Genomic DNA, 50,995 nt, shown 5'->3' with positions numbered 1-50,995 from the left:
GCACCGCTGGTGTACCAGTTGTCTTGCCAAAGGCATCGCTGGGTAGCTATGTGCGGAAGGGATAAGTGCTGAAAGCATCTAAGCATGAAGCCCCCCTCGAGATGAGATTTCCCATAGCGCAAGCTAGTAAGATCCCTGAAAGATGATCAGGTTGATAGGTTAGAGGTGGAAGTGTGGCGACACATGTAGCTGACTAATACTAATCGATCGAGGACTTAACCAAAACGAAAAGCGAAAGCGCCTTGCACAGGTGCGACAAGCATAAGACGGATTTGACAGGAGGTTGTTCTTTAACCTCATGACAAATTTGACTTATGACCTCGAGCACCTAGGCGCTGTAGCTGGACAATTCGAAATGCGGGCGGCTACTAGGCGCAGCAGCTGGACAGCACTACGTAAGTAGTATCCTACAGCACGCATTCAGGCGATTACTCAATAAATATCTTCTTCAACATTACCTAGTTTTGAGGGAACGATTCCCTTACAATTTCATAGTCCGGTGGCGATAGCGAGAAGGTCACACCCGTTCCCATACCGAACACGGAAGTTAAGCTTCTCAGCGCCGATGGTAGTTAGGGGCTGTCCCCTTGTGAGAGTAGGACGCTGCCGGGCAAACTACCCCATTTTTTGGGGTTATTTTTTGGCCCCTTGGTCAAGCGGTTAAGACACCGCCCTTTCACGGCGGTAACACGGGTTCGAATCCCGTAGGGGTCACCATTGGAGGATTAGCTCAGCTGGGAGAGCATCTGCCTTACAAGCAGAGGGTCGGCGGTTCGATCCCGTCATCCTCCACCATTTTTTTGTATATTTGCCGGCCTAGCTCAATTGGTAGAGCAACTGACTTGTAATCAGTAGGTTGGGGGTTCAAGTCCTCTGGCCGGCACCACTCGTGCTTTGTACGAGCCATTAGCTCAGTTGGTAGAGCATCTGACTTTTAATCAGAGGGTCGAAGGTTCGAGTCCTTCATGGCTCACCATTTAAATTTGCGGGTGTGGCGGAATTGGCAGACGCACCAGACTTAGGATCTGGCGCCGCAAGGCGTGGGGGTTCGACTCCCTTCACCCGCATTAGTTTTATAATGAATAGTTGCGGAAGTAGTTCAGTGGTAGAACATCACCTTGCCAAGGTGAGGGTCGCGGGTTCGAATCCCGTCTTCCGCTCCAGATGCGCCCGTAGCTCAATTGGATAGAGCGTTTGACTACGGATCAAAAGGTTAGGGGTTCGACTCCTCTCGGGCGCGTTTTATTTCGGGAAGTAGCTCAGCTTGGTAGAGCACTTGGTTTGGGACCAAGGGGTCGCAGGTTCGAATCCTGTCTTCCCGACCACGAATACTTTTTAGGGGCCTTAGCTCAGCTGGGAGAGCGCCTGCTTTGCACGCAGGAGGTCAGCGGTTCGATCCCGCTAGGCTCCACCAATTTAATTTTTATAAAATATATTTTATGGCGGTGTAGCTCAGCTGGCTAGAGCGTACGGTTCATACCCGTGAGGTCGGGGGTTCGATCCCCTCCGCCGCTATTGCTTTTTTATTAATGGAGGAATACCCAAGTCTGGCTGAAGGGATCGGTCTTGAAAACCGACAGGGGTGTTAAAGCCCGCGGGGGTTCGAATCCCTCTTCCTCCGCCATTAATATTTATTATCGCGGGGTGGAGCAGTCCGGTAGCTCGTCGGGCTCATAACCCGAAGGTCGCAGGTTCAAATCCTGCCCCCGCAATCTGGTCCGGTAGTTCAGTTGGTTAGAATGCCTGCCTGTCACGCAGGAGGTCGCGGGTTCGAGTCCCGTCCGGACCGCCATTTACATATTTATTATTTTGGCTCAGTAGCTCAGTCGGTAGAGCAAAGGACTGAAAATCCTTGTGTCGGCGGTTCGATTCCGTCCTGAGCCACCATTTATTCTTTTTTGGAGGGGTAGCGAAGTGGCTAAACGCGGCGGACTGTAAATCCGCTCCTTCGGGTTCGGCAGTTCGAATCTGCCCCCCTCCACCATCTAGGGGTATAGTTTAATGGTAAAACGAAGGTCTCCAAAACCTTTGATGTGGGTTCAATTCCTACTACCCCTGCCAATAATGGCGATTGTGGCGAAGTGGTTAACGCATCGGATTGTGGTTCCGACATTCGTGGGTTCGATTCCCATCAGTCGCCCCATTTTTCAATTTACTTATTGGGCTATAGCCAAGTGGTAAGGCAACGGATTTTGATTCCGTCATTCGCAGGTTCGAACCCTGCTAGCCCAGTTTTATGGCAGCATAGCCAAGTGGTAAGGCAGAGGTCTGCAAAACCTTTATCCCCGGTTCAAATCCGGGTGTTGCCTTTATGCCGGTGTGGCGGAATTGGCAGACGCGCACGACTCAAAATCGTGTTCCTTCGGGAGTGTCGGTTCGACCCCGACCACCGGTATGTTGAAGTTCTTAAATGCGGGTGTAGTTTAGTGGTAAAACCTCAGCCTTCCAAGCTGATGATGAGGGTTCGATTCCCTTCACCCGCTTAAATAGGGGCCTATAGCTCAGCTGGTTAGAGCGCACGCCTGATAAGCGTGAGGTCGATGGTTCGAGTCCATTTAGGCCCACCATTTATATTATTCCGCAGTAGCTCAGTGGTAGAGCATTCGGCTGTTAACCGAACGGTCGTAGGTTCGAATCCTACCTGCGGAGCCATACATATTTTAGTTTGCGCCTTTAGCTCAGCTGGATAGAGCAACAGCCTTCTAAGCTGTGGGTCAGAGGTTCGAATCCTCTAAGGCGCGTCAAAGCTCTTAAATCTTCTATAAGGTTTATGAGCTTTTTTTGTATGATTAATTTTAAATTACGCTTCTAGGCATCTAGTTGAAAGCTTTGTAGAAAAGTAAAAAAAGCTTCCATAAATGGAAGCCAAAAAGGGGGATTTACACTTGTAATAGAAGTTTCTCCTAATAAATCTTTTTATATACCTATATTTTCTTTATTTTACATATTTCTCTCATTAACAAATTATTTCACTTTTCTAACACATATTATTAGTAAAATTGATGAGAAAGATTAGATGTTTAAGAAAGAGGGGCTTTTTATGAAGAAGTGGATATCAACGTTTTCTGTAATCATGATTATTTTTCTTGCTGCTTGTGGAAATGCGGGGAATGATGCAAACTCTAGTGGTGGCGAAGGATCAGTTCCTGCTGCAATCGATGCCAGTATCTCGATACCAAGTCAGATTAAAAGGAACGAAGAAGTACGCTTAGAAGTTACTGTTACTCAGGGAGACGAGTCTGTGGAAGATGCAGATGAAGTAAAATTTGAATTGTGGGAAGATGGGAAAAAGGATAATAGTGAATTAATAGAAGCAGAACACGAGAATGATGGAAAGTATGTTGCATCCTATACATTTGAAAAAGATGCTATCTATCATATTCAGTCACATGTCACCGCAAGAAGTATGCACACTATGCCTAAAGTTAAAGTGGCGGTAGGCAGTGCTGAAATAGATAGCGAAGAAGAAAATCAAGGCCATAGCACACATGAGCATGATGGAAATGTAGCGATACATATAAGTCCTACTGCTGATATTAAGGCGAATGAGGAAACTCCATTTGATATTCATATTACGAAAGAAGAACAAGGACTTGAAGAGGCTAATGTGAGGTTAGAAATCGTTCAAACGATTGATGAACATCAGGTGGCTTGGGTAGATGCAGTAGAGGAAACTAGTGGGATGTATACAGCAACACATGCATTTACTGATAATGGAACATACAAGATTGTCGTTCATGTTGAAAATGATGAAGGATTACATGAACATAGTGAATTTGAGGTCATAGTAAAGTAAATTAACAGTAAAAGAAAGATATTTGCATATGCAAATATCTTTTTTATCTTATTTAATAATGTACTTTTGTTACGCAAGTGAAGTTGCCTTTAATATTGATGAATTTTATACTAATCATAATCAAACTTTCACACTATAAAGAAGAAGCCCTTTATAATAGAAGTAAGTAATTGAAATCAGGAGAGAATAACTAATGACAAATACTCATTTATTTTTTAATACAAGCATTGGTAAACAGAAACCTAATAGTATAAGGAATAAAGAACAAGTGTGTCCGTTCTGTCAGAGAGAACAATTGACGAACATTATTGCGGAGGATGGTCCAATCATTTGGTTGGAGAATAAATATCCCGTATTAGAAAATGCTCATCAAACAGTCTTAATCGAGACAGCTGAGTGTGACACGGAACTTTCACAGTATGATGACAACCATTTAGTCAGATTGATTACATTTGGTTTAGACAAGTGGTTAAGTATGGAGAAAAGTGATAAATACAAATCTGTGATTTTTTTCAAGAATCATGGGCCGCATTCAGGTGGAAGCATTGCTCATCCTCATATGCAAATTGTTGGTTTATATGATGTCGTGTATCAAAATAAGGTGCAGGCTGACGATTTTGTAGGAGAATTGATTGATCAACATGGTGATACTGAATTTTCTTTATCGAATAAACCTCGTATTGGTTTTTATGAATTTAATGTTAAATTGGGACAGAAAAAGGATATTGCAGCGTTTGCTAAATATATTCAAATGGCAACCAAATATATTCTGAGGGATTTTCCTTTTACATGTAACAGCTATAATCTATTTTTTTATCATTTCGAGAATGAAATATATGCAAAAATCGTCCCTAGATATGTAACAAGCCCTCTTTTTATCGGATATTTCTTGCCACAAGTACCTAATAACATCATGTGGATGGTAAAGGATATTCAAAGTAAATATGTACAATTATAATATGCATTTTTCTTTGTTACAAAAAAGAAATATACGTAGCTGTTGTGATTTTCATCTAAAAAAAATATAATGAAGTATTGTACACAGATTATTTTTAATGAAGAGCCTTTGTTTCATAAGGAGATTGATTAATGACTTCTAAACGAACGACAACATCGAGAATTGATTATACTTTAGTTCTTATTTTATTTTTATTGTTTTTAGTGAGCTGTATTTCTATATATAGTGCACAAACGACTGAACAATACGGTGAGAATTTTTTACTTAAACAAATTGTATGGTATGTAGTGGGAATAGGGATTATACTAGCAGTCATTACATTAGATGCTGAGCAATTAAAGAAAATATCTTGGTATGCTTACGGTTTTGGACTATTGCTACTTGGATTTCTTGTTGTCGCACCTGAAAGTATTGCTCCTGTAATTAATGGAGCTAAATCATGGATACGGTTGCCTGGTCTTGGACAAATACAGCCCGCTGAGTTAGTAAAGGTTTTTCTCATATTAGCTCTAGCCAGGGTCATCGATGACCATCATCAAAAGACACAATTAAAAACTGTGAAAACAGATTTTTTCCTATTATTTAAAATGCTAATTGTTACTGGCTTCCCTTTGTTGCTCATCATGCAGCAACCAGATTTGGGGACTTCCTTGGTAATTTTAGCGATTTTGCTCGGAATGGTTTTTATCTCAGGTATCACTTGGAAAATACTCGCGCCTATTGTAAGTGTAGGTGTAACTTTAGTTGTTGGTATTTTTTATTTTGTATTGTGGCATCCAGAGTTGTTGGAAAAATATTTGGGCGTGAAGGAATACCAATTGGGGCGAATTTATTCTTGGATCGATCCTTATAATTATCAAAGTTCTACAGGTTTTCAACTAACACGCTCCTTACTTGCCATCGGTTCTGGTGAGACAACAGGAAAGGGCTACGGCACAAGGGAAGTTTACTTACCAGAAAGTCACACAGACTTTATTTTTAGTATCATAGGAGAAGAGTTCGGTTTTATTGGGGCAAGTGTGGTTGTTAGTTTATTTTTCTTATTGATTTATCATTTAACTAAAATAGGCATCAGTACAAGAACGCCATTCTATACATATGTTTGTGTAGGGGTAATTAGTTTAATAACTTTCCATGTCTTTCAAAATATCGGAATGACAATTGGTGTTTTACCGATTACAGGAATCCCACTACCGTTCATTAGTTATGGAGGAAGCTCACTAATGGGTAATATGCTTGCCATGGGACTAATTTTTTCAATTGGTTTTCATAGTAAACGGTATATGTTTTCCAGATCTTCCTAAGAAAAAGAAACCCGAGAATTTAAAATTCTCGGGTTAATGCTGTTAGATAGATGCACCAGTATCCAGTATGATCACCTTCGGATCAACTTTAATATTTAAGTCAGGATAGCCCTCTTTCCATTCTTTATAATCAAAATTTCTTATTTTTGTGCTATAAACCTTACCTAGTCCGATTGGGTCGGCATTATCTTCTTGAAAAGACTTAATAAGCGCTAAACATTCATTTTTTATTTTTTTATTGATAAAATTCGTTATCTCTTTTATTTTTTTATCATCGATATTATTTCCGGAATATTCTTTTATATTACCTTGGACTTTAATTTTGATAGTGATGTTTGTTGGATCTTTTTTATCTAATTTATATTTATGATTGGAATGTATACTTTGAATAGCCACTTTTTCACCATCCGGCAACTCGATAGAGAAATCACCTCTACTATAACGATCAACGAGTAATTTAAAATAAAATAATTTATCACTTGGGAGAATTTTATATGCAGCATGATCTTTAAATAATGATATGCCCGCAAGTTCGATTTCCTGTTCATTGATTTTTTTGATATGTGGTAAGAAGATATCCTTCCCTTCCTGATAAAAATCTCTCATAAATAAGGTTAAGTTCGTTTTAGGTAAATCTCCATAGTCAATATTATGTTCAATTAAGTCTGAAATAAAGCTTCCATTCCCTTGGGGGCCATATTCTCCTTTAAATATATCCTCCGTATTACTATCTGTGGTTGCGAAGTAGATACGTTTGCCAATGGAAGCATCTCGTTGATAGGCATCTACATAAGCAGTTAATCCACGTTCGGCAATGGCAATATTATATAATGTAAGCCTTAAACCTCCGACCACAATAGGAGAAGGGGCTTGTCGGTTTGCTTTATAGAGTGTCTCTTTCCTGAGATCACCGGTTGTTGTGACAGTTTTGTTCTCTACACTCATTTCTTTGTTGAATATTTCCATAAGAAAGGTTGTCTTTAACAAATGCTCATCACTCGTATCAGGGTCAAAGCCAGTTGCGACTGCAATATTGAGTTCATCTATTATTCTTTTCTGTACACATCCAGTTAGTATGAACAGGCAACAAATAACACAAATCCATTTCTTCATGTTTTCTTCACCTTCTTTATAATGAGGGATAAACAGTACAATAAGGGAACATAAACAAATACAAAAGCAAAAGACATCCGTTCAACAATTTGATTAAACCTTTCAATGTCTACGCCTTTCTCAAAAAAAGTAACGATAATGACAGAGATGGCTGAAATCAGTATGGCTCCTTTTCTTTGTTTTAATTTAGTGGCTCTTTTAAGTAACCTTGAAGCGATCCAAAGGGAGAGACATATATTCGGTAATAATATCAAACACCAATTGGCGACTCCAATATACTCAAAGCGTTCAACAAATGGAAATTGCACCATTTGCCACATAGAAAGTGTAGCCCAAATCGTATTTTCTAATTGTTTTTTTGAGAAATAGGAAAAAGCGATAATCGCTAATACCGTATAAAAAATTGTCGTGGTGGCGACTCCGATATGGGCCCATTTTTTCGATTTCTGCGGTTGGTTAATAAAAGGATAGATAAATAAAATCGCTTCAAATCCAACAGAAGTTAGTGACATATGATAAGAAGCTTGAAGTAATTCGGTGAATTTATGTTCCCAAATCGGTAATAAGTGGGTGAAGTCAGCGTACTTTAGAGTAAAGGTGAATGTAAATACTAAATAGGCTGGCAAAATGGTTCCAAAAAAACAAATACCCACAACTGTCCTAAGTCCACCGTATACAATATATATTGCTAGAAGTAAGAACAATACCGAAAACGCAAAATTATTTATGTCTGGAAACATCCATATTTGAATGACTTCGATAAAATTCAATATAAAGGAAAGAAGGTAAGTGATATAAAATAAAACAAAGGCGAAGCTTGCTACCTTACTAATGAATCGTCCAAAAAGAAACTCATGAACGGTAATAATATCTCCATTAACCATTTCACATAATTTGTACATCATCCATAATACAATATGAATATAAACACCTAGAATGAGAATGGAAATCCATGCATCATGTCCAGCATAGTCGGCAATAATTCTTTGATATCCTAGAATACCAATGCCAATTTGCATAGAGATCATCACATAAAAAACGAGATAAGGAGATATTTTTAAGTTATTGGGAATCGTTTGGCTTTGCATATTCATCACCTCTACTAAGGCTAGGGTTATTCATCAATGTCTTTTGGGTTTTCAGCTTTCTTCTTATTGAATCGTTTTGGTTTTTGCGTTCTTAAAACATGTGGACGTCTGTACATTTTTTGTAATGGTGCGCGAATAAGTGTATCCTTCATATCTGCTACTCTAAGTGGGTATATCGGCGCCAAAAAAGGTCTTCCTAGTGAGGTCAGGCGTAATAAGTGGGCAATGAGAATACAGAAACAAAAAAGAATTCCTAATACACCCCAAAATTGTGCAAACAGAAGAAAGGGAAAGCGTAAAACCCTAATTGTATTACCCATTTTATAAACAGGTGTTGTAAAGGAACCTAATGCACCTAATGCGACAAAGATTAACAGTACGTTACTAGTAAGACCGGCTTCAACAGATGCTGTACCAATAACGATACCACCTACGATACCAATGGTTTGGCCGACTTTAGTAGGGAGCCGTGCCCCTGCCTCACGCAATAATTCAATCGTCAGCTCAAGAAATAATGCTTCGAGAATAGGGGGGAGCGGAATGGTTCTTCTTGATGTTACTAATATCCCTAATAAGTCTGGCGGTATGAGCTCGTATTGATATGTCATAGCTGCAACGTAAATCGGTGTAACCAGTACTGAAAAAACAACAGCAAAAAATCGCACTAAGCGAAAAAATGTAGCGACAATCCAATTGAGAAAATAGTCTTCGAAAGCGCTAAAAAATTCAATTAACGTCGTGGGCGCTATTAACACATGTGGTGAACCATCAACGATTATGGCGATTTTTCCTTCAGCAAGAATAGCAGCTACTCGATCAGGCCTCTCGGTGTCTAGTAATTGTGGAAATAGGGAATTGGAATTATCACTTAATAATTCAACAATATTAGAGCTATCAGAAATCGTGTCAATCTCAATATTTTTTATACGTTGTTTCACAGTATCAACATTGTCTTTATTAGTAATTCCTTCTATATGTAAGACAGCTACTTTTGTTTTCGAAAGTTTACCAACAGTGTATTCTTGTGAAATTAATTCTTTGATAGGTAATCTCTTCCTAATCAAATTTAAGTTTTGACCAATAGCCTCAACAAACGCTTCCTTAGGTCCTATTACAGAAAACTCAATTTCAGGTTGACTGAGAGATCGAACAATTTCTTTCTGAGCGGCAATAAATCCAAAACGATTTTTATCAGAATCTAGTGTGACAAGTACATATCCATTTAATAACTTTTGTTCTATATCCCTTGGATTTTTTAAAATATGAATATCTGCAATGGGAACTATTCTATGCAAATCATCCAGTGATTCAAATTTTTTTGTTAAAAGTGCTGGTAAAGCACTTTCCTGGATAATTTGTTCATCTACTAAAGTCGCATAAAAATGAAAACCAAACCGTTCATTCGTTTTTTCATTAAAATAATAGGTAGACTGAAAATCAGTTGACAGCTTTAATAAAGATTTCCAATCATCATTTTTGATTTTTTTAAACTTATCCCATATGCTCAAAGGTATCACCGTCAATCAGAAGTATTAAATGCATCTAATCAATATTGTTACCAAATTTGGTTGTGTTATGAATGATGATTAAAAAATGGTAAAGGAGGGATACAAGTTGGCTCACGATTTGGATCAGAAGATAGAAGCACTAGTGGAAAAATACACGGAATTGTTATTAGGAGAAAGTGACGAAACATTGCAAGAAGAAGTAAAATCATGGATTATTTATTCATTTATTGCTAAACAGATGCCACCTTTAGTAAAACATTGGAATCAATTGTACCCTGAAGGAAAACAAGAAATGATGGAGCTAATTACAAAGATTAAAGATTTAAATGAAAAACAACGGCTTCAACAAAAGCCTGATGAAAAAAAGGGATAAAAAATAAGAACAGATGATGACTGTCGGTCAACATCTGTTCCTATTTTATTCCTCACTTATCTTAGCTATTGAATGTTACCGTTTGTTCCATATGGAAACTGTGTAGAGTATCCTTGGAATTGTTGGTAAGATTGTTGTAGACTTTGTTGATCTGCTGCATCAAGACTGTACCAACCTCTTTCAAACATGAGGTTATAAAGATGACGTTGTTCATTCTTTGTTTCAGTAAAAATACGCATAAAATCTTCATAAAGTGTTTGATTACTAACTTCATTTAAATAAATGCTATAAGAATCACTCATGTACTTTTCCATTGCAAGTAGGTCGTTTGTAAAATCACGATCATTCATTTGTGGTGTTTTAGCTATTTGTTTTTCAGGATTTTGTACTTTTTTTGAATTAGTCAACTGAGTTTCCTCCTTATTGCATATTATTAAACGGTTGTGTCGTATTTAGATGTTTCAAAATTTGCTCATAATGACGTTGATGCATTTGTCCACATTGTTCAAAAACAGTTTTTAAAGCAGGGTCTTGACATTGTACCGCATAGAAATGAGCTTTTTTCATTGCTAATAAATTCCAAGAAAGCATATCATTAAAGTAAAGTGCATCTTTTGTTGATACCATAACTGGGGGTTGCTGCATGATTCCTTGTTGATTCGAGAAGTTTGTATTTTGTTGTTGCATCCCAATACCTCCATTTTGATGATTTTCTTCTAAAATAGTTTGTCAATTGCTGAAAAATTTATGCAGAAAGAAAAAAGTGAAAAAGAAATAAAAAATCTATAAGGAAAATGATTGATTAAATTTTGCAAATATTTTATTATTATAAGTATCAAAGGAATTTCCAAAATTTTTTACAGAAAAAATGAATGAGCATTCATTCAAAATCGAAGGAGGAAGAACAGTTGACCAAACAGATTAGAAAGGCTGCTGTTTTAGGCTCAGGTGTTATGGGCTCTGGAATAGCCGCGCATTTAGCAAATATTGGTATACCAACACTTTTATTAGATATTGTTCCTCGCGAATTAAGTAATGAAGAAGAAGTAAAGGGGATTACCCTTAAGGATAAACAGTTCAAAAATAAAATTGCCGAAAGTGGTAAGCAAAAACTATTAAAGCAAAAACCTGCACCGTTAACAGCAAAGAAAAATATTCATCTTATTGAGGCCGGTAACTTCAATGATGATATGGAGCGCTTGAAAGAAGTGGATTGGATCATTGAGGTGGTAGTAGAAAATCTCAGCGTGAAAAAAGACGTGTTTGCCCAAGTAGATAAATATCGACGTCCTGGAACAATTGTCAGTTCTAATACATCTGGTATTTCTATCGAAGCAATGGCTGAAGGACGTTCTGAAGACTTTAAGAAGCATTTCCTAGGCACTCATTTCTTCAATCCACCACGTTACTTAAAACTATTGGAAGTGATTCCAACTAAGGAAACATCGCCTGAGGTACTTTCTTTTATGCAAACTTTTGGTGAGGATGTTTTAGGAAAAGGTGTTGTTATCGCAAAGGATACACCTAATTTTATTGCCAATAGAATCGGCACATACGGTCTCCTTGTAACAGTACAAGAAATGTTAAAGGGTGGATTTACTGTTGGTGAAGTAGATTCAATTACGGGACCACTTATTGGTAGACCGAAAAGTGCGACTTTCCGTACATTGGACGTTGTTGGTTTAGATACGTTTGCCCATGTAGCTAAAAATGTCTATGACCAAGTAGAAGGTGAAGAAAAACAAGTATTCGATGTACCAGATTTTATTAATAAGATGTTAGACAAAGGCTGGTTAGGCAGTAAGACAGGACAAGGATTTTTCTTAAAACAGGGCAAAGAAATTTTAGAATTAAATCCTAAAACCTTGGAATATGGTCCTCGTAAAAAGTTGAAAACGGCAGCGGTAGAAATAGCTAAACAACAAAAAGGGACAGCAAACAAAATGAAAGCGCTTGTATACGCAGATGATCGCGCTGGAGAATTATTATGGAAGGTGTTATCACCAGCATTAGTATATTCTGCGCAACTCCTAGGGGAAATTGCCGATGATATTCAATCCATTGATGATGCAATGAAATGGGGATTTGGTTGGAATATGGGCCCATTTGAAACATGGGATGCTATTGGTTTGGAACAGTCAGTGAACAAAATGAAAGCAGAAGGATTAGACATTCCAGAATGGGTTGAGAAAATGATCGCTGATGGACATACACAGTTCTATAAGGAAGAGAACGCGACAACTTTTGTGTATGAAAATGGTGAGTATCAGCCGATTAAGTTAAACCCAAAAGTAATAAACTTAAAGCAATTAAAACAAAAACAAGGTGTCATTAAGAAAAATACTGGAGCAAGCTTAATCGACTTAGGCGATGGCGTCGCTATCTTAGAGTTCCATTCAAAGAGTAATGCGATTGGTTTAGACATTATTCAAATGATTAATTTCGCTATTGATGAAGTAGAGAAAAATTATAAAGGTCTTGTTATCTCCAATCAAGGAAAGAACTTCTGTGTCGGTGCCAATATCGGAATGATGTTAATGGAAGCCCAAGATGATAATTACTTCGAATTAGATATGGTTATCAAACAATTCCAAAATGCGATGACGAAAATCAAGTATAGTGCTAAACCAGTCGTAGTGGCTCCATTCGGTATGACACTTGGCGGGGGAGCGGAAGTAGCTTTAAGTGCATCACATGTTCAAGCATCTAGTGAAACTTACATGGGCTTGGTGGAAGCAGGAGTTGGATTAATTCCAGGCGGCGCAGGGAACAAGTCACTATATTTGAAACATTTAGCAAGCATGCCTAAAGGAGTTCAATTTGATCTACAGAACGTAGCCAATAAAGTCTTTGAAACAATTGCGATGGCAAAGGTATCTACATCAGGAGAAGAGGCGAGAGAAAATAACTTCTTGAATACTTCGGATGCAATTAGTGTAAATGGAGACCACCTCATTTATGATGCCAAACAAGCAGTATTAGCATTGGCAAATGCAGGTTACCTTCCACCAGCAAAAGTGAAATTCCCAGTTGTTGGTGAAACAGGGTATGCCGCATTACTTTTAGGTGCTAATTCTATGCATTTATCTGGTTATATTTCGGAACATGATTTAAAAATTGCCAAGGCACTGGCATATGTCATTGCTGGCGGCAAGGTGCCTTTTGGTACAGAAGTAGATGAGCAATATATGTTAGATCTTGAAAGAGAAGCATTTCTAAAACTTATTGCAGAGCCAAAATCTCAACAACGGATGCAACACATGCTCTTAAAGGGTAAACCACTCCGTAACTAATCATAGATTGCTAGAAAGAATAAAAGATACCGAGAGTAGAAGGAGAGGGAAAAAGCAATGAAAGAAGCTGTAATTGTTGCAGGTGCTAGAACACCTGTCGGTAAAGCAAAAAAAGGCTCACTTGCCACTGTTCGGCCAGATGATTTAGGTGCACTTGTTGTAAAAGAAACGTTGAAACGAGCTGGAAATTATGAAGGTAGTATTGATGATTTAATTATTGGTTGTGCCATGCCAGAAGCAGAGCAAGGTTTGAATATGGCCAGAAATATCGGTGCATTAGCTGGGCTTCCAGACTCGGTACCAGCAATCACAGTCAATCGCTATTGCTCATCAGGGTTGCAATCAATCGCTTATGGTGCGGAAAAAATCATGCTTGGTCACGCAGATACAGTGATCGCCGGTGGAGCTGAATCCATGAGTCTTGTACCTATGATGGGTCATGTTGTCCGTCCTAATTTAACTTTAGCCGAGACAGCTCCTGAATATTATATGAGTATGGGGCATACAGCAGAGCAAGTTGCTGGAAAATACGGCATTTCAAGAGAAGAGCAGGATGCATTTGCTGTACGTAGTCATCAAAAAGCAGCGAAAGCAATTAGTGAAGGTAAATTTGCTGATGAAATTACTCCGGTTGATGTCACACTCCGTCAAATTGGATCGGATAATAAAGTGAAAGAACACAACTTCCAGTTTTCACAAGATGAAGGTGTACGGAGTGATTCAACAGTTGCAACATTAGGGAAACTGAGACCAGCTTTTAATGTGAAAGGTTCAGTTACAGCGGGGAATTCATCACAAACAAGTGATGGTGCAGCAGCTGTAATGATTATGGACAGAGAGAAAGCAGATGCACAAGGATTGCAGCCTTTAGTGAAGTTTCGTTCTTTTGCTGTCGGAGGCGTGCCGCCAGAGGTTATGGGGATTGGGCCAATTGTAGCAATTCCTAAAGCTTTAAAACTAGCGGGGTTAGAGCTATCAGATGTCGGATTATTCGAACTAAATGAAGCTTTTGCTTCTCAATCCATTCAAGTCATTAGAGAATTAGGGTTGGATGAAGAAAAAGTGAATGTTAACGGGGGAGCTATTGCTTTAGGGCATCCACTGGGGTGTACCGGAGCTAAGCTAACACTATCATTAATTCATGAAATGAAGCGTAGAAACGAGCAATTTGGTGTTGTAACGATGTGCATTGGTGGCGGAATGGGTGCCGCAGGTGTGTTTGAACTTCTTTAAAACGACTAAGTTCGATTTTTAAACCAATAGTGTTATAGAGTGGAAGACACTCGACTCCTGCGGTTAATAGATCAAAGAAATCTGAGCCCTGCAAAAAGTGAGTGTCTGATGCGCAATGAACCGAAGTGAAAATTTTATTTAATTACCTTTGAAAAACAAAGTTAACGAAAACTGCAAAAAGCATAAAGAATGAAGATGGAGGATGATGAACGTGTCAAATCAAACTGAAAAATTTATTAAAGGTGGAAGCTTTTTAATTGAAGATATTTCTTATGAAAATATGTACACACCAGAGGATTTTAGCGAAGAGCAAATCATGATTGCGAAGACGACAGAAGATTATGTGACAAATGAAGTGGTACCTCAAGTGGATTATTTAGAACAACATGAATTCGATCGCTCTGTAAAACTATTGAAAAAAGCTGGTGACTTAGGCTTACTTGGTACAGATGTGCCAGAGGAATACGGTGGACTCGGTTTAGATAAGGTAAGTTCAGCACTTATTGCTGAAAAAATGTCACGTGTCGGTGGTTTCTCTATCTCACACGGTGCCCATGTAGGTATTGGTTCTCTTCCAATTGTATTGTTCGGAAATGAAGAGCAAAAGCAAAAATACTTACCGGTGCTTGCGACAGGTGAAAAATTAGCTGCTTATGCACTAACAGAACCAAGTTCAGGATCTGATGCATTAGGAGCAAAAACAACTGCTAAATTAAACGCAGAAGGCACACATTATGTATTAAATGGGGAAAAACAATGGATTACGAATGCTGGGTTTGCCGATGTGTTCGTTGTTTATGCCAAAATAAACGGTGACCAATTCACAGCTTTTATTGTTGAAAGAGAATATCCGGGTGTATCAACAGGTGCTGAAGAAAAGAAAATGGGTATTAAGAGCTCTTCTACAAGAACACTTATTTTAGAAGATGCACAAGTACCAGTTGAAAATGTACTAGGTGAAATTGGTCGTGGTCATGTCATTGCCTTTAACATTTTAAATATTGGTCGTTACAAACTTGGTGTAGGTGCAGTGGGTGGTTCTAAGCATGCCTTTAAATTAGGGGTAGCTTACGCTAACCAACGTCAACAATTCAGTACGCCTATTTCTTCTTTTAATTTAACGAAGGAAAAATTCGGAACAATGGCAAGTAAAATTTATGCAGCTGAAAGCTCCGTTTACCGTACAGTGGGTCTATTTGATGACAGAATGAGTCAACTGAGTGATGAAGAAGTCAAAGACGGTAAAGAAGTAGCGAAGTCTATTGCTGAATATGCAATAGAATGCTCACTTAATAAGTTTTTCTCTACCGAAGTTTTAGATTATGTAGTTGATGAGGCAGTTCAATTACATGGTGGTTATGGCTTTATGGCAGAATATGAAGTAGAAAGAGCTTACCGTGATTCTAGAATCAACCGAATCTTTGAAGGAACAAACGAAATCAACCGTCTTTTAGTACCAGGAACGTATGTTAGAAAAGCAATGAAAGGTGAACTGCCTTTATTCGAAAAAGCAATGGCACTTCAAGAGGAATTGATGATGATGATGCCAGAAGAGCCAGGTACTGAAGCATTAGAGCAAGAGAAATACCTTGTAAAGAACGCTAAGAAAATCGCCTTACTTGCAGCAGGTTTATGTGCACAAAAATACGGAAAAGCTTTGGATAAAGAGCAAGAAGTTCTTGTAAATATTGCTGATCTTGTTTCTTACGCCTATTCTATGGAATCTACTGTTCTTCGTACTGAAAAAGCCATAGTAAAAGACGGAGTAGCAAAAGCGGAACAAAAGCTATTGTACACACAAATTTTCTGCCAAGAAGCATTTAATCAAATTGAGTTAATTGCGAAAGAAACTTTAGTAGGTGTGGAAGAAGGCGATACATTACGAATGATGCTTTCAGCACTTAAGAAGTTTACGAGACATACTCCAACAAATGTAATTGCGAAAAAACGTCAAGCGGCTGAGAAAATTATTGAAGCTGAAAGATTCGTAGTATAATATTTATCTTTAATGAATGGAAGGAAAGTAACCTGTTTACTTCCTCCATTTGCGAACTTTATAACTTGAGGCTCAAGAACGAATGTGGGCCTCTTTGTTTTGTTTTTAATATGATAATAATTACAATTCTTCGTTATGAAAATAAAAAGAAATATGTTATGCTAATGAAACGATAGTATTCATGAATATAGGTATGATAAAATAGGTGGTGAAAACATGGCACTTACTTTCTATTGGTATCCTAAATGTGGTACTTGCCGAAAAGCGAAAAAATGGCTAGATGAACATGAAATAGCCTATGATGCGATACATATAGTGGAAAATCCCCCATCCCGCAAGGAAATAGAAGATTTTTACAAAAAGAGCGGGTTAGAGCTGAAAAAGTTTTTCAACACAAGCGGTCAAAAGTATCGTGAGTTAGGATTAAAAGACCGAGTGAAAACGGCCTCAGAGTCGGAACTGTTGGATTTATTAGCATCGGATGGAATGTTAATTAAACGTCCATTAACAACAGACGGTACGAAAGTAACAGTCGGATTTAAAGAGCTAGAATTTGAACAAAATTGGCTGTAAATGGTGGATGCGCTTTATACGTTTTAAACGATCGTTTATTCGGTCATTAAAATAAACAATTTCCTAAATTAATGGAGGTATGAAACATGAGCACACCTAAAGAATTACGTTATTCAGAAGAACACGAGTGGGTAAAAACAGAAGGAGATAAAGTTCGTATTGGTATTACATACTTTGCTCAATCAGAACTTGGAGATATCGTATTTGTTGAGCTTCCAGAAGTAGGAGATGAAGTAACTGCTGATGAACCGTTTGGTAGCGTAGAATCTGTTAAAACAGTTTCTGAGTTATATGCACCAATTAGTGGTAAAATCGTTGAGATTAACGAAGAACTTAGCGATAGTCCAGAATTTGTGAATGAATCTCCTTACGAGAAAGCATGGATGATCGTTGTTGAGCCATCCGATGCAAGTGAAATTGACAAGCTAATGACAGCTGAACAATATGAAGAAATGACAAAAGAAGATTAATTGCAGTTAAATAAAGAAGGTCAAATCATTAAATGGTTTGACCTTTTTCTAAATTTCTATATAGACATACCAGCTAAGTGTTGAAAAGTTTTCAAATGTAAAAAGGCTTACTATTATAAAATATATAAATGATATATATTAGGTGATGAGCATGCATATAGAACATGGCAATAAAGTGATTATTGTTGAAGGTAAATCTGACAAACGAAAAGTGAAAGGATTAATCAGAGAACCTGTAGAGATCTTATGTACAAATGGAACGATTGGCACTTCGAAGTTGGATGAATTAATTGATTATTTAATTGGGAAGGAAGTCTATATATTAGTCGATGCTGACGCATCAGGAGAAAAACTTCGTAAACAATTTAAGAGAGAGTTACCAGAGGCAGAGCATATCTATATTGATAAAATGTATCGTGAAGTCGAGGCGGCACCCGCGTATCATTTAGCTACAGCCTTAATAAGTGCAAATATAGATATATATACCGAGTATTTAGATAAAGGATGATAACATGATTGACTGGTCAAACAATGACTTAAATGATTTGATCGCAAGGAAGCAATCCGGCTTATTTTATTTATTCACTCCTATGTGTGGGACATGTCAAGTTGCCGGGAAAATGCTAACAATTACTGAGCAACTGTTGCAGAACCTTCCTATAGGTAAAGCCGACCTGAATTTTTTGCCAGCAGTAGCCGAAAAGTATGAAATTGAAAGTGTACCGTGTTTACTTGTGTTTAAAAAAGGAGAGTTAGTTGATAAGCTTTATGCTTTCCATTCCGTACCTTATTTACTTGAGCAAATTCAATCATATGAATTACAGTCTCAATTTTAAAACCACTTATTGTTTAGGAATAAGTGGTTTTCTTATGCTTTCAATCAAGGGGTTTTGCGCAAATATTAAATACACCCTTCACTCATTCTATGCAGGTGAACCGATGGGCTGTATCTTTTTTCTGTCGATAAATCTAGCTTTTGACATATTTCTCGGGAAATAGGTGTGAACATTGTTGGAAATAAAATGTTCTGTCGGTTAAAGTCGATAGTTAGGAGAAGGAAATCATTTCTTGGAACAGAATTATAGAATATAAGACGGGGCAGGAGGTGGTTTCAATAGAGAAACTCATTTATCATTTCAATCAATCTTTAAGAGTAAATGATCATATTTTAATGATGTTAAAGGAACCTATAAGGATACGAGTAGAATTAGAACAAAATCTATTGTATTTGACATTAGACCGTAAAAGGCTGTTAATTAAACATGCTCGCCCATTGAAAAATTATCATATAATCATTCAAACTACTGCTGACCGCTTTCATTCTTTGCTTCAAGGGCGTACAAGTCTAAAGAAACAAGTGGATGAAAAGCATATCATCCTTAAATCGACTTTTAGACAATTATTGAAATTAGATGCCATTTTCCTGTTAAATCAAAATTAATCAAAAATATATCAAATGTACTAAAAAAAGATTGACTTCCCAAAAAAAGGTTGTTATTCTATCCTTAGAATAATTAGAAAATTAAATATTCTTATCGAGAGTGGTGGAGGGACTGGCCCTATGAAACCCGGCAACCGGTTGTTTGATACACGGTGCTAATTCCAGCAGAGCATAAAAGCTCTGATAGATAAGAAGAGATGATAAACCCTCTTCTTTGTGAAGAGGGTTTTTGGTCGTCTTTTCTTTCCAATTTAAAAAAGAGGAGAGATGTAAAATGGCAGAAAAAGAAAAGCAACTTCGTTTTGAAACAATTGGTGTTCATGGTGGGCTAAAACCTGATCCAGTAACAGGGGCAAGAGCAGTCCCAATCTATCAAAATAATGCTTATCAATTCCAAAATACAGAGCATGCGCAAGACTTATTTGGCTTAAAAGAAACAGGATATATTTATTCTCGTATTCATAATCCAACGGTTACTGTGTTTGAGGAAAGAGTTGCATTGTTAGAAGGGGGAACAGGCGCATTAGCATTAGCAAGCGGGCAAGCAGCCATTTACTTAGCACTTCTTAATATTGTTCAAGCGGGTGATGAAATTGTAGCTGCCTCTAATTTATATGGAGGTACATATAATTTATTTACAGTCACTTTACCAAAGTACGGCATCAACGTTAGGCTTATCGATATGAATAATGAAGAGGAACTACGAGCAGCAATCAATGAAAAGACACGAGCTGTATTTGCCGAAACCATTGGTAACCCGAGTTTACAAGTACTAGATATTGAAACGGTTTCTAATATCGCCCATGAACATGGTGTGCCGTTAGTGGTTGATAACACATTTGCAACTCCTTATCTATGTCGGCCGATTGAGCATGGCGCAGATATTGTTGTTCATTCTGCTACGAAATGGTTACTGGGGAATGGGACGACAATGGGGGGAATCATTGTTGACGGTGGTAAATTTGATTGGAATTCAGAGAAGTATCCAGGATTAAGTCAGCCGGATACAAGCTATAACGATTTAGTATATAGTGAGGCACTTGGCCCTGTAGCATATATTACTAAGGCGAGAGTGCAGCTTCTAAGGGATTTAGGTCCAGCACTAAGTGCACAAAGCGCCTTCCAATTCACTTTAGGTTTAGAAACGTTAACGGTTCGAATGAAAGAACATATTGCTAATACGAAAAAAATTGTGCAATATTTGAATAATCACCCTGCTGTTAATTGGGTACTTTATCCGGGCGATGACAACCATCCTAATAAAGAATTAGCAGACAAATATTTATCTAAAGGTGCAGGGGCAGTTGTCGTTTTTGGCATATCTGGTGGGCGCGAAGCAGGTGCGAAGGTTATTAATTCGGTTGAGCTGTTCGCACATGTAGCGAATGTAGGTGATGCAAAAAGTCTTATTATACATCCAGCAAGCACAACGCATCAACAACTTAATCAAGATGGGTTAAAACAAGCAGGTGTACCTGAAGACTTAATCCGATTATCAATTGGAATTGAAAATGTAGAAGATTTGATCGATGATCTTGAATCTGCTATTGAAGCGGCAACCGGTATTGCTTCATTAAATATAAGGGCCTAACAACTATTATTTTCAGATTTGACACCTACTTCAATGACATGATACTATTACACAGGTACACAAAAAAATTCAATATATTCATAGTTTGCTCTTATTTAGAGAGGTGGAGGGAAGTGCCCTTTGAAGCCCGGCAACCGTCATTTAATTGAAATGGTGCCAATTCACTCAAAGCATTAGCTTTGAAAGATGAGAGAAAGGAATTTTCATAACAAGCCTTTCTGCTCATAAGCAGGAAGGCTTTTTTTATAAACAATGGATATGCTATAAATGTGTTGGTTTTTCTGGATTGAAGAGGTGAAGTATAAGATGATTTCAATAAAAGATGTAAAAAAGATTTTCTCAACGAAAAACGGGAAAGTAAATGCAGTAGACAATGTTAACCTCGAAATTAACGAGGGTGAAATATTCGGTGTAATCGGATACAGTGGTGCAGGTAAAAGTACATTGATTCGTATGTTAAATGGACTTGAAATCCCGACTGAAGGCGTTGTATCTGTAGCTGGGAATGAAGTTTCTCGCATAAAAGGTGCTAGCTTAAGAAAGGCTAGACAAGAAATAAGCATGATTTTTCAACATTTTAATTTATTATGGTCTCGAACAGTTCGAGAAAACATTGCGTTTCCATTAGAAATTGCTGGTGTACCTAAGAAAGCGCGACTAGAGAGAGTTAATGAATTAATTAAATTGGTCGGACTAGATGGTCGAGAGGATGCCTATCCTTCGCAATTAAGCGGTGGACAAAAACAGCGAGTAGGTATTGCTCGAGCACTTGCCAATAATCCTAAAGTACTGTTATGTGATGAGGCGACAAGTGCTCTAGATCCGCAAACAACTGATAGTATTCTCGACTTACTTGTTGATATTAATGAACGTTTAGGGTTAACTATTGTGTTAATTACGCATGAAATGCATGTCATTCGCAAGATTTGCCACCGTGTGGCTGTCATGGAAGGTGGAAGAATTGTTGAAATTGGCGAAGTGCTAGATGTGTTCCAAAAGCCAAAAGAACCTATTACGAAGCGTTTTGTTCAACAAGTGACCGAACCGGAAGAAACGAAGGAAACGATTACACATTTACTGAGTGCTTATCCAAATGGCCAAATTGTTCAACTTGGATTTGTAGGTGGTTCAGCGGAACAACCATTAATCACAAACTTAATTCGTCACTACAATGTAACAGTGAATGTATTACAAGGAAAGATATCCCAAACACAAAGTGGCTCTTACGGTACCTTATTTATTCATATAGATGGAGAGTCGGATGAGGTTACCCGCGCGATTGAATATATTCATTCGCAGAAGGTTGGCGTGGAGGTGATTTCCCATGCTTAATGAATGGCTACCAAATGTGGATTGGGAAAGAATGTGGGAAGCAACAAAAGAAACTTTATATATGACAAGTATTTCTGTTATAGCCACGTTTATTTTAGGAATTATTCTTGGATTACTTTTGTTCTTAACTTCTAAAGGTAATATATGGCAAAATCAGCTAGTTAATAAAATTATTGCGGCATTTGTTAATGTCTTTCGATCCATTCCGTTCTTAATCTTGATTGTGTTACTAATCCCTTTCACAAAAATGATTTTAGGGACAATGATTGGAGAAAATGCAGCATTGCCAGCACTCATTATTGGTGCAGCACCTTTCTATGCAAGAATGGTGGAAATTGGCTTACGTGAGATTGATAAAGGTGTCATTGAAGCCTCTAAATCGATGGGTGCAAAAACAAGTACAATTATATGGAAGGTACTCATCCCTGAATCTATGCCAGCGCTTGTTTCGGGTATTACCGTTACAGCGATTGCGCTAGTCGGATATACGGCGATGGCAGGTGTCATAGGTGCAGGAGGATTAGGGAATCTTGCCTACTTAGAAGGTTTCCAAAGAAGTAGATATGACGTTGTATGGATTGCAACGATTATTATCTTAATTATCGTGTTTATCATTCAAATGATTGGTGATTTGATTACTTCCAAACTAGACAAACGATAGGAGAGCTAAAAAATGAAAAAATGGTTATCTGTTTTAATGATTGCAGCTGTTGCATTATTTATTGCTGCTTGTGGATCTTCAGATGAAGGTAGCGAAGGATCTGATGAAGGAACAAAAACATTAAAAATTGGGGCATCTAATGTACCGCATGCTGAAATCCTAAATGAAGCAAAACCTTTATTAGAAGAAAAAGGAATTGAGTTGGATATCACAACGTTCCAAGATTATATCGTACCGAACCAAGCGTTAGAGGGTGGCGATATTGATGCGAACTATTTCCAACATATCCCTTATTTAGAATCTCAAATGGCTGAAAATGATTATGATTTTGTTAATGCTGGTGGTGTTCATATCGAGCCAATTGGTGTTTATTCACAAGAATATGATAGCTTAGATGATCTTCCAGAAGGAGCAACAATTATTATGAGTAGCTCTGTACCTGACCACGGTCGTATTTTGACAATGTTAGAAAAGGAAGGTTTGATTACACTAAAAGCTGATGTCGATAAAACGACAGCGACAATTGATGATATTGAGGAAAATACGAAAAATATAAAGTTTGATACAGAGTATGAAGCAGCACTTCTTCCACAAATATATAATAATGGAGAAGGTGACGCAGTTCTAATTAACTCTAACTATGCGATTGATGCTGGCTTAAATCCAGTGGAAGATGCAATTGCACTTGAAGAGAGTGATTCTCCATATGTGAATGTAATCGCAGTTAGAGCTGGGGATGAAGACAAAGAAGAAATTAAAGCACTACTAGAAGTATTACACTCTGAAGAAATCCAAAGTTTCATTGAAGAACAATATGAAGGTGCAGTTGTACCTGTTACTGAATAATAGAAATTTATTAAAGAAGTCTACTTAGTTGTAGGCTTCTTTTTTTGGTAAGGCGATGTATAGGGACTAACTAGTACAATTGATGCAAATAAAGGTAGATTAGACGGCTTTTAGAGAATCCCTAAATTCGATTTGATAGAAACAAGTAGTGAGGGAAATTCGTATTATTAAGAAAGAAAATAATAAATCAAGTTAAAACGCTTTTCCCCCATGATCGGGTTTCCGCGTTCATTAAGGTTAAGGATACGAAAAATTGCTAATAAAAGCGGCTTGCGCGTGCATCGAGAGAGAAAAAACCAAAGATAGCAGAACAAAATCGCTTTGCTCGTATATCCAGAGGGAAAATATTAAAGATAGCAGAACAAAGTCTATTTGCACGTGCATCCAGAGAGAAAATCCAAAGATAGCAGAATAAAATCGCTTTGCTCGTATATCGGAAGTAAAAATACAAACCAGCTTAATAAAAAACAGATAATAATTCTCTGTATATTGCTTAATCTTACAAAGGTGGCCTTAACTGTTGATTAAAGGTATTTTGCACAGACAAAATAGTCATTTCTAACTTGTGTATGAGTAAAGATGAATATTTGTAAGTAATGACCCATGAATTTATGAATAAAAGAGGTGGATAAAACCAATCGCGATAAATTCAGTAAAAAAGCGTATTTTCATGTTTTATCGTGTTTGAGTGGGGTAAGTTTATAGTGTAGTATTTTTATTGTAATCATTATAACGCTTTAAACGGCGAAAATTTGAAAGGATTGATTCATTATTAGTCAGCTACAGCTGAATTACACAAGCGAAATGGAAAAGGCCATGCACGGAGCATACGGTGTAGGTTATGAAACGTATTGCCAAAGACAAGATGTAAGGATGCGCGTAGAAAAACAGCGTGAAAAAGATTACTTAAAGAGTCAAAGAATTGTTGCCGATATCGAACGTAAAGCACATGCTTAAATAAAGAGTAGAGCTGTCAGATAGACGGCTCTTTTTGTATACAATAAATGAACATGTGATTTCATTACGCCAATGTTAAAGAAGCGTGAAACTATTTATTATGTAAAAAGCTGGCTTCTTTTTTTCATATAATTGCTTATGAACAAGATGATTATGATGATTTTAATTTGGACATAAATGCAAGTAGAAACGAACTTAACAATAAGTCATATATAAATAGAAGAAAAATGAGTTATTTTCGCTAAATTTAGTGTAGAATAATGGATGGTGATAGGTTTACAACATATACATAGTGGAAATATCGTCTAATATGTGCAAAGAGTTGATATCACATTTAATTTGTTATAAGATTGTAATGAGAATAAAGTGAGAATTAAACTAGAAATGAGATTTGACTTAACAGGGCAAATCTTTTTTATTACGGAGGTATAAACATGGCATCTACATTAACAATTAAAGACCTTCATGTTGAAATTGAAGGAAAAGAGATTTTAAAGGGTGTTAACCTTGAGATAAAGGGTGGAGAAATCCACGCAATTATGGGTCCTAACGGAACAGGTAAATCAACATTATCTTCCGCAATTATGGGACATCCGAAATATGAAGTAACAAAAGGAAGTATTATTTTAGATGGTGAAGATGTACTTGAAATGGAAGTAGATGAGCGCGCGCGCGCAGGTCTATTCCTAGCAATGCAGTACCCAAGTGAAATCAGTGGCGTAACAAATGCAGATTTTTTACGTTCCGCAATTAATAGCCGTCGAGAAGAAGGCGAAGAGATTTCTCTAATGAAATTCATTCGTAAAATGGATAAAAACATGGAGTACCTTGAAATGGATACAGATATGGCCCAACGTTACTTAAACGAAGGCTTCTCTGGTGGGGAGAAAAAACGTAATGAAATCCTACAGATGATGATGATTGAGCCTAAAATTGCGATTCTTGATGAAATTGATTCTGGATTAGATATCGATGCATTGAAAGTCGTTTCTAAAGGGATTAACGAAATGCGCGGTGAGGAGTTTGGTTGCTTAATTATTACTCACTACCAACGTCTATTAAACTACATCACGCCAGATCACGTGCATGTAATGATGCAAGGTCGTGTCGTTAAGTCTGGTGGACCAGAATTAGCACAAAGACTAGAAGCTGAAGGTTATGACTGGATTAAAAAAGAATTAGGTATTGAAGACGAATCAGTTGAGCAAGAAGCGTAAGAGTTAGGAGGATCACTATGTCAACAGAAATAAAGTTACCATTTGATAAAGAATACGTACATTCTTTTTCAAAAGATATGGGCGAGCCTGCATGGATGACAGATCTCCGTGTAAACGCACTGGAGAAAGCTGAAGATCTTCCAATGCCTAAGCCTGATAAAACAAATATTTCAAAATGGAATTTCACTCAATTTGATAAGCATATCGTGGGAAGTGAAGATTACTCTTCATTAACAGATTTGCCAGAAGAAGTAAGAAGCTTAATCAATTTAGAATCAGCTGACCAAAATTTATATATTCAGCGTAATAATCGTCCGGCATATATCTCTTTATCAAAGACAGTTCTAGATCAAGGTGTTATTTTCACCGACATCTTTACTGCTGCTAGAGAGCACGGAGATTTGTTGCAAAAATATTATATGACAGATGGGGTAAAGGTTGACGAACATAAGTTAACAGCTTTACATGCTGCACTGATGAATGGTGGCGTATTTGTCTATATTCCTAAAAATGTAGAAATCAAAGAGCCACTACACTCTGTATTTATTCACGACGATCAAGAAGCAAACCTATTCAATCATGTATTATTGGTTGCTGAAGATAATAGTTCTGTTACTTATGTAGAAAACTATATTTCAACAATGGAAGAAAGCAAAGGCATTTTTAACATCATTTCCGAAGTTGTTGCTAATACAAATGCAAAAGTAACTTATGGAGCGGTAGACACTTTATCTGCTGGAACTACTGTATATGTGAATCGTCGCGGAGTTGCTGGCCGAGATGCACGTATTGAATGGGCATTAGGCTTAATGAATGATGGCGATACAGTTTCTGATAATAAAACGAATTTAATCGGCGATGGTTCATATGGAGATATGAAAACAGTCGTTGTAGGTCGCGGGAAACAAACGCAAAACTTTACAACAAACATTGTACACTTCGGTAAAGCATCTGAAGGTTACATCTTAAAACATGGTGTAATGAAGGATGCAGCTACTTCCATCTTTAATGGAATTGGCAAAATTGAGCACGGAGCGACAAAGGCGAATGCAGAACAAGAATCTCGTGTATTAATGCTAAGCGAAAAAGCACGTGGAGATGCGAACCCAATTCTATTGATTGATGAAGATGATGTAACAGCTGGTCACGCAGCTTCTGTTGGTCGTGTCGATCCGTTACAATTATATTATTTGATGAGTCGTGGTATTTCACAAAAAGAAGCAGAACGCCTTGTTATTCATGGCTTCCTTGCTCCAGTAGTTAATGCTCTTCCTATCGAAGGGGTTAAAAAGCAATTAACAGCTGTGATCGAAGGGAAAGTTCAATAATGAATGCAAAAGAGATTCGCGAGCTATTTCCAATACTAAATCAAGAAGTCAATGGCCATCCATTAGTGTATTTAGATAGCGGTGCTACATCACAAAAACCAATTCAAGTGATTGAAGCGGTACAAAAATATTATCATAACGATAATTCAAATGTTCATAGAGGTGTACACACTTTAGGTACAAGGGCTACTGACGGCTATGAAGGCGCCAGAGAAAAAGTCCGCAAGTTTATCAGGGCAAAATCCACTGAAGAAATTATCTTTACTAGGGGAACAACGACTAGTATAAATAAAGTGGCTGCAAGCTATGCGAGAGCGAATCTTTCAGAAGGGGATGAGATTGTTATCTCCTATATGGAGCACCATAGTAATATTATTCCTTGGCAACAAGTGGCTAAGGAAACTGGTGCAACATTAAAATATTTACCATTACAAGAAGATGGAACAATTGCTCTGAGTGATGTTTCCGCTACAATTACAGACCAAACGAAAATTGTTTCTGTTACACTTGTATCTAATGTATTGGGTGTAATCAATCCTATTAAAGATATTGCCAAAATTGCTCATCAGCATGGAGCTGTAATGGTTGTTGATGCTGCACAAGGGGCACCGCATTTAAAAATTGATGTGCAAGATCTAGATTGTGATTTTCTTGCTTTTTCAGGACATAAAATGTGTGGACCTACTGGTATTGGTGTTCTATATGGTAAGAAACAACTTTTAGAAAATATGGAGCCAGTTGAATTTGGTGGCGAAATGATTGATTTTGTCGGCTTATATGAGTCTACATGGAAAGAACTCCCGTGGAAGTTTGAAGGTGGCACACCAATCATTGCTGGAGCGATTGGACTAGGTGCAGCGATTGATTTCTTAGAAGAAATTGGTTTAGACCAAATTGAGGCTCATGAACATAAGCTTGCTGCTTATGCTTTAGAGAGACTTTCTGAAGTAGAAGGCATGAAAATTTTCGGTCCAAAAACAGCAGCAAATCGTGCAGGGATTGTTACATTTAATTTAGATGATGTTCACCCGCATGATGTGGCAACGGTATTAGATGCTGAAGGAATCGCTATTAGAGCGGGACATCATTGTGCACAGCCGTTAATGAAATGGTTGAAGCAATCAGCAACAGCTAGAGCAAGCTTCTATTTATATAACACAGAAGAAGATATTGATAAGCTTACAACAGGGCTTATTAAAACGAAGGAGTATTTCAGCGATGTCTTTTAATAACTTAGATACCCTCTATCGCCAAGTGATTATGGATCACTACAAGAACCCTCGAAACAAAGGCGTGCTTGAAGATGATAGCTTAACAGTTAATATGAATAATCCGACTTGTGGAGATAGAATTCAGTTAACCTTAAAGCTCGAAGATGGGAAAGTCGCTGATGCCAAATTTGAAGGTGAAGGCTGTTCTATCTCAATGTCATCGGCATCTATGATGACACAGGCGATTAAGGGAAAAACAAAGGAAGAAGCAGTAAAGCTATCTCATATCTTTTCTGATATGATGCTTGGGAAAGATTATGACGATGATATCGATTTGGGTGATATTGAAGCACTTCAAGGTGTTTCCCAATTTCCGGCACGTATTAAGTGTGCGACACTAGCGTGGAAGGCGATGGAAAAGGGAATGAACGAGGAAGATACAGCTAAGTAGTCATAGAGTTGTGACGTTAAAATAAATCATGGTGAAGGATGTTTCTAACCATAAGAATGGAGGAATACGAAATGGCAAAAAAAGCACCTGAAATCGGCGATTACAAGTATGGATTTGCCGATAAGGACATTTCCATTTTCCGGTCAAAACGCGGTTTAACAAAAGAAATCGTGCAAGAGATTTCTAAAATGAAGGAAGAGCCTCAATGGATGCTTGACTTCCGATTGAAATCTTTAGAGCACTTCTACAATATGCCAATGCCTCAATGGGGTGGCGATCTATCAGCACTAAACTTTGATGAGATTACGTATTATGTAAAACCATCTGAGAAAACAGAGCGTTCTTGGGATGAGGTACCTGAAGAAATCAAACAAACTTTTGATAAGTTAGGTATTCCAGAAGCAGAGCAAAAATATCTTGCTGGGGTTTCTGCTCAATACGAATCTGAGGTTGTTTACCATAATATGCAAGAGGATCTTGAGTCAAAAGGAATTGTCTTTAAAGATACAGATTCTGCCCTACGTGAAAACGAAGATATTTTCCGTGAACACTGGGCAAAGGTAATCCCACCGACAGATAATAAATTCGCTGCATTAAACTCAGCCGTATGGTCTGGTGGTTCATTCATCTACGTTCCTAAAGGAATTAAAGTAGACACACCATTACAAGCTTACTTCCGTATTAACTCTGAGAATATGGGTCAGTTCGAGCGTACGCTAATCATAGTAGATGAAGGCGCACATGTACACTATGTTGAAGGTTGTACAGCACCTGTTTATACAACAAATTCACTGCATAGTGCCGTAGTTGAAATTATCATCAAAAAAGGCGCATATTGCCGTTATACAACAATTCAAAACTGGGCAAATAACGTGTTTAACCTCGTTACAAAACGTGCAGTTTGTGAAGAAAATGCAACAATGGAATGGATTGATGGTAACATCGGATCCAAACTAACAATGAAATATCCAGCCGTTATTCTTAAAGGTGAAGGCGCTCGTGGTATGACATTGTCCATCGCATTAGCAGGTAAAGGACAACACCAAGATGCAGGTGCGAAAATGCTACACCTAGCACCTAATACATCTTCGACAATTGTCTCTAAATCAATTGCTAAACAAGGTGGTAAAGTAACTTACCGTGGAATTGTTCAATTTGGACGTAAAGCAACTGGCGCACGTTCAAATATTGAATGTGATACATTAATTATGGATAATCAGTCAACTTCTGATACAATCCCTTATAATGAAATCATGAATGACAATATTTCATTAGAGCACGAAGCAAAGGTATCTAAAGTATCTGAAGAACAATTATTTTATCTAATGAGCAGAGGTATTTCTGAAGAAGAAGCAACAGAAATGATTGTTATGGGCTTCATCGAACCATTTACAAAAGAACTTCCAATGGAATATGCTGTTGAAATGAACCGTTTAATCAAGTTCGAGATGGAAGGTTCAATTGGATAAATGCTTAAAACCCTTATTATATAAGGGTTTTTTGTTTGGAGTAAAAATTATTCGTGCCGGTTTCGGGCAGATATAGATTTTTTCTCGTTTATTTTAGTATATGAGGCGAACTTTTTTAGTTCGTCTTCTTCTTTTTTTTGAATTAAGTCAGAGGTTATTTATGGTTTAATCAGTCATGCTACTTTTTCATATTTGTCTACCGAGAGAGATGCAAGCAAGGAATTTTCCCACCCAAAAACCTTAGCAAGTCGTTCGTTATTGTCATAATTTTGAATGTCGATCATGTCTTAGGTTGCTACGCTATATTTTGGGGAGCAAAATGCATTTGTACTAACAATAGAGTAGCAAATGCGTCTTTTATACTCAGATCAGTAAATTAATCGTTATATCTTTTCACTCCTCCATTCTATAGAGAAAATAGGCTTTCTGTATGTATTTTTTATGAAGGGCTGTCCACACGGGCAGTCCTTTTTACTTATATATTATAGAAAGGAGAGTGTTTTATATGGTTAATGTGATAAAGCAGCTGGTATCTCAGGAAGTGGTTAATCAACGCTCTTATGGTAAAGGGAACACAATTCAATATATAACACCACATCAAACAGGAAATATGGGAATCGGAGCAAATGCACAGATGCATGCTAATTTACAGTCGAACTTAAATGCAAGACAAGCTAGTTGGCACTACCAGGTGGATGATCGCATGGCAATACAATCATTTGAAGATAATGTGATGTGCTGGGCAGCAGGAGATGGGCGAGGGCCAGGGAATACGGCGTCGATTCATATTGAAATGTGCATCAATGCCGATGGAGATTATGAACAGACAATCAATAATGGTGCAGCATTAGTCAAAATGTTGATGGACAAGTATGGGTTGGATCGGAGTAGAATTAAACAACATCACGACTGGTCAGGGAAAAACTGCCCCGCACAATTGCGCGCGGGTTATAAGGGCATTACATGGGAGGATTTTTTGAATAAAGTAGATGGGGTGCAGGAAGAGGAAAATTTCGGATCCCCTTCACCCGGTCCTAATCAACCAAAACCAAAACAGGTTGAAAATGGAAATAGTATTGTCGACTATCTCAACGCACAAGGAATAGACTCATCCTTCAAGAATCGAGCAATATTAGCAAAGCAATATGGGATGAATAATTATCAAGGTACGGCGGCGCAAAACATTGCTTTATTAGAAAAAATCAAAAAAGGAGTGCCGAAGAAGCCACAAACAGCCCTGAAAGCGAATCTGAATGTGGACGGAAAATGGGGAAAATCAACAACGAGAGCACTACAAAAAGCACTTGGTACTCCTGTTGATGGTATCATCAGTAATCAGCCGAAAAATAGTGTAACGAATGCCTTCTATGATGGAACGATTCACTTTGCTAGTGGAAAACAAGGAAGTCCAATGGTAAAAGCATTACAACGACTGATTGGTGCAAATCCTGATGGTTTTATGGGCCCTCAAACAGTAAGAGCGTTACAAATATATTTGGGGACGGTTGCTGATGGTGTATTAAGTCGTCCATCCCTCGTAGTAAAAGAAATGCAACGACGACTAAATGCAGGGACTTTTGTTAAATAAATGAACATAAAAAGCAAGGTTACTTTAATGGAAGTATTCACCTTGCTTTTTTATATTATTGCATAGAGGAATTCAATTGACTTGTAGCTGTCCTTAATGGAATAATCAATTTTCCTTAAAGTTCACCGTTTTTCATGTCTGTATGTAAAGCTGACCAATCTGTCGTCCCTATCTTTCTTAATTCTAAAGCAGCTTCCTCAGGTGTCATTTGAAAAGAGTCGTATACCCATTCAGCCAGAAAGCCTACTGTCCCATAACTCGAAAAGGAGGCGTAGCTTTTATGGTTATATACATGCATCAATGCAGCAGATAGTTCTCGTGATAGATGGTGAATAAATTGTGGATTTTGAAACTGTTCTTTATAGAAAGATTGATAAAAAAAGACATGATTACATATATCCTTGGTTGTTTCTTCTGCCTTTAAATGATGATTGTGCCTTTTTTTAGCTTGAGGATAAAACGCTAAAAATCCGTTGATAATGTCCTTTGAGAGTTGCTCAAGCAAATCATATTTATCATAGTAATAGACATAAAAGGTAGAGCGACTGATGCCTGCTCTTTTTACAATCTCTTTTACTGTTATAGAAGAGAATGTCTTTTGATGTAATAGCTCAAGTAGTGCTGTGATGATATAAGCTTTCGCAGATGTATTTTGTAGCATTGTTTCCTCATCTCCTAAAATTGGACATTTAGAATGAAAATGTCGTTTGTTTGTATTGGCTTGTTTTTTTACAATTATAAGTGATAGTAAATTGAAGTATAACGGAGGGGAACATAAGTGACAAATGTTCATGTGATAACTGGTGGCACAGGTGGCATGGGAAAAGCGATTGCAGAAGCGTTAAACAAGGAAGATATCTTTTTGCTCGCCGATGTGAATGAAGAGAGATTAAAACAGACCCAGCAAGAGTTAAATGACAAAGGAATCACTCAAGTACATTATCAAACAGTAGATATAACAGATCAAGAAAATGTTCGAGCATTGGCGCAAAAGGCTGATTCATTAGGTGAATTAAAGTCCATCATCAATACAGCTGGATTATCACCGACGATGGCTGATGCGAAAAGAATTGTTGATGTTAATTTAAGAGGAACAAGTATCATTTTAGATGCCTTCTATGAAATCGCAAAAAAAGGGACAGTTGCCGTCTGTATTTCCTCAATGAGTGGGCATATGGTGCCAAAAGAAGGGCCGTATAGCGAAATACTAAAGGCACCGTTAGCTGAAGATTTACACGAGAAGATGGAGCCTTTCTATCAAACGAATTCTGGTGCTGCCTATAGCTTTTCGAAATTAGGTGTTTTATTAATTGTAGAAGACCAAGCATGGAGGTGGGGACAGAAAGGGGCGCGAATTGTTTCTGTTTCTCCAGGTACGATTAATACACCAATGGGTAGACAGGAAGCTAGTCAATCTGAGCAAATGAAGATGTTACTAGAAAAAACACCTTTGCAGCGTGAAGGAGAATCACCTGAAATTGCTTCAGCTGTTGCGTTTCTAGTGAGTGATGCAGCAAGCTATATTACTGGTACTGATTTAAGAGTCGACGGTGGCACTGTCGCTAACCTAAGATAATAAAGAAACCCTGCTGAATAAACTTTCATCAGCAGGGTTTCTTTATTGACTGTCTCAACATTGACTAGTGTTTCGGTGAAAATTGCTGAAAAACCGTTTTTGTTGGTTCAGGGTATATTTCTTTTCCAGCAATTGAATTGATGATTTTTTGATTTCTTAGAACAGATAGGCCTAGATTTGTTGCACTAGCCCCGTGGGAATGCTCGATATTGGTTAAGGTATAGATATGATTTGTTTTCTGTTTCTTAAAGTCAATTTGATAATTTTCCGTTACTTTGAATCGTTTATTGTCTTCCCAAATGATTTCATCGGCAAATTGCGATAACCAATTCGGTAGGGCAGGTTTATAACCAGTTGCTAAGACGACCTTTTCCGTTTGATGAATAAATTTTTTCTCCTGCTGCCATTGTTGACAATGTAGATGGTACGTCTTCTCTATTTTCTCTATTTTCTGCGCTTCTGTTAAGGGTTGGATAGTTACATTGAGTTTTTCCCCACTAATAGAACGATGGTAAAGCAGATTATAAATTTTCTTTAAAGTTTCGGGGTCAATGCCATTCCGTAGTTGATTTAAAGAATCTAATGCTTCAAGACGATGGTCAAAATCAAGTTGATGGAAATAATGAATATATTCAGGTGAGAAAAATTCTTTCCCTAATTTGGCATCTTCTTTTTGAAAAAGGCCGGAAGATCTTGTAAACCATGTTAGTTCATAATCGTGGTTTTTCTGATCTAACAATAAGTCGAAAAAAATCTCAGATGCACTTTGACCAGAACCGATTACAGTGACTGAATGACCACTTTTCAATTGCTTCTCATGAAACAAATACTCACTTGAGTGACTAATTTCATTGTTTGGCCAATCTCCATCTAATCCCTTTGGCACCATTGGTATACTGCCAGTTCCGATAATGAGATTCTTTGTTAAATAGTTGGATACTTCTTTTTTTAGTAGATTCTCTACAGTTACTTGATAAAGATGATCCTTTGTTTCTATCACATTTGTTACACGATGGCTGAAATAACAATGTGATAATTGATGGGCTACCCAACTACAATAGTCACTATATTCTTTGCGCGGAATGTTGAATTGGTTGAAAAAGTAGAAGGCATATAAGCGCTCATGAGTATGTAAATAATTGATAAATGTATATGGACTGGTTGGATCGGCAAATGTTACTAAATCAGCTAAAAAGGGTGTCTGTAAATCTGTGCCCTCTATAAGCATACCTGGATGCCAAACAAACTCCTCTTCTTGTTCAAAAAATAATCCATCTAACTCTTTGACTCGATCAGTTAAAGCTGCAAGACTTAAATTAAAAGGTCCTAAGCCAATGCCAATAAAATCATAAACGACAGGTGTGACCAATAGTATCCCTTCTTCCATTAATAGGTGAAATATCTATTCTGTATTTTCCCTTCCTCTCATATATTCTAAACATAGAGAAAATGTTCTGGAGGTTTAAGTGTTTTTTTTCTGGGGTATGTAAGAGTATCGAACAAATACACAACAGAAAGGACAATGTAAAATGCTCTGGACGATTATCGGTATTTTAATTATTTTATGGATTTTGGGATTTAGCTTTGATGTCGCAGGAGGACTTGTCCACCTATTATTAGTTATTGCACTCGTCGTTTTAGTATTCCAATTAATTACTGGAAGACGTAGACCTTAACGGGACATCTGAGGGTAAATAATATAAGAACGAACGCCCACCTTCATTAAGGTGGGCGTTTTCATTGTGTCGTTTGATTGAAGAAATGTTCATTCAAGATATGATATGGATTATATACGATTTTATTAAAGATAAGAGCATTGAATTTGATTAAAGAATGAATAGAAGTGTGAGCAATAAAATAGTGTATTGCCAAACGCTATTTTTTGCATTAAAATGAGAATGATTATCATTGTTGAAAGGTTAAAATCAAATTAAATTCTCAAATGATTAGCTTTTAATATTTCGGAATTTTCTTCACTTTGAATGAGATTGCTGTGATAATTAATTTTTTTGGAAATGGAGCTTTGATTAATGAAGAAATTATATTTTATTATGCTTTTATTTGTACTCGTTTTAGCTGGTTGTATGCAAAAGGAAGAAGAGAGTAATAGTGGAGAAGAGAATAATAATAGTAATCAAACGATTGTCATTGAAGATGCGTCAGGTGAACGCAGCTTTGAAGGAGTTCAGGAGAAAGTAGTTGCTCTTGAATGGAGCGTTGCTGAAGAGTTATTAGCTGTTGGTGTACAACCAGCTGCAGTAGCTGATGTAGAGGGGTTTAATAAGTGGGTAACAATTGATGCTAAATTAGATGAAAGTGTTGTGGATATTGGTTTAAGAACAGAACCAAATATTGAAGAAATAGCAAAGTTAGAGCCCGATGTGATTATTGGTATGGAATATCAAGAACAGTTTAAAGCGGACCTTGAAAAAATAGCTCCTGTAGTGATTTTTGATAGTTCTACAGAGGAAGCTCAAAAAGACTTATATGCTTACATGTTACATACATTAAAGCAGACAGGTAAGCTAGTAGGTAAAGAACAAGAGGCTGACGAGGCAGTTGCTCATTTAGAGGAAAAAATGGCAGAAGCGAAAGAGAATATATCTGCAGCTCAATTAAAGACAAATGAATTTGTTTTTACACAAGCTTATTCTGCGAATCAAGCCCCGACCTTTAGATTATTTACAGAAAACTCGACGGTGAGCCATACACTTGAAGGTATAGGATTGACAAATAAAATACAGGATCAAGATCCACAGCCGAGTGGTTTTATTACAACAAATGTAGAGGGTGTATCTAAGTACGAAGAAGCTATATTTCTTCATACTGTACAAAAAGATGATCCGTTATTTAGTAATTTAGAAGGAAACAAAGCTTGGAACTCTTTATACTTTGTAGAAAATGATTTGATGTACGATGTAGGCGCAGGTGTGTGGACGTTTGGTAGTGTTCTTTCAATGGAAACTTTAGTTGATCATGTTGAAGAGACATTAGTGAAGTAATGTTATGAGAGTTAAACCCTTTCTATTATTTGCGGCATGTGTGCTCTTGTTTATTATTCTTGGTCTCATCCACTTGAGCCAAGGACAAGCTTCAACAGGCTTACTCAGCTTTTGGATGGAAGTATGGGATAATGAGCAGGAACTGAATTTTCTCCTTTATAGTAGAATGCCGAGGTTTTTAATTGGTTGTTTAGTTGGAGCTGCACTTGCCGTAGCAGGGATGTTATTACAAACAATGACAAGAAATCCACTCGCAAGTGCAAGTACACTAGGCATTCATGCAGGAGCATTTTTCTTTGTTGTTCTTTTTTCCATTTTCTTTCCTTCTATAAAGGGTGCCTTTCCATTTTTCGTGACGATGCTTGGGGGAATCATAGCCGCTTTAATTGTTAGTTTTTTAGTAGGTAGAGCATTGGATCCTATTAGAATTGCATTAACTGGATTGATAGTAACAATGTTGTTTTCTTCATTTACTAGTGCCCTGCAGCTTTTATATGAAAATGAAGTGTCCGGGTTGTTTTTATGGGGAGCGGGAACATTGTTACAGCTTGATTGGAGTGGCGTTCAATTTGCTTTGCCATGGGTTCTCTTCACTCTTCTTTTTGCCTTTATAATAGGTCATCGTTTTGACGCTTTACTGTTGGGGGAAGATGTAGCTGTAGGATTAGGACAAAATGTGATGATAAGTAAATTAATAGGTTGGGGCATTGCAATTATATTAGCTGCTGTCTCTGTTACAGTAGTAGGCCCCATTGGCTTTGTTGGTATTATGGCTCCACATATTGTTCGTTTAATGGGCTTTAGAAAGCATCGATCCATGCTAATAGGAAATATAGTGGTCGGTGCAGGCTTACTCATATGTGCTGACATCTTTGTTCGTATGATTTCTAGTATGTCCGAATTACCTGTAGGAGCAATGACGGCCATTATAGGAGCACCCTGGTTAGTCTATTTAGCCTTAAAGGTAAGTAGGAAAACGAGAACTGCTGGAGGAGCATTAGAGGGGAAAGTGCGAATTAAGCATATTAAAAGATTTTATCTCCTCATATCTCTCGCCGTTCTTGGATTAGTAGGGTTTAGCCTGTCGTTTGGGGGAACAAGTTTCACTAGTCTTTTAGAATTGCCAAGAGAATTGATGTATAATACCTTCGTTTGGGATTTTCGCTTGCCTCGAGTGGTCGTCAGCTTCGGAATTGGTATGATGATGGCAGCTAGCGGTTTAATGATGCAGACTGTTTTACGTAACCCACTTGCTGACGCTTCTGTTTTAGGTGTGACTTCAGGTGCAAGTGTAGTGGCGATGTTGGTTCTCATTGTTTTTCCTCAAGCCCCCTTTGTCCTTATTCCAATTGGTGCATTAATTGGTGCACTTGTTACAATGGGAATTGTATTGTTTATTAGTGCGCGGAGCGGTTATCAACCGATGATTCTATTATTAATGGGTGTTGCTATATCTGCGGTAGGTTCTGCTATTATACAGATTTTATTAGTACGTGCGAACCTTCATGCATCACAAGCTTTAACATGGCTTGCTGGTAGCACCTATGGGACAAGCTGGAGTGACCTAGTAATTGTGATGATAACATCGTTACTACTCTTTCCGGTTATTCTCTATATGGCCAATACATTCGAGATCTTATCATTGAGTGATGAACTATCCATTGGTTTAGGTGTGAAAACTAGTAAAATGCGTATGTTTATGATTATACTAGCTGTTATGTTGTCAAGCATCAGTGTATCAGTGGTTGGAGCAATTGGATTTATCGGTTTACTAGCTCCACATATTGCTAGACAACTGGTCGGTCCGAAGCTACTACAATTACTGCCATTAACCATAGTAATTGGCGGGATTTTACTTATTTCAGCTGATTTTCTTGGAAGAGTCGTTTTAGCTCCTAAAGAAATACCTGCTGGAATAATTGTTTCTTTAATTGGTGCACCATACTTACTTTATTTATTGAAGAAAACGAACAAAATCAAAGCGAGTTAATCTGTTTAATAAAAAATAATCTGAACAATGGTTCGGGTTATTTTTTATTTCTTTTAAACTCATAGTAAGAAACGGATATCTGATTTATACCATCTCCAGTAAGGTACTTTTTCTATATGCTTTTCCTTATTACTGCGTAAGGGTTCCTTTTTTGATACCGATGAGCAATCACAAAATGAGTAAAGTGCTAATGGAATGTTCTAAGAATTTTCTTTTCTGTTTTTGACTGATTCTTTTTCACTTATTTCATTGTGTTTCTTGTTTATGGTTATATCCTTTAGGTAAAATAATCAGTATGAAGATTATTGGTAGATGAGGTGATGGAATGATTAGGATTGGTTTAACTGGATGGGGAGATCATGACAGCCTATATACGGAGCGTGTATCTAACCGAGATAAACTATTAGAATATGGCGCTCATTTTCCAACAGTTGAGGTAGACGCCTCCTTTTATGCCGTACAGCCAGAAAGGAACGGGGAAAAGTGGGTGAGGGAAACGCCTGCTTCATTTAAATTTGTTGTGAAAGCTTATCAGGGGATGACGGGGCATCAAAGGGGAGAGATTCCTTTTGAGTCCAAAGAAGAAATGTTTGCTGCTTTTAAAGCGTCGCTTGCCCCTTATATAAGAGAAAATAAGTTAGCGATGGTCCTATTTCAATTTCCACCGTGGTTTAATTGTAAAAAGGAAAACGTTCAATATTTACGCTGGTGTAAACAGCAAATGGGAGAAATACCATGTGCTGTTGAATTTCGTCATCAGTCTTGGTATCAAGCTGTGTTTATAGAAGGTACTTTAAATTTTATCAAGGAAGAGAAATGGATACATACCGTTTGTGATGAACCACAAGCAGGGGAGGGCTCTGTTCCAATTGTAATGCATACTTGCGGACATCCAATTGTACTTGTCCGCTTGCATGGTCGTAATGTTCATGGATGGCAAAATAAAAAACAACCAAATTGGCGTGAAGTTCGCTATCTATACCGTTATAATCACAAGGAATTATTGGAGTGGGCAGAGCGATTAAAGCAATTACAAAAAGAGGCGAAGGACGTCTATGTACTATTTAATAATAATTCTGGTGGTGACGCAGCGGATAATGCAAAGGAAATTCTAGAAATATTAGGAATTGAATATGAGGGATTAGCTCCAAAACAACTCGGTTTATTTTAACTAATGAGTACACCGAATCTCTACCTATAACATAAATTGTTAAAGGGAAGGGGGGACGGTCATGGTTGAATTAAAGCCTGTTATTTTGGATGGTCATACGTTTATGACTGTATCCGTTGAGCTGCCAAAAACTAATTTGTTAGTTGTATCAAATGATAATGGATATATCATGTGTGGTGCATTAGACGTTGCGTTATTAAATGAAAAATTAAAAGATCGCCATGTCATTGCTGGTAGAGCCGTAGGGGTAAAAACGATTCAACAACTAATAGATGCACCACTTGAATCAGTCACTTTTGCTGCAGAGGAATTAGGAATTAAAAAAGGGATGATCGGAAGAGAAGCGCTATTAAGAATGGTATAGGTTATAGTATCCTACTATATCTTAAAAATAATAAATTTAAGTATATTTTAGGTTTTGATAGAGTTTTGCATAAATAATTATATTTTGATATAATGTATAACAATTGAATAATGCCTTATCAATCCGATGGGGTAGAGGCGCAAATCATCATTAGTAATCAATGTGAGGATGACAACAGTGAACTTTGATAAAAGGGAGATTTGCCGAAGCAAATAGGTACGTCAATATTTATTTGTTGGGGTTGCTCTAAATAGGAGTAACACTGTCATTATGGAGGTATATTAACCATAATGGGGAGCTACAGTCGTGATGGAGAATAACGTTACTTCTTGAAGGGTAATGATAGAATCTCTATCGTTACTCTTTTTTTATTATCAATTAAGGATCAAAGAAAAGTGGAGGATACCTTTCTCTGATCGTTAATTGATATGAGACGCATTCGTTCATGTCTATAGCTCCTATACTAATAGGAGGTCTTTTTATGACAGGTACATTTATTTCTGTGCTGCCACCTTTGGTAGCGATGCTTTTGGTTATACTAACAAAAAGGGTGATTCTCTCCCTTGGTTTAGGGGCGTTAACAGCAGCTATCTTAATTGGAGGATATCAACCGCTAGATACGCTACAAATATTTTTCTCGTCGTTTATAGCACTTTTCATAACAGATGAAGGGTTAAATACTTGGAATATATTCATTCTATTATTCTTACTTATTCTTGGTAGCATTACTGCATTTATTTCACTATCGGGTGGTAGTCGTGCCTTTGGTGAATGGGCAATGAAGCGTGTGAAAACGAGAGTGGGTGCACAGTTATTAACCGTAGTTTTAGGTATGATTTTGTTTATAGATGATTATTTTAATGCGTTAACAGTTGGACAGGTATCTCGACCTGTTACTGATCGACAAAAAGTATCACGTGTAAAGCTTGCTTATTTAATTGATTCAACATCCGCACCTTTATGTGTTATATCGCCTATATCAAGTTGGGGAGCATCAATTATCGCCTTAATTGGCTCGATTTTAGTGTCTCATAAAATAACTGATTATAGTGCTTTCTCTGCTTTCATGCAAATCATTCCGTTAAATTTTTATGTATGGGCGGCAATCATAATGGTGTTTATCATTGTTGTTGGGCAAATTGATTTTGGTCCAATGAAGAAACATGAGAAACAAGCTATTGAACAAGGAATTCTATTTGATAAGAAGAAACAGTTGAAAGACGAGGTTCAAGAAGAATTACCTATTAGTACGAAAGGGACTGTTGGTCATCTTGTTTGGCCAATCATTGTTTTATTTATTGGAACAGTGAGTATGATGGCTTGGACAGGCATGAATGGGGCAGAGGGGAATGTGTCGTTAGTATCCTTATTAGAAAACACAGATGTGGCCTTATCATTAATTGTCGGAGGATTATTGAGTTTAGCTGTTGCTTACGTACAATTTGCTCAAGTATTAAAGAAAGATGATAAACTAACGAGTAATTTTTATTTGAAAGCTACATGGGTTGGGATGAAATCTATGTTTGGATCAGTATTGATCTTAATCTTTGCTTGGTTACTCGGAGATTTGATTAGTCAAATAGGTACAGGGGAATACTTGGCTAGCGTTATTAATCAATCGAATCTGAGTCATGATTTTATCCCTGTTATCCTATTTATTATTGCGGCACTTATGGCATTTAGTACAGGGACATCTTGGGGATCATTTGGCATTCTCCTTCCAATAGCTGGTGATATTGCTGTAGCTACAGATATATCCCTGCTGATTCCTGCAATGGCAGCTGTACTTGGAGGGGCAGTATTCGGAGATCATGCTTCACCGATTTCTGATACTTCTATTTTATCCGCCACAGGTGCAGGAAGTAATTTGATTGATCATGTCATTACACAATTTCCTTATGCCTTTACAGCAGCTGTTGCTGCGGCCATCTCTTATATCATTTTGGGTGTAAGTGGAAGTGTAATCATTGCATTAGCTGCTTTGATTGTTATGATGGCAGGGATTTTACTTGTTGTTAAAATGTTCGGTACAAAAACCGAGAAGACGATATAATAGTTCTTTTGAACATATAGGAAGGAGGAATGAACTCGTCGGTTCATTCCTCTTTTTCTATCTTACAAGTCTAAAATTACTACATAAGCAAAGTTATTTTACTTTATATAAAAGTAGCTAGTTATTTTCAATTGCTATTATTAACAATTGAATGAACTACATTATATCTATCTACTATTAATTATTTTATGAATATAATGATAGAGTTTTACAAACAAAACATATGAAAAAGAAACCCTTTAACGCTCTAAACTATTAATAAAATTCTAAATATTAGTATTATTCACAAAGATTGTTTTGACAGATGAATAAAATGATACTATACTATTTTTAGATTTATAGCAATTATCAGAAAAATATTACATTTTGGTTATTTTAGTCTACTTTTTTGTGTGGTATCTTTTCTTGTGGGGTTTATATGGGGGATTTGAACCATGCTCTTAGTTGTTGGAATAATCAAAAAGAGGGGGATCATTATGTTTTTTAAAAAGAGAATGACGGCTGTTCTTTTAGCTTCTACTATAGGAGCTGCAGGTTTCCTTGCTGGCTGTGGTAGTGATAGTGCAGGTGGTGGTGAGTCTGGTGATACTGTCAAGATAGGTGCCAACCTAGAACTTTCTGGTGCAGTTGCCTCATATGGTGAAGGAATTGCTGAAGGAATCGAATTGGCTGTGGATGAAATTAATAAAGATGGTGGAATCGACGGTAAAGAGATAGAAATTGTAAAAGTCGATAATAAATCGGATGCAGCAGAAGCAACCAATGCAGCTATTAAATTAACGGAAAATGATGATGTCGTAGCTATTATTGGGTCTGCTACAAGTGGTAACACAGTTGCTCAAGCACAAGTGGCTAATAATTCAGAGACGGTATTGCTTTCTCCTTCAGGTACGAGTCCAAATGTAACAGTGAATGATGATGGAAGCTTAAATGATTTTGTATTCCGTACCTCGTTTATTGATCCTTTCCAAGGAACAGTAGCAGCGAATTTTGCTGCCAATGAATTAGGAGTGAAAAATGTAGCTATCTATGCTGATAACGCAAGTGATTACGCAAAAGGTTTAGCAGCTTCCTTTAAAGAAACTTTCGAAGCAGCAGGTGGGAAAATAGTAGCCGAAGAATCGTATGTGGCGAAGGATACTGATTTCAGGTCCACACTTACAAGAATTAAATCAGCTAATCCCGAATTTATTTTTATCCCTGGTTATTATGAAGAAGTAGGACTTATTGTCAAACAAGGACGAGAAATGGGTATTGACGTACCGCTAATGGGTGCTGACGGTTGGGATTCACCAAAGCTAGTTGAATTAGCCGGAGGGGATTCCTTAAATAATACGTTTATAACAAACCATTATTCTTCGGGTGATCCAGACGAGACGATTCAATCCTTTGTAACAAAGTTTGGTGAAAAATATAATGGTTCATCACCAGATGCTTTTAATGCATTAGGTTATGACTCTGTATATATGTTGAAAGATGCCATGGAGCGTGCCGAAAGTACAAGTGATGCGAAGAAAATCAAAGATGCCTTAGCTGAGACGAAAGATTTAACTCTTGTAACGGGTATCATTTCAGTTGATGAAGATCATAACCCAATTAAATCAGCTACTGTATTGGAATATAAGGATGGGGAGCAAGTCTTCAAAACGAAAGTAAATCCTTAAAATGAGGCTGTATTAAAATGGGAGGAGCGAGTGGGCCTTCCATTTTTTTTATCAGATATGAAAGGGTAATTCCTGATGTGATAGCTAATAATCTCATAGTCCAAGATTGCTCAGGAGCAATGGTTTTTTGAAATTAGCGTGTCAATTATTACCTTATGAGGAGATATTCAGCATAGCGTTTTCGCTAGCTGTCACTCTCTATCTGAAGCTATTCGGGTTATTTGAAGAGGAGTGGGGATTCATGGATTGGATTCAACAGTTAGTAAATGGGATATCGTTAGGAAGTATTTATGCACTGATTGCTTTAGGCTATACAATGGTTTATGGAATTATCAAATTGATTAACTTTGCCCACGGTGAAGTATTTATGATTGGGGCGTTTGTTGGTTTTTATGCGATTGCTGGATGGGGGTTAGGATTCTTTCCTGCCTTAATTATTGCAATGGCTGTCTGTGCAGGGATGGGTATGTTAATTGAGCGAGTAGCATATCGAAGGTTGAGAGGTTCTACGCGAATTGCTGCCCTCATTACAGCGATAGGGATTTCTTTATTTATACAGTATTTATTTATTTACTTTAGAGGTGCACAACCAGAAGCTTATCCTGAAGTCATTAGCAATCAAACCTATAATATTTTGGGTGCACAAATCAGTAGTCAATCACTTATGATTTTAGGCACTTCGATTGTGCTAATGATCGTTCTACAATTTATTGTTCATAAAACCAAAATCGGTAAAGCAATGCGGGCTGTGTCACATGATATGGATGCTGCAAGGTTGATGGGGATTAATGTAAACACAACCATTTCCGCCACATTTGCTATTGGCTCTTCCTTGGCCGGGGCAGCAGGTGTTTTCTTTGGTGTGTATTATACAAAAATAGAACCGTTAATGGGCGTGATTCCAGGATTAAAGGCTTTTGTTGCAGCTGTACTAGGTGGCATCGGTATTATTCCTGGAGCGATGGTTGGTGGCCTTGTGTTAGGCGTAGTTGAAACGGTTGTTAGTGGCCTTGGTTACTCTTTATGGAGAGACGCGGCAGCATTTGTCATTCTCATTTTAATCCTTTTATTCAAGCCATCAGGTATCTTTGGTAAAAATGCAAGAGAGAAGGTGTAAAAAGGATGAATACGAAGAAGATCAAAGGTTTCTGGTTGTTTGTTATTCTCTCCATTATTGTTTATTTTGCAGTTCAGATGGCTGCAAATACTGGAATGATTAATAATTATCATGTGAATACACTTGTTTATATTTGTATTAATATTATTTTGGCCGTCAGTTTACATTTAGTTATTGGCATTACAGGACAATTTTCAATCGGACATGCTGGTTTTTTAGCTGTTGGGGCTTACATTTCAGCAATTGTAACGATGAAACTTTCACTTCCATTTCCTATTGCACTTATTATTGGTGGGATTGTTGCCGCTTTAACTGGCTTAATTGTTGGGATACCTTCTTTAAGGTTACGTGGTGATTATTTAGCGATTGCAACATTAGGATTTGCAGAGATTATCCGCATCATTTTCTTAAATATTGATGCAGTAGGTGGAGCAGCAGGTATGCAGGTCACAAAGATGACAACTTGGACTTCGGCCTTCATCTGCTTATTTATTACCGTATTAGTGATTGTGAATTTTACAAATTCAAGGCATGGTCGCGCATGTATATCGATTAGAGAAAATGAAATCGCTGCCGATGCGATGGGTATTAATACGACCTATTATAAAGTAGCGGCATTTGCCATTGGGTCTTTTTTCGCAGGAATCGCAGGGGGGTTATATGCTCATAATTTTTATATTATTCAACCCGTTCAATTTGGTTTTTTGAAATCATTTGATATCCTCATTTTCGTCGTATTAGGGGGATTAGGCAGTCTATCTGGGGCGGTTATCTCGGCTATTTTGTTAACGATTATCTCCACATTTTTACAAAGTTATCCTGAAACACGAATGATAATCTATAGTGCCGTGCTCATTCTAGTTATGCTTTACCGTCCGCAAGGTTTATTGGGGACAAAGGAAATTACGGACCTCTTTAAACGTAAAAGCGTGAAAGGAGGAAGCTAAAATGGAGAATCAACCATTATTAAAAGTCAATCAAGCTGGTATTTCTTTTGGCGGTTTAAAAGCTGTTTCAGGATTCGATTTGGAAATTCACCAAGGGGAACTGATCGGTTTGATTGGTCCAAACGGAGCAGGGAAAACGACCAGCTTCAACCTATTAACTGGTGTCTACGTGCCGACTGAAGGAGATATTTTCTTAGAAGGTGTACGTTTAAACGGACTCCCTCCCTATCAGGTGACAAGGAAAGGTATCAGTAGGACGTTTCAAAATATTCGTTTATTCAATGACCTTTCTGTGTTAGATAATGTAAAAGTAGCGAATCATTCGCGTGCGAAACATTCGATGTTAAGCTCGATTCTGCGGTTGCCTTCCCATTTTAACGGAGAAAAAGAAATGGAAGACAAATCAATAGAACTATTACGTATTTTTCAGCTTGAACATGTGAAGGGTGAATTAGCTAAAAACTTGCCATATGGACAACAAAGGCGATTAGAAATCGCAAGAGCATTAGCAGCTGGACCAAAGCTTTTGCTGTTAGATGAGCCGGCTGCCGGTATGAACCCACAAGAAACACATGACCTTATGGAGCTCATTCGCTTTATTAGAGAGAAGTTTGATTTAACAATACTCTTAATTGAGCACGATATGAATTTAGTTATGGGGATATGTGAAAGAATTTATGTGCTTGACCATGGGCAATTAATTGCCGAAGGGTTGCCAGAAGAAATTAGAAGTAACCCAAAAGTAATCGAGGCTTATCTCGGAGAGGAGGTTTCTTCGGATGCTCAAGGTTGATGGAATAGATGTTTACTATGGGAATATTCATGCATTAAAGGGCGTCTCGTTAGAGGTATTAGAAGGAGAGATTGTCACTTTAATTGGTGCAAACGGAGCAGGGAAAAGCACGCTATTAAAAACGTTATCAGGATTATTAAAGCCGAAGCAAGGCGTGATTCAATATGAGAATCAATCGATTGTTGGTAAACAAGCACAAACGATTGTAAAGGCTGGGATATCGCATGTACCAGAGGGAAGACGCGTGTTCTCGAATATGACTGTAGAAGAAAATTTAGAACTAGGCGCTTTTGTGAGAAAAGATAAAGAAGTACAAAAAGATATCCAGAAAGTCTATGAACTTTTCCCGCGATTATTCGAAAGAAAAGGACAGCTTTCCGGAACTTTATCAGGCGGAGAACAACAAATGTTAGCGATGGGCAGAGCCATTATGGCTAGACCTAAGTTGCTTTTGTTAGATGAACCATCCATGGGCCTTGCCCCAATTATGGTTAAGACCATCTTCAGTATTATAGAAGAAATTAATGAAACAAATGGAACAACGATTTTACTTGTTGAACAAAATGCGCATATGGCCCTCTCTATTGCGAAAAGAGGGTATGTCCTTGAAACTGGAAAAGTAGTGCTCACCGGATCAGCAAAAGATTTACAAGAAAGTGATGAAATCCGTATGGCTTATTTAGGCGGATAAAAAGAACCCGTTAACAAAATATTGGGTAATGGATCATTGCTCAAGCGAAATTCAAAAAGCGAGGAGTTAGATGCCGCTTCTAACAAGAAGGCGTCATCTATTCCTCGTTTACTTTGCTCTTTCTTGTCTTTCCCAAAGATTCAAATGAGGGTATGGATCGTACGACCATTCAGTATAGCCATTATCCTTATACATACCATAATGGAGGTGTGGAGGGAATTTTCCCGAAGTCCCTTTTGGTCCATAGCCAGAACTACCGACACCACCAATGACTTTGCCAGGTTCAACTATTTGACCAACTTTTAAGTCATCAGAAAATCCGCTTAGGTGAGCGTAATAGTGATAGTTATTGTTGATATCGCGAATACCAATTCGCCAACCACCATATTTATTCCAGCCTTTCATTTCGACAATACCATAGCTGGTAGCTCTAACTGGTAAGCCGTAATCAGCAAAAATATCTGTTCCTTCATGGATTCTTCTACCACCCCAACCTCTCGCACTTCCCCATGTACTACGATAGCTATAATGAGTACCAATTGGGACAGGAAAAACATGTTCATCTAAATTAAGTCTCCCGTAGTTTTGATAAAGCTTTGCCTTTCCCATAATAATTCTGACTGATTTATCACGTTTATAATAGTTCCAAATACCAATTTTAATGTTCTCATAATCCGTACCATAACGAAGTAGAAAGTTAGCAAATGCGTACAATACATCGTCATCACTATCTAAACTTGCTTTTCCGTCACCATCACCATCAAAGCCAATACCATTAAAGAACTCTATCGTCTTTGGGTCTTCGTCATTTATGTTTGGATTTGTGAAACCAACCCATTCCTCCGGTTTAAAGTAAATGCCAGTAATCCCTTCAGCTTTAGGTAAGTCTCTTCTTGATTGTCTTACATTTCTTTCATATTGATCGATGGCAGCAAGATAATACCAAGGAATGGTCGTGACTGTTTCAATTCTTTCATAAAGCGCCATTCTTTTTGCGTAAATATCATCTAATTCGGAGGCTGCTGCCGTTTCTGGTTGCATAAAGGATAAGACCGTTGTTAAGGTGATAAGTAATGTGAAAACTCGCACCAATAAACCTCCCTTCTCTTCTAATTACTGTTATAGTTTGTGATAAAATAGAAAAACGATAAATATAAAATATTGGAAGGTTTTTAATGAACGAGGTTGTTCTATCTACTTCCATGTGTTAAAGTTGCTTCTGTAAGACTCTCTAGATAAAAATGATGATAAAAAAAGCGTCTTTTTGAAATTCTGGGATGGAGTGAAGAAGAATGACGACTAAGAAAGATGAACATTTACGTAAGCCGGATTGGTTGAAAATAAAGTTAAACACTAATAAAAACTACACCGGATTAAAGAAAATGATGAGAGAAAAGAATCTTCATACTGTATGTGAAGAGGCAAAATGCCCAAATATTCATGAATGTTGGGCGGTAAGAAGGACAGCAACATTTATGATCTTAGGTTCTGTTTGTACAAGAGCCTGTCGTTTTTGTGCGGTCAAAACAGGACTGCCAACTGAGCTTGATTGGGAAGAACCAGAACGCGTAGCTGATTCTGTCGCTTTAATGAATTTAAAACATGCAGTTATTACAGTGGTTGCGCGAGATGATTTAAAAGATGGTGGATCAGCTATTTTAGCGGAAACGATTCGTGCCATTAGAAGAAAAAGTCCATTTACAACTGTAGAGGTTTTACCTTCTGATATGGGCGGGGTATATGAAAATCTTAAAACAGTAATGGATGCAAAACCAGATATCTTAAACCATAATATTGAAACAGTAGAAAGACTGACGCCAAGAGTAAGAGCGCGTGCTACATATAAACGATCACTTGAATTTTTACAACGTTCTAAAGAAATGCAACCTGAAATTCCAACCAAATCAAGTTTAATGGTGGGGCTAGGGGAAACAAAAGAAGAAATCATTCAAACGATGGATGATTTGCGAGCGCATGACGTAGATATTATGACGATTGGTCAATATCTACAACCATCTAAAAAACATATAAAAGTTGTAAAATATTATCATCCAGATGAGTTTAATGAATTAAGGGAAATTGCAATGTCCAAAGGGTTTAGCCATTGTGAAGCAGGTCCAATGGTTCGTTCTTCCTATCATGCAGATGAACAAGTAAATGCAGCAGCTAAGCAAAGACAACAAATGGGTGAAGTAGACGCGAAAGAAGCGTAAACACAAGAAAGGGGATTAGCTAAAGGAGCTAATCCTCTTTTGATATTTCACAGCGTTACTTATTTGACATCTTTTCAGACTTGTTAATATCGGCTTTTTTCATTTGGCTCGTTAATTGATCAATACCATAATGGGTGTGCTCACTATCTGCATCCATCGTAGAATAACTTTCTATTTCTTTGCGGAGATTGGTATTGTCAGTCGTATAAATATCAAACCATCCGGGAACAACTGATTCTGCCATTTTTTCTACTTGTGTAGCAGTTGATTCACGATTATCTGAATCCGTATTGTAAACAATTAACACTTCATTGTCTGTCACTAATGTAGACACATCATCCACATTTGGAAGTTCAGTACAATATTTTCCGATAATATCAGCCACTTTTTCACGATTAATGGCAGCATAATGTTCATTGGATACCTTTTCTCCATAAATAGGACTTTTTTGATGACGAACGTATCCGAAATCTTCACTACTTTGCTGACTAGTATTGTAAATATCTGTTCGCTGATCATTCACATTAACCGTATTGCCACTTTCGGGATAAATATCACCTTTAGCGGAATGATCGGCTGCTTGACATCCAGTGAGAGCAACCATACTGGATATCCCGATGAACATTATCATTTTTTTCATCAGAAACACCCCCTTAACAATATCTTTTCCGATTCTTTCGTTTTTTTCCTTAGTAATTGATGGTGAATCAGTTATAATTTAAAATAGGACTATTGTACATAGACGTTAACTTTCTTTATAATTTAATTAGTGAGCCAATGAAAAAGAGGTGAGATCAATTGGTTTGTATACAAAACGCATGTTATGAAGTAATTGAAGATATTAGAGACGGATTTAATGAAGAAGCTTTTCGGGGTCGATATAGTGAAATATTAAATCGTTATGATTATATTGTAGGTGACTGGGGATACGGCCAACTAAGACTTAGAGGTTTTTTTGACGATCAGAATCAAAAAGCGACGTATGATACGAAAATTAGCACTTTGACAGAGTATTTATACGAATATTGTAATTTTGGTTGTCCTTATTTCGTTGTAAAAAGAGTGAAGCAATAGAAAAAGCTGAACGAATTATTCGTCCAGCTTTTTTTCTGTTAAAATTACTCATCTGAAGCTTCTGAATGGGGTTCGTGTGCTCCAGGCATTTCTCTAGGAATGTCAGCATGAAGTTCCCGATTTTCATAAACAAATGCACTAGATTGGTGTTGACCTTCTTCCCACTCTGAACTTTTGTTCTCAACAGGTGTATGCTTCCCTCTTGGTGCACCATACGGGCCCTCAGGTAAATCTTCCACTGCGAGGTTTTCCTTTTGTGATTCAACATTGTCAAAATCCGAGTAATTCTTTTTTTGATCCATTGATATCACTCCTAATAATATGAGAAAAAATGAGAGCCTGCTACGCTCCCATTTATACTATTTGCAGGAACAATCAATATTATCCAATCGGTTAAATGACCTCATATAAAAAGGCTCTTAACTCTTCTGCATCTTCGCTCTCCAATTGAAAAGCATGTTCTAAATAACCCTCTTCTTCAAGGTCATCGGTACCAATAATAGCAAAACGACTTCCTTGAATATCAAGAACAAGTTGTTTTCC

Annotated in this window: 48 protein-coding genes, 24 tRNA genes, 2 rRNA genes and 3 riboswitches (1 of these 77 running past the window's edge); of the genes, 63 read left to right on the top strand and 11 right to left on the bottom strand. The window is 37.5% G+C overall.

All coding sequences use genetic code 11. The features are described from left to right. The 29 genes from LCM23_RS17720 to rodA form a co-directional block, all read left to right on the top strand. Positions 1–223: ribosomal RNA gene (locus LCM23_RS17720) — 23S ribosomal RNA — on the top strand; the annotation flags it as partial. Positions 224–495: 272 nt separating this feature from the next. Next, positions 496–612, top strand: a 5S ribosomal RNA gene (gene rrf / locus LCM23_RS17715). A gap of 30 nt (positions 613–642) precedes the next feature. Further along, positions 643–717, top strand: a tRNA-Glu gene (locus LCM23_RS17710). A gap of 2 nt (positions 718–719) precedes the next feature. Beyond that, positions 720–795, top strand: a tRNA-Val gene (locus LCM23_RS17705). A gap of 15 nt (positions 796–810) precedes the next feature. Beyond that, a tRNA-Thr gene (locus LCM23_RS17700) sits at positions 811–886 on the top strand. A gap of 14 nt (positions 887–900) precedes the next feature. Next, positions 901–976: transfer RNA gene (locus LCM23_RS17695), tRNA-Lys, on the top strand. Positions 977–985: 9 nt separating this feature from the next. After that, a tRNA-Leu gene (locus LCM23_RS17690) sits at positions 986–1,067 on the top strand. 21 nt (positions 1,068–1,088) lie between these two features. After that, positions 1,089–1,163: transfer RNA gene (locus LCM23_RS17685), tRNA-Gly, on the top strand. 3 nt (positions 1,164–1,166) lie between these two features. Continuing rightward, a tRNA-Arg gene (locus LCM23_RS17680) sits at positions 1,167–1,240 on the top strand. 8 nt (positions 1,241–1,248) lie between these two features. Beyond that, positions 1,249–1,325 (top strand) — tRNA-Pro (locus tag LCM23_RS17675). 13 nt (positions 1,326–1,338) lie between these two features. Beyond that, positions 1,339–1,414 (top strand) — tRNA-Ala (locus LCM23_RS17670). 27 nt (positions 1,415–1,441) lie between these two features. After that, positions 1,442–1,515 (top strand) — tRNA-Met (locus LCM23_RS17665). A gap of 16 nt (positions 1,516–1,531) precedes the next feature. After that, positions 1,532–1,624, top strand: a tRNA-Ser gene (locus LCM23_RS17660). Positions 1,625–1,638: 14 nt separating this feature from the next. Then, a tRNA-Met gene (locus tag LCM23_RS17655) sits at positions 1,639–1,712 on the top strand. A 3-nt stretch (positions 1,713–1,715) separates the two neighbouring features. Next, a tRNA-Asp gene (locus LCM23_RS17650) sits at positions 1,716–1,792 on the top strand. 19 nt (positions 1,793–1,811) lie between these two features. Continuing rightward, positions 1,812–1,887, top strand: a tRNA-Phe gene (locus tag LCM23_RS17645). 13 nt (positions 1,888–1,900) lie between these two features. After that, positions 1,901–1,984: transfer RNA gene (locus LCM23_RS17640), tRNA-Tyr, on the top strand. Between the two features lie 3 nt (positions 1,985–1,987). After that, positions 1,988–2,061: transfer RNA gene (locus LCM23_RS17635), tRNA-Trp, on the top strand. 6 nt (positions 2,062–2,067) lie between these two features. Next, positions 2,068–2,143: transfer RNA gene (locus LCM23_RS17630), tRNA-His, on the top strand. 17 nt (positions 2,144–2,160) lie between these two features. Further along, positions 2,161–2,232, top strand: a tRNA-Gln gene (locus tag LCM23_RS17625). 6 nt (positions 2,233–2,238) lie between these two features. Next, positions 2,239–2,309: transfer RNA gene (locus tag LCM23_RS17620), tRNA-Cys, on the top strand. A 4-nt stretch (positions 2,310–2,313) separates the two neighbouring features. Continuing rightward, positions 2,314–2,395: transfer RNA gene (locus tag LCM23_RS17615), tRNA-Leu, on the top strand. Positions 2,396–2,412: 17 nt separating this feature from the next. Beyond that, positions 2,413–2,483, top strand: a tRNA-Gly gene (locus LCM23_RS17610). 7 nt (positions 2,484–2,490) lie between these two features. Further along, positions 2,491–2,567: transfer RNA gene (locus tag LCM23_RS17605), tRNA-Ile, on the top strand. A gap of 10 nt (positions 2,568–2,577) precedes the next feature. Then, positions 2,578–2,652 (top strand) — tRNA-Asn (locus LCM23_RS17600). Positions 2,653–2,667: 15 nt separating this feature from the next. Beyond that, a tRNA-Arg gene (locus tag LCM23_RS17595) sits at positions 2,668–2,741 on the top strand. A 299-nt stretch (positions 2,742–3,040) separates the two neighbouring features. Further along, complete coding sequence (locus LCM23_RS17590; protein WP_224938107.1) at positions 3,041–3,796, top strand: FixH family protein; 756 nt, start codon at positions 3,041–3,043, stop codon at positions 3,794–3,796. Positions 3,797–3,989: 193 nt separating this feature from the next. Further along, positions 3,990–4,754, top strand: coding sequence for a DUF4931 domain-containing protein (locus LCM23_RS17585; RefSeq protein WP_224938106.1), 765 nt, complete (start codon positions 3,990–3,992; stop codon positions 4,752–4,754). Positions 4,755–4,885: 131 nt separating this feature from the next. Further along, positions 4,886–6,058 carry a rod shape-determining protein RodA gene (gene rodA / locus LCM23_RS17580; RefSeq protein WP_095371977.1) on the top strand — a complete coding sequence of 391 codons (1,173 nt, stop codon included), beginning with the start codon at positions 4,886–4,888 and terminating at the stop codon, positions 6,056–6,058. Between the two features lie 42 nt (positions 6,059–6,100). On the opposite strand, the gene LCM23_RS17575 is transcribed toward rodA, so the two are convergent. Genes LCM23_RS17575 through LCM23_RS17565 form a run of 3 tightly spaced genes read right to left on the bottom strand, consistent with a single transcriptional unit; the run spans position 6,101 to position 9,767 of the window. After that, on the bottom strand, positions 6,101–7,171 hold the full coding sequence (locus LCM23_RS17575) for a Ger(x)C family spore germination protein (protein ID WP_224938105.1): 1,071 nt from the start codon (positions 7,169–7,171) through the stop codon (positions 6,101–6,103). After that, positions 7,168–8,259: a GerAB/ArcD/ProY family transporter gene (locus LCM23_RS17570; RefSeq protein WP_224938104.1), complete on the bottom strand. Its 1,092-nt coding sequence runs from the start codon at positions 8,257–8,259 to the stop codon at positions 7,168–7,170. The genes LCM23_RS17575 and LCM23_RS17570 overlap by 4 nt, the downstream gene beginning before the upstream one ends. A gap of 26 nt (positions 8,260–8,285) precedes the next feature. Continuing rightward, positions 8,286–9,767: a spore germination protein gene (locus tag LCM23_RS17565; RefSeq protein ID WP_224938103.1), complete on the bottom strand. Its 1,482-nt coding sequence runs from the start codon at positions 9,765–9,767 to the stop codon at positions 8,286–8,288. Between the two features lie 106 nt (positions 9,768–9,873). On the opposite strand from LCM23_RS17565, the gene LCM23_RS17560 reads away from it, so the two are divergent. After that, positions 9,874–10,140, top strand: coding sequence for a DUF2573 family protein (locus LCM23_RS17560; protein WP_224938102.1), 267 nt, complete (start codon positions 9,874–9,876; stop codon positions 10,138–10,140). A gap of 65 nt (positions 10,141–10,205) precedes the next feature. Here LCM23_RS17560 and LCM23_RS17555 read toward each other — a convergent pair whose 3' ends face one another. Further along, positions 10,206–10,490 carry a spore coat protein gene (locus tag LCM23_RS17555; RefSeq protein ID WP_224938121.1) on the bottom strand — a complete coding sequence of 95 codons (285 nt, stop codon included), beginning with the start codon at positions 10,488–10,490 and terminating at the stop codon, positions 10,206–10,208. A gap of 70 nt (positions 10,491–10,560) precedes the next feature. Beyond that, positions 10,561–10,827, bottom strand: coding sequence for a hypothetical protein (locus LCM23_RS17550; RefSeq protein ID WP_224938101.1), 267 nt, complete (start codon positions 10,825–10,827; stop codon positions 10,561–10,563). Positions 10,828–11,048: 221 nt separating this feature from the next. On the opposite strand from LCM23_RS17550, the gene LCM23_RS17545 reads away from it, so the two are divergent. The 19 genes from LCM23_RS17545 to LCM23_RS17455 all read left to right on the top strand — a co-directional run bounded on the left by LCM23_RS17545 (position 11,049) and on the right by LCM23_RS17455 (position 31,797). Continuing rightward, positions 11,049–13,433 carry a 3-hydroxyacyl-CoA dehydrogenase/enoyl-CoA hydratase family protein gene (locus LCM23_RS17545; protein WP_224938100.1) on the top strand — a complete coding sequence of 795 codons (2,385 nt, stop codon included), beginning with the start codon at positions 11,049–11,051 and terminating at the stop codon, positions 13,431–13,433. A 57-nt stretch (positions 13,434–13,490) separates the two neighbouring features. Beyond that, entirely contained in the window at positions 13,491–14,666 is a 1,176-nt protein-coding gene (locus LCM23_RS17540) for an acetyl-CoA C-acetyltransferase (RefSeq protein ID WP_224938099.1), read from the top strand. A 211-nt stretch (positions 14,667–14,877) separates the two neighbouring features. After that, complete coding sequence (locus LCM23_RS17535; RefSeq protein WP_224938098.1) at positions 14,878–16,662, top strand: acyl-CoA dehydrogenase family protein; 1,785 nt, start codon at positions 14,878–14,880, stop codon at positions 16,660–16,662. 216 nt (positions 16,663–16,878) lie between these two features. Then, complete coding sequence (locus tag LCM23_RS17530) at positions 16,879–17,235, top strand: arsenate reductase family protein (RefSeq protein ID WP_224938097.1); 357 nt, start codon at positions 16,879–16,881, stop codon at positions 17,233–17,235. A gap of 86 nt (positions 17,236–17,321) precedes the next feature. Further along, positions 17,322–17,705 (top strand): glycine cleavage system protein GcvH, encoded by a 384-nt coding sequence (gene gcvH, locus LCM23_RS17525; protein WP_095371986.1) that lies wholly within the window; start codon positions 17,322–17,324, stop codon positions 17,703–17,705. Positions 17,706–17,850: 145 nt separating this feature from the next. Beyond that, on the top strand, positions 17,851–18,213 hold the full coding sequence (locus tag LCM23_RS17520; protein WP_373370966.1) for a toprim domain-containing protein: 363 nt from the start codon (positions 17,851–17,853) through the stop codon (positions 18,211–18,213). A gap of 4 nt (positions 18,214–18,217) precedes the next feature. Beyond that, positions 18,218–18,541: a thioredoxin family protein gene (locus LCM23_RS17515; RefSeq protein ID WP_095371988.1), complete on the top strand. Its 324-nt coding sequence runs from the start codon at positions 18,218–18,220 to the stop codon at positions 18,539–18,541. Between the two features lie 269 nt (positions 18,542–18,810). After that, entirely contained in the window at positions 18,811–19,146 is a 336-nt protein-coding gene (locus LCM23_RS17510) for a hypothetical protein (RefSeq protein WP_224938095.1), read from the top strand. Between the two features lie 88 nt (positions 19,147–19,234). Continuing rightward, positions 19,235–19,340, top strand: a riboswitch (SAM riboswitch). 80 nt (positions 19,341–19,420) lie between these two features. After that, entirely contained in the window at positions 19,421–20,737 is a 1,317-nt protein-coding gene (locus LCM23_RS17505; RefSeq protein WP_224938094.1) for an O-acetylhomoserine aminocarboxypropyltransferase/cysteine synthase family protein, read from the top strand. Between the two features lie 88 nt (positions 20,738–20,825). Continuing rightward, positions 20,826–20,930: riboswitch (SAM riboswitch) on the top strand. A 113-nt stretch (positions 20,931–21,043) separates the two neighbouring features. Further along, a complete protein-coding gene (locus tag LCM23_RS17500) occupies positions 21,044–22,069 on the top strand; it encodes a methionine ABC transporter ATP-binding protein (RefSeq protein ID WP_095371991.1) in 1,026 nt (341 codons plus the stop codon). After that, positions 22,062–22,730 carry a methionine ABC transporter permease gene (locus tag LCM23_RS17495; protein WP_095371992.1) on the top strand — a complete coding sequence of 223 codons (669 nt, stop codon included), beginning with the start codon at positions 22,062–22,064 and terminating at the stop codon, positions 22,728–22,730. Before LCM23_RS17500 ends, LCM23_RS17495 begins: the two co-directional genes overlap by 8 nt. 12 nt (positions 22,731–22,742) lie before the next feature. Continuing rightward, complete coding sequence (locus LCM23_RS17490; protein WP_224938093.1) at positions 22,743–23,576, top strand: MetQ/NlpA family ABC transporter substrate-binding protein; 834 nt, start codon at positions 22,743–22,745, stop codon at positions 23,574–23,576. An 804-nt stretch (positions 23,577–24,380) separates the two neighbouring features. Next, positions 24,381–24,533 carry a hypothetical protein gene (locus tag LCM23_RS17485; protein WP_157733903.1) on the top strand — a complete coding sequence of 51 codons (153 nt, stop codon included), beginning with the start codon at positions 24,381–24,383 and terminating at the stop codon, positions 24,531–24,533. A gap of 434 nt (positions 24,534–24,967) precedes the next feature. Beyond that, on the top strand, positions 24,968–25,750 hold the full coding sequence (gene sufC / locus LCM23_RS17480; protein WP_095371994.1) for a Fe-S cluster assembly ATPase SufC: 783 nt from the start codon (positions 24,968–24,970) through the stop codon (positions 25,748–25,750). A gap of 17 nt (positions 25,751–25,767) precedes the next feature. Next, positions 25,768–27,078, top strand: coding sequence for a Fe-S cluster assembly protein SufD (gene sufD / locus LCM23_RS17475; RefSeq protein WP_095371995.1), 1,311 nt, complete (start codon positions 25,768–25,770; stop codon positions 27,076–27,078). Continuing rightward, positions 27,078–28,307 (top strand): cysteine desulfurase, encoded by a 1,230-nt coding sequence (locus LCM23_RS17470; RefSeq protein ID WP_224938092.1) that lies wholly within the window; start codon positions 27,078–27,080, stop codon positions 28,305–28,307. The genes sufD and LCM23_RS17470 overlap by 1 nt, the downstream gene beginning before the upstream one ends. Next, entirely contained in the window at positions 28,297–28,740 is a 444-nt protein-coding gene (sufU, locus tag LCM23_RS17465) for a Fe-S cluster assembly sulfur transfer protein SufU (protein WP_095371997.1), read from the top strand. The genes LCM23_RS17470 and sufU overlap by 11 nt, the downstream gene beginning before the upstream one ends. A 71-nt stretch (positions 28,741–28,811) precedes the next feature. Further along, positions 28,812–30,209, top strand: coding sequence for a Fe-S cluster assembly protein SufB (gene sufB, locus LCM23_RS17460; RefSeq protein ID WP_095371998.1), 1,398 nt, complete (start codon positions 28,812–28,814; stop codon positions 30,207–30,209). A 505-nt stretch (positions 30,210–30,714) separates the two neighbouring features. Continuing rightward, positions 30,715–31,797 (top strand): N-acetylmuramoyl-L-alanine amidase, encoded by a 1,083-nt coding sequence (locus LCM23_RS17455; protein ID WP_224938091.1) that lies wholly within the window; start codon positions 30,715–30,717, stop codon positions 31,795–31,797. 115 nt (positions 31,798–31,912) lie between these two features. Here the strand turns inward: LCM23_RS17455 and LCM23_RS17450 are convergent, their stop codons facing one another. Beyond that, positions 31,913–32,458 carry a TetR family transcriptional regulator gene (locus LCM23_RS17450; protein ID WP_224938090.1) on the bottom strand — a complete coding sequence of 182 codons (546 nt, stop codon included), beginning with the start codon at positions 32,456–32,458 and terminating at the stop codon, positions 31,913–31,915. Between the two features lie 117 nt (positions 32,459–32,575). Here LCM23_RS17450 and LCM23_RS17445 point away from each other — a divergent pair, with 117 nt between their 5' ends. After that, a complete protein-coding gene (locus tag LCM23_RS17445; RefSeq protein ID WP_224938089.1) occupies positions 32,576–33,373 on the top strand; it encodes an SDR family oxidoreductase in 798 nt (265 codons plus the stop codon). 64 nt (positions 33,374–33,437) lie between these two features. Here LCM23_RS17445 and LCM23_RS17440 read toward each other — a convergent pair whose 3' ends face one another. Continuing rightward, positions 33,438–34,742: a lysine N(6)-hydroxylase/L-ornithine N(5)-oxygenase family protein gene (locus LCM23_RS17440; RefSeq protein ID WP_224938088.1), complete on the bottom strand. Its 1,305-nt coding sequence runs from the start codon at positions 34,740–34,742 to the stop codon at positions 33,438–33,440. A gap of 160 nt (positions 34,743–34,902) precedes the next feature. Between LCM23_RS17440 and LCM23_RS17435 the strand changes: the two genes are divergently transcribed. From LCM23_RS17435 to LCM23_RS17385, 11 genes are all read left to right on the top strand, one after another. Beyond that, a complete protein-coding gene (locus LCM23_RS17435) occupies positions 34,903–35,049 on the top strand; it encodes a lmo0937 family membrane protein (RefSeq protein ID WP_224938087.1) in 147 nt (48 codons plus the stop codon). 354 nt (positions 35,050–35,403) lie between these two features. Then, complete coding sequence (locus tag LCM23_RS17430; protein ID WP_224938086.1) at positions 35,404–36,375, top strand: ABC transporter substrate-binding protein; 972 nt, start codon at positions 35,404–35,406, stop codon at positions 36,373–36,375. 4 nt (positions 36,376–36,379) lie between these two features. After that, complete coding sequence (locus LCM23_RS17425) at positions 36,380–38,365, top strand: iron ABC transporter permease (protein ID WP_224938085.1); 1,986 nt, start codon at positions 36,380–36,382, stop codon at positions 38,363–38,365. Between the two features lie 325 nt (positions 38,366–38,690). Next, positions 38,691–39,536, top strand: a complete 846-nt coding sequence (locus tag LCM23_RS17420; protein WP_224938084.1) for a DUF72 domain-containing protein — start codon at positions 38,691–38,693, stop codon at positions 39,534–39,536. Between the two features lie 61 nt (positions 39,537–39,597). Beyond that, positions 39,598–39,900 carry a YunC family protein gene (locus LCM23_RS17415; RefSeq protein WP_224938083.1) on the top strand — a complete coding sequence of 101 codons (303 nt, stop codon included), beginning with the start codon at positions 39,598–39,600 and terminating at the stop codon, positions 39,898–39,900. 124 nt (positions 39,901–40,024) lie between these two features. Next, positions 40,025–40,209: riboswitch (Lysine riboswitch) on the top strand. A gap of 172 nt (positions 40,210–40,381) precedes the next feature. Then, positions 40,382–41,953 carry a Na+/H+ antiporter NhaC family protein gene (locus LCM23_RS17410; RefSeq protein WP_224938082.1) on the top strand — a complete coding sequence of 524 codons (1,572 nt, stop codon included), beginning with the start codon at positions 40,382–40,384 and terminating at the stop codon, positions 41,951–41,953. Between the two features lie 476 nt (positions 41,954–42,429). Beyond that, positions 42,430–43,617, top strand: coding sequence for an ABC transporter substrate-binding protein (locus tag LCM23_RS17405; RefSeq protein WP_224938081.1), 1,188 nt, complete (start codon positions 42,430–42,432; stop codon positions 43,615–43,617). A gap of 241 nt (positions 43,618–43,858) precedes the next feature. Next, positions 43,859–44,734 carry a branched-chain amino acid ABC transporter permease gene (locus tag LCM23_RS17400; protein WP_224938080.1) on the top strand — a complete coding sequence of 292 codons (876 nt, stop codon included), beginning with the start codon at positions 43,859–43,861 and terminating at the stop codon, positions 44,732–44,734. Between the two features lie 5 nt (positions 44,735–44,739). After that, positions 44,740–45,681: a branched-chain amino acid ABC transporter permease gene (locus LCM23_RS17395; protein WP_224938079.1), complete on the top strand. Its 942-nt coding sequence runs from the start codon at positions 44,740–44,742 to the stop codon at positions 45,679–45,681. Between the two features lies 1 nt (position 45,682). After that, a complete protein-coding gene (locus tag LCM23_RS17390) occupies positions 45,683–46,474 on the top strand; it encodes an ABC transporter ATP-binding protein (protein WP_224938078.1) in 792 nt (263 codons plus the stop codon). Further along, on the top strand, positions 46,461–47,165 hold the full coding sequence (locus LCM23_RS17385) for an ABC transporter ATP-binding protein (RefSeq protein WP_095372011.1): 705 nt from the start codon (positions 46,461–46,463) through the stop codon (positions 47,163–47,165). Before LCM23_RS17390 ends, LCM23_RS17385 begins: the two co-directional genes overlap by 14 nt. Before the next feature lie 108 nt (positions 47,166–47,273). Here LCM23_RS17385 and LCM23_RS17380 read toward each other — a convergent pair whose 3' ends face one another. Beyond that, positions 47,274–48,206: a M23 family metallopeptidase gene (locus tag LCM23_RS17380; RefSeq protein ID WP_224938120.1), complete on the bottom strand. Its 933-nt coding sequence runs from the start codon at positions 48,204–48,206 to the stop codon at positions 47,274–47,276. 251 nt (positions 48,207–48,457) lie between these two features. Here LCM23_RS17380 and lipA point away from each other — a divergent pair, with 251 nt between their 5' ends. Beyond that, a complete protein-coding gene (gene lipA / locus LCM23_RS17375) occupies positions 48,458–49,378 on the top strand; it encodes a lipoyl synthase (RefSeq protein WP_224938077.1) in 921 nt (306 codons plus the stop codon). A 55-nt stretch (positions 49,379–49,433) separates the two neighbouring features. Here lipA and LCM23_RS17370 read toward each other — a convergent pair whose 3' ends face one another. Then, the gene (locus tag LCM23_RS17370) at positions 49,434–50,018 is read right to left on the bottom strand and encodes a YhcN/YlaJ family sporulation lipoprotein (RefSeq protein WP_224938076.1); all 585 of its coding nucleotides are present in this window, start codon (positions 50,016–50,018) and stop codon (positions 49,434–49,436) included. A gap of 158 nt (positions 50,019–50,176) precedes the next feature. On the opposite strand from LCM23_RS17370, the gene LCM23_RS17365 reads away from it, so the two are divergent. Continuing rightward, a complete protein-coding gene (locus LCM23_RS17365) occupies positions 50,177–50,452 on the top strand; it encodes a YutD family protein (protein ID WP_095372014.1) in 276 nt (91 codons plus the stop codon). Positions 50,453–50,496: 44 nt separating this feature from the next. Here the strand turns inward: LCM23_RS17365 and LCM23_RS17360 are convergent, their stop codons facing one another. After that, on the bottom strand, positions 50,497–50,754 hold the full coding sequence (locus LCM23_RS17360) for a hypothetical protein (RefSeq protein WP_224938075.1): 258 nt from the start codon (positions 50,752–50,754) through the stop codon (positions 50,497–50,499). A gap of 91 nt (positions 50,755–50,845) precedes the next feature. Beyond that, a protein-coding gene (locus LCM23_RS17355) for a DUF3055 domain-containing protein (protein ID WP_095372016.1) crosses the window boundary here: on the bottom strand, positions 50,846–50,995 show its 3' portion. It continues 117 nt past the right edge of the window; the window shows 150 of its 267 coding nt (coding positions 118–267); its start codon lies beyond the right edge, outside the window; its stop codon occupies positions 50,846–50,848.

This window comes from Cytobacillus kochii (genome assembly GCF_020171845.1).
Taxonomy (GTDB): Bacteria; Bacillota; Bacilli; order Bacillales; family Cytobacillaceae; genus Cytobacillus; species Cytobacillus kochii.
This window is presented reverse-complemented; position numbering and strand designations above follow the sequence as displayed.

Excerpts from the sequence above, each read along its gene's own strand:
- rodA (WP_095371977.1), top strand. The coding sequence starts at position 4,886 with ATGACTTCTAAACGAACGACAACATCGAGAATTGATTATACTTTAGTT.
- LCM23_RS17370 (WP_224938076.1), bottom strand. The coding sequence starts at position 50,018 with ATGAAAAAAATGATAATGTTCATCGGGATATCCAGTATGGTTGCTCTC.
- LCM23_RS17380 (WP_224938120.1), bottom strand. The coding sequence starts at position 48,206 with ATGCAACCAGAAACGGCAGCAGCCTCCGAATTAGATGATATTTACGCA.
- LCM23_RS17405 (WP_224938081.1), top strand. The coding sequence starts at position 42,430 with ATGTTTTTTAAAAAGAGAATGACGGCTGTTCTTTTAGCTTCTACTATA.
- LCM23_RS17455 (WP_224938091.1), top strand. The coding sequence starts at position 30,715 with ATGGTTAATGTGATAAAGCAGCTGGTATCTCAGGAAGTGGTTAATCAA.
- sufC (WP_095371994.1), top strand. The coding sequence starts at position 24,968 with ATGGCATCTACATTAACAATTAAAGACCTTCATGTTGAAATTGAAGGA.
- LCM23_RS17515 (WP_095371988.1), top strand. The coding sequence starts at position 18,218 with ATGATTGACTGGTCAAACAATGACTTAAATGATTTGATCGCAAGGAAG.
- LCM23_RS17505 (WP_224938094.1), top strand. The coding sequence starts at position 19,421 with ATGGCAGAAAAAGAAAAGCAACTTCGTTTTGAAACAATTGGTGTTCAT.
- sufU (WP_095371997.1), top strand. The coding sequence starts at position 28,297 with ATGTCTTTTAATAACTTAGATACCCTCTATCGCCAAGTGATTATGGAT.
- LCM23_RS17495 (WP_095371992.1), top strand. The coding sequence starts at position 22,062 with ATGCTTAATGAATGGCTACCAAATGTGGATTGGGAAAGAATGTGGGAA.
- LCM23_RS17500 (WP_095371991.1), top strand. The coding sequence starts at position 21,044 with ATGATTTCAATAAAAGATGTAAAAAAGATTTTCTCAACGAAAAACGGG.
- LCM23_RS17550 (WP_224938101.1), bottom strand. The coding sequence starts at position 10,827 with ATGCAACAACAAAATACAAACTTCTCGAATCAACAAGGAATCATGCAG.
- LCM23_RS17490 (WP_224938093.1), top strand. The coding sequence starts at position 22,743 with ATGAAAAAATGGTTATCTGTTTTAATGATTGCAGCTGTTGCATTATTT.
- LCM23_RS17590 (WP_224938107.1), top strand. The coding sequence starts at position 3,041 with ATGAAGAAGTGGATATCAACGTTTTCTGTAATCATGATTATTTTTCTT.
- LCM23_RS17530 (WP_224938097.1), top strand. The coding sequence starts at position 16,879 with ATGGCACTTACTTTCTATTGGTATCCTAAATGTGGTACTTGCCGAAAA.
- LCM23_RS17385 (WP_095372011.1), top strand. The coding sequence starts at position 46,461 with ATGCTCAAGGTTGATGGAATAGATGTTTACTATGGGAATATTCATGCA.
- LCM23_RS17360 (WP_224938075.1), bottom strand. The coding sequence starts at position 50,754 with ATGGATCAAAAAAAGAATTACTCGGATTTTGACAATGTTGAATCACAA.
- LCM23_RS17450 (WP_224938090.1), bottom strand. The coding sequence starts at position 32,458 with ATGCTACAAAATACATCTGCGAAAGCTTATATCATCACAGCACTACTT.
- gcvH (WP_095371986.1), top strand. The coding sequence starts at position 17,322 with ATGAGCACACCTAAAGAATTACGTTATTCAGAAGAACACGAGTGGGTA.
- LCM23_RS17395 (WP_224938079.1), top strand. The coding sequence starts at position 44,740 with ATGAATACGAAGAAGATCAAAGGTTTCTGGTTGTTTGTTATTCTCTCC.
- sufD (WP_095371995.1), top strand. The coding sequence starts at position 25,768 with ATGTCAACAGAAATAAAGTTACCATTTGATAAAGAATACGTACATTCT.
- LCM23_RS17570 (WP_224938104.1), bottom strand. The coding sequence starts at position 8,259 with ATGCAAAGCCAAACGATTCCCAATAACTTAAAAATATCTCCTTATCTC.
- LCM23_RS17420 (WP_224938084.1), top strand. The coding sequence starts at position 38,691 with ATGATTAGGATTGGTTTAACTGGATGGGGAGATCATGACAGCCTATAT.
- lipA (WP_224938077.1), top strand. The coding sequence starts at position 48,458 with ATGACGACTAAGAAAGATGAACATTTACGTAAGCCGGATTGGTTGAAA.
- LCM23_RS17435 (WP_224938087.1), top strand. The coding sequence starts at position 34,903 with ATGCTCTGGACGATTATCGGTATTTTAATTATTTTATGGATTTTGGGA.
- LCM23_RS17485 (WP_157733903.1), top strand. The coding sequence starts at position 24,381 with ATGGAAAAGGCCATGCACGGAGCATACGGTGTAGGTTATGAAACGTAT.
- LCM23_RS17400 (WP_224938080.1), top strand. The coding sequence starts at position 43,859 with ATGGATTGGATTCAACAGTTAGTAAATGGGATATCGTTAGGAAGTATT.
- LCM23_RS17575 (WP_224938105.1), bottom strand. The coding sequence starts at position 7,171 with ATGAAGAAATGGATTTGTGTTATTTGTTGCCTGTTCATACTAACTGGA.
- LCM23_RS17425 (WP_224938085.1), top strand. The coding sequence starts at position 36,380 with ATGAGAGTTAAACCCTTTCTATTATTTGCGGCATGTGTGCTCTTGTTT.
- LCM23_RS17585 (WP_224938106.1), top strand. The coding sequence starts at position 3,990 with ATGACAAATACTCATTTATTTTTTAATACAAGCATTGGTAAACAGAAA.
- LCM23_RS17555 (WP_224938121.1), bottom strand. The coding sequence starts at position 10,490 with ATGAATGATCGTGATTTTACAAACGACCTACTTGCAATGGAAAAGTAC.
- LCM23_RS17410 (WP_224938082.1), top strand. The coding sequence starts at position 40,382 with ATGACAGGTACATTTATTTCTGTGCTGCCACCTTTGGTAGCGATGCTT.
- LCM23_RS17470 (WP_224938092.1), top strand. The coding sequence starts at position 27,078 with ATGAATGCAAAAGAGATTCGCGAGCTATTTCCAATACTAAATCAAGAA.
- LCM23_RS17540 (WP_224938099.1), top strand. The coding sequence starts at position 13,491 with ATGAAAGAAGCTGTAATTGTTGCAGGTGCTAGAACACCTGTCGGTAAA.
- LCM23_RS17415 (WP_224938083.1), top strand. The coding sequence starts at position 39,598 with ATGGTTGAATTAAAGCCTGTTATTTTGGATGGTCATACGTTTATGACT.
- sufB (WP_095371998.1), top strand. The coding sequence starts at position 28,812 with ATGGCAAAAAAAGCACCTGAAATCGGCGATTACAAGTATGGATTTGCC.
- LCM23_RS17390 (WP_224938078.1), top strand. The coding sequence starts at position 45,683 with ATGGAGAATCAACCATTATTAAAAGTCAATCAAGCTGGTATTTCTTTT.
- LCM23_RS17520 (WP_373370966.1), top strand. The coding sequence starts at position 17,851 with ATGAGCATGCATATAGAACATGGCAATAAAGTGATTATTGTTGAAGGT.
- LCM23_RS17430 (WP_224938086.1), top strand. The coding sequence starts at position 35,404 with ATGAAGAAATTATATTTTATTATGCTTTTATTTGTACTCGTTTTAGCT.